This window comes from Micromonospora sp. NPDC049529 (assembly GCF_055586685.1).
Map to the genome: position 1 here is coordinate 1312 of NZ_JBVJHT010000013.1, position 56691 is coordinate 58002.

General features: G+C 71.0%; 49 protein-coding genes and 1 CRISPR repeat array (1 of these 50 only partly in view). Of the genes, 16 read left to right on the plus strand and 33 right to left on the minus strand.

All coding sequences use genetic code 11. From position 1 onward, the window contains the following. Positions 1 to 138: 138 nt before the first annotated feature. The 6 genes from ACZ6QQ_RS23075 to ACZ6QQ_RS23100 all read right to left on the minus strand — a co-directional run bounded on the left by ACZ6QQ_RS23075 (position 139) and on the right by ACZ6QQ_RS23100 (position 6101). On the minus strand, positions 139 to 753 hold the full coding sequence (locus tag ACZ6QQ_RS23075; RefSeq protein ID WP_465878952.1) for a DUF305 domain-containing protein: 615 nt from the start codon (positions 751 to 753) through the stop codon (positions 139 to 141). 109 nt (positions 754 to 862) lie between these two features. Next, positions 863 to 1612: a lytic polysaccharide monooxygenase gene (locus ACZ6QQ_RS23080; protein WP_465878953.1), complete on the minus strand. Its 750-nt coding sequence runs from the start codon at positions 1610 to 1612 to the stop codon at positions 863 to 865. Positions 1613 to 1812: 200 nt separating this feature from the next. After that, on the minus strand, positions 1813 to 2649 hold the full coding sequence (locus tag ACZ6QQ_RS23085; RefSeq protein ID WP_465878954.1) for an undecaprenyl-diphosphate phosphatase: 837 nt from the start codon (positions 2647 to 2649) through the stop codon (positions 1813 to 1815). A 149-nt stretch (positions 2650 to 2798) separates the two neighbouring features. Next, positions 2799 to 4286, minus strand: coding sequence for a pyridoxal phosphate-dependent decarboxylase family protein (locus ACZ6QQ_RS23090; protein WP_465878955.1), 1488 nt, complete (start codon positions 4284 to 4286; stop codon positions 2799 to 2801). Between the two features lie 26 nt (positions 4287 to 4312). Beyond that, on the minus strand, positions 4313 to 5710 hold the full coding sequence (locus ACZ6QQ_RS23095) for an MFS transporter (RefSeq protein ID WP_465878956.1): 1398 nt from the start codon (positions 5708 to 5710) through the stop codon (positions 4313 to 4315). Between the two features lie 82 nt (positions 5711 to 5792). Beyond that, the gene (locus ACZ6QQ_RS23100) at positions 5793 to 6101 is read right to left on the minus strand and encodes an MGMT family protein (protein WP_465878957.1); all 309 of its coding nucleotides are present in this window, start codon (positions 6099 to 6101) and stop codon (positions 5793 to 5795) included. A 61-nt stretch (positions 6102 to 6162) separates the two neighbouring features. Between ACZ6QQ_RS23100 and proB the strand changes: the two genes are divergently transcribed. Together proB and ACZ6QQ_RS23110 are read left to right on the plus strand one after the other, a co-directional pair. Next, positions 6163 to 7272, plus strand: coding sequence for a glutamate 5-kinase (gene proB / locus ACZ6QQ_RS23105; protein WP_465878958.1), 1110 nt, complete (start codon positions 6163 to 6165; stop codon positions 7270 to 7272). A gap of 17 nt (positions 7273 to 7289) precedes the next feature. Beyond that, the gene (locus tag ACZ6QQ_RS23110; RefSeq protein ID WP_465878959.1) at positions 7290 to 8534 is read left to right on the plus strand and encodes a glutamate-5-semialdehyde dehydrogenase; all 1245 of its coding nucleotides are present in this window, start codon (positions 7290 to 7292) and stop codon (positions 8532 to 8534) included. 27 nt (positions 8535 to 8561) lie between these two features. Here ACZ6QQ_RS23110 and ACZ6QQ_RS23115 read toward each other — a convergent pair whose 3' ends face one another. From ACZ6QQ_RS23115 to ACZ6QQ_RS23135, 5 genes are all read right to left on the minus strand, one after another. Next, entirely contained in the window at positions 8562 to 9374 is an 813-nt protein-coding gene (locus ACZ6QQ_RS23115; RefSeq protein WP_465879277.1) for a prenyltransferase/squalene oxidase repeat-containing protein, read from the minus strand. A 205-nt stretch (positions 9375 to 9579) separates the two neighbouring features. Next, a complete protein-coding gene (gene moeZ, locus ACZ6QQ_RS23120; RefSeq protein WP_465878960.1) occupies positions 9580 to 10800 on the minus strand; it encodes an adenylyltransferase/sulfurtransferase MoeZ in 1221 nt (406 codons plus the stop codon). Between the two features lie 94 nt (positions 10801 to 10894). Beyond that, positions 10895 to 11680: a DUF3152 domain-containing protein gene (locus ACZ6QQ_RS23125; RefSeq protein ID WP_465878961.1), complete on the minus strand. Its 786-nt coding sequence runs from the start codon at positions 11678 to 11680 to the stop codon at positions 10895 to 10897. A gap of 145 nt (positions 11681 to 11825) precedes the next feature. Further along, on the minus strand, positions 11826 to 12782 hold the full coding sequence (locus ACZ6QQ_RS23130) for an alpha/beta fold hydrolase (protein ID WP_465878962.1): 957 nt from the start codon (positions 12780 to 12782) through the stop codon (positions 11826 to 11828). An 80-nt stretch (positions 12783 to 12862) separates the two neighbouring features. Then, positions 12863 to 14962, minus strand: a complete 2100-nt coding sequence (locus ACZ6QQ_RS23135) for a hypothetical protein (RefSeq protein WP_465879278.1) — start codon at positions 14960 to 14962, stop codon at positions 12863 to 12865. Positions 14963 to 15923: 961 nt separating this feature from the next. Here ACZ6QQ_RS23135 and ACZ6QQ_RS23140 point away from each other — a divergent pair. Together ACZ6QQ_RS23140 and ACZ6QQ_RS23145 are read left to right on the plus strand one after the other, a co-directional pair. After that, complete coding sequence (locus tag ACZ6QQ_RS23140; RefSeq protein WP_465878963.1) at positions 15924 to 16565, plus strand: TetR/AcrR family transcriptional regulator; 642 nt, start codon at positions 15924 to 15926, stop codon at positions 16563 to 16565. Positions 16566 to 16630: 65 nt separating this feature from the next. Further along, positions 16631 to 16855 carry a DUF3107 domain-containing protein gene (locus ACZ6QQ_RS23145; RefSeq protein WP_121158362.1) on the plus strand — a complete coding sequence of 75 codons (225 nt, stop codon included), beginning with the start codon at positions 16631 to 16633 and terminating at the stop codon, positions 16853 to 16855. Between the two features lie 165 nt (positions 16856 to 17020). Here ACZ6QQ_RS23145 and ACZ6QQ_RS23150 read toward each other — a convergent pair whose 3' ends face one another. Next, positions 17021 to 17749 carry a ferritin-like fold-containing protein gene (locus ACZ6QQ_RS23150; RefSeq protein WP_465878964.1) on the minus strand — a complete coding sequence of 243 codons (729 nt, stop codon included), beginning with the start codon at positions 17747 to 17749 and terminating at the stop codon, positions 17021 to 17023. Between the two features lie 347 nt (positions 17750 to 18096). Here ACZ6QQ_RS23150 and ACZ6QQ_RS23155 point away from each other — a divergent pair, with 347 nt between their 5' ends. Beyond that, positions 18097 to 19887, plus strand: a complete 1791-nt coding sequence (locus tag ACZ6QQ_RS23155) for a DEAD/DEAH box helicase (RefSeq protein ID WP_465878965.1) — start codon at positions 18097 to 18099, stop codon at positions 19885 to 19887. A 144-nt stretch (positions 19888 to 20031) separates the two neighbouring features. After that, on the plus strand, positions 20032 to 21171 hold the full coding sequence (locus ACZ6QQ_RS23160) for a class I SAM-dependent methyltransferase (protein WP_465878967.1): 1140 nt from the start codon (positions 20032 to 20034) through the stop codon (positions 21169 to 21171). Positions 21172 to 21228: 57 nt separating this feature from the next. On the opposite strand, the gene ACZ6QQ_RS23165 is transcribed toward ACZ6QQ_RS23160, so the two are convergent. Further along, positions 21229 to 21579 carry a hypothetical protein gene (locus tag ACZ6QQ_RS23165; RefSeq protein ID WP_465878968.1) on the minus strand — a complete coding sequence of 117 codons (351 nt, stop codon included), beginning with the start codon at positions 21577 to 21579 and terminating at the stop codon, positions 21229 to 21231. Positions 21580 to 22019: 440 nt separating this feature from the next. Between ACZ6QQ_RS23165 and ACZ6QQ_RS23170 the strand changes: the two genes are divergently transcribed. Then, positions 22020 to 22484 carry a helix-turn-helix domain-containing protein gene (locus ACZ6QQ_RS23170; protein ID WP_465878969.1) on the plus strand — a complete coding sequence of 155 codons (465 nt, stop codon included), beginning with the start codon at positions 22020 to 22022 and terminating at the stop codon, positions 22482 to 22484. A gap of 67 nt (positions 22485 to 22551) precedes the next feature. Here the strand turns inward: ACZ6QQ_RS23170 and ACZ6QQ_RS23175 are convergent, their stop codons facing one another. After that, positions 22552 to 23517, minus strand: a complete 966-nt coding sequence (locus ACZ6QQ_RS23175; RefSeq protein WP_465878970.1) for a hypothetical protein — start codon at positions 23515 to 23517, stop codon at positions 22552 to 22554. Between the two features lie 124 nt (positions 23518 to 23641). Next, entirely contained in the window at positions 23642 to 23989 is a 348-nt protein-coding gene (locus tag ACZ6QQ_RS23180) for a metal-sensitive transcriptional regulator (protein WP_465878971.1), read from the minus strand. A gap of 218 nt (positions 23990 to 24207) precedes the next feature. Here ACZ6QQ_RS23180 and ACZ6QQ_RS23185 point away from each other — a divergent pair, with 218 nt between their 5' ends. Next, entirely contained in the window at positions 24208 to 25131 is a 924-nt protein-coding gene (locus ACZ6QQ_RS23185; RefSeq protein ID WP_465878972.1) for a C40 family peptidase, read from the plus strand. Between the two features lie 103 nt (positions 25132 to 25234). Here the strand turns inward: ACZ6QQ_RS23185 and ACZ6QQ_RS23190 are convergent, their stop codons facing one another. Continuing rightward, positions 25235 to 27400 (minus strand): RecQ family ATP-dependent DNA helicase, encoded by a 2166-nt coding sequence (locus ACZ6QQ_RS23190; RefSeq protein WP_465878974.1) that lies wholly within the window; start codon positions 27398 to 27400, stop codon positions 25235 to 25237. Between the two features lie 152 nt (positions 27401 to 27552). Here ACZ6QQ_RS23190 and ACZ6QQ_RS23195 point away from each other — a divergent pair, with 152 nt between their 5' ends. Continuing rightward, complete coding sequence (locus ACZ6QQ_RS23195; RefSeq protein ID WP_465878975.1) at positions 27553 to 28368, plus strand: hypothetical protein; 816 nt, start codon at positions 27553 to 27555, stop codon at positions 28366 to 28368. Between the two features lie 105 nt (positions 28369 to 28473). Here ACZ6QQ_RS23195 and ACZ6QQ_RS23200 read toward each other — a convergent pair whose 3' ends face one another. The 6 genes from ACZ6QQ_RS23200 to ACZ6QQ_RS23225 form a co-directional block, all read right to left on the minus strand. Further along, positions 28474 to 29601, minus strand: coding sequence for a branched-chain amino acid ABC transporter permease (locus tag ACZ6QQ_RS23200; RefSeq protein ID WP_465878976.1), 1128 nt, complete (start codon positions 29599 to 29601; stop codon positions 28474 to 28476). After that, entirely contained in the window at positions 29598 to 30488 is an 891-nt protein-coding gene (locus tag ACZ6QQ_RS23205; protein WP_465878978.1) for a branched-chain amino acid ABC transporter permease, read from the minus strand. The genes ACZ6QQ_RS23200 and ACZ6QQ_RS23205 overlap by 4 nt, the downstream gene beginning before the upstream one ends. Next, positions 30488 to 31222, minus strand: a complete 735-nt coding sequence (locus ACZ6QQ_RS23210; RefSeq protein WP_465878979.1) for an ABC transporter ATP-binding protein — start codon at positions 31220 to 31222, stop codon at positions 30488 to 30490. Before ACZ6QQ_RS23210 ends, ACZ6QQ_RS23205 begins: the two co-directional genes overlap by 1 nt. Then, complete coding sequence (locus ACZ6QQ_RS23215; protein WP_465878980.1) at positions 31219 to 31962, minus strand: ABC transporter ATP-binding protein; 744 nt, start codon at positions 31960 to 31962, stop codon at positions 31219 to 31221. The genes ACZ6QQ_RS23210 and ACZ6QQ_RS23215 overlap by 4 nt, the downstream gene beginning before the upstream one ends. 8 nt (positions 31963 to 31970) lie before the next feature. After that, positions 31971 to 33179: a substrate-binding domain-containing protein gene (locus tag ACZ6QQ_RS23220; protein WP_465878981.1), complete on the minus strand. Its 1209-nt coding sequence runs from the start codon at positions 33177 to 33179 to the stop codon at positions 31971 to 31973. Positions 33180 to 33597: 418 nt separating this feature from the next. Beyond that, positions 33598 to 33957: a winged helix-turn-helix transcriptional regulator gene (locus ACZ6QQ_RS23225; RefSeq protein ID WP_465878983.1), complete on the minus strand. Its 360-nt coding sequence runs from the start codon at positions 33955 to 33957 to the stop codon at positions 33598 to 33600. Between the two features lie 81 nt (positions 33958 to 34038). Here ACZ6QQ_RS23225 and ACZ6QQ_RS23230 point away from each other — a divergent pair, with 81 nt between their 5' ends. Further along, the gene (locus ACZ6QQ_RS23230; protein ID WP_465878985.1) at positions 34039 to 35019 is read left to right on the plus strand and encodes a zinc-dependent alcohol dehydrogenase family protein; all 981 of its coding nucleotides are present in this window, start codon (positions 34039 to 34041) and stop codon (positions 35017 to 35019) included. A gap of 275 nt (positions 35020 to 35294) precedes the next feature. On the opposite strand, the gene ACZ6QQ_RS23235 is transcribed toward ACZ6QQ_RS23230, so the two are convergent. Further along, on the minus strand, positions 35295 to 36239 hold the full coding sequence (locus ACZ6QQ_RS23235; protein ID WP_465878986.1) for an AraC family transcriptional regulator: 945 nt from the start codon (positions 36237 to 36239) through the stop codon (positions 35295 to 35297). Between the two features lie 80 nt (positions 36240 to 36319). Here ACZ6QQ_RS23235 and ACZ6QQ_RS23240 point away from each other — a divergent pair, with 80 nt between their 5' ends. Further along, positions 36320 to 37186 carry an NAD(P)H-binding protein gene (locus ACZ6QQ_RS23240; RefSeq protein WP_465878988.1) on the plus strand — a complete coding sequence of 289 codons (867 nt, stop codon included), beginning with the start codon at positions 36320 to 36322 and terminating at the stop codon, positions 37184 to 37186. 37 nt (positions 37187 to 37223) lie between these two features. Here ACZ6QQ_RS23240 and ACZ6QQ_RS23245 read toward each other — a convergent pair whose 3' ends face one another. The 3 genes from ACZ6QQ_RS23245 to ACZ6QQ_RS23255 are packed head-to-tail and all read right to left on the minus strand — an operon-like array spanning position 37224 to position 39750. Then, the gene (locus tag ACZ6QQ_RS23245) at positions 37224 to 39122 is read right to left on the minus strand and encodes a hypothetical protein (protein WP_465878989.1); all 1899 of its coding nucleotides are present in this window, start codon (positions 39120 to 39122) and stop codon (positions 37224 to 37226) included. After that, positions 39119 to 39376, minus strand: a complete 258-nt coding sequence (locus ACZ6QQ_RS23250; protein ID WP_465878990.1) for a hypothetical protein — start codon at positions 39374 to 39376, stop codon at positions 39119 to 39121. Before ACZ6QQ_RS23250 ends, ACZ6QQ_RS23245 begins: the two co-directional genes overlap by 4 nt. Next, positions 39373 to 39750 (minus strand): DivIVA domain-containing protein, encoded by a 378-nt coding sequence (locus ACZ6QQ_RS23255; RefSeq protein ID WP_465878991.1) that lies wholly within the window; start codon positions 39748 to 39750, stop codon positions 39373 to 39375. The genes ACZ6QQ_RS23250 and ACZ6QQ_RS23255 overlap by 4 nt, the downstream gene beginning before the upstream one ends. 238 nt (positions 39751 to 39988) lie before the next feature. On the opposite strand from ACZ6QQ_RS23255, the gene ACZ6QQ_RS23260 reads away from it, so the two are divergent. Beyond that, positions 39989 to 40192 carry a winged helix-turn-helix domain-containing protein gene (locus ACZ6QQ_RS23260; RefSeq protein ID WP_465878992.1) on the plus strand — a complete coding sequence of 68 codons (204 nt, stop codon included), beginning with the start codon at positions 39989 to 39991 and terminating at the stop codon, positions 40190 to 40192. A 176-nt stretch (positions 40193 to 40368) separates the two neighbouring features. After that, positions 40369 to 43141: direct repeats of the CRISPR family, unit length 37 nt; unit sequence GTCGCAATGGAGGCCGATCGCGAACGACCGGCGTGAG. A 214-nt stretch (positions 43142 to 43355) separates the two neighbouring features. Here the strand turns inward: ACZ6QQ_RS23260 and ACZ6QQ_RS23265 are convergent. From ACZ6QQ_RS23265 to cas7g, 4 genes are read right to left on the minus strand one after another with little or no spacing between them, the layout of a single operon-like run. After that, positions 43356 to 44327 carry a type I-G CRISPR-associated protein, Cas3-extension family gene (locus tag ACZ6QQ_RS23265; RefSeq protein WP_465878994.1) on the minus strand — a complete coding sequence of 324 codons (972 nt, stop codon included), beginning with the start codon at positions 44325 to 44327 and terminating at the stop codon, positions 43356 to 43358. Then, on the minus strand, positions 44324 to 47428 hold the full coding sequence (gene cas3g, locus ACZ6QQ_RS23270; protein ID WP_465878995.1) for a type I-G CRISPR-associated helicase/endonuclease Cas3g: 3105 nt from the start codon (positions 47426 to 47428) through the stop codon (positions 44324 to 44326). Before cas3g ends, ACZ6QQ_RS23265 begins: the two co-directional genes overlap by 4 nt. Next, positions 47415 to 48848, minus strand: coding sequence for a type I-G CRISPR-associated protein Csb2 (gene csb2, locus ACZ6QQ_RS23275; protein WP_465878996.1), 1434 nt, complete (start codon positions 48846 to 48848; stop codon positions 47415 to 47417). Before csb2 ends, cas3g begins: the two co-directional genes overlap by 14 nt. 4 nt (positions 48849 to 48852) lie before the next feature. After that, positions 48853 to 50040, minus strand: coding sequence for a type I-G CRISPR-associated RAMP protein Csb1/Cas7g (gene cas7g / locus ACZ6QQ_RS23280; protein WP_465878998.1), 1188 nt, complete (start codon positions 50038 to 50040; stop codon positions 48853 to 48855). 302 nt (positions 50041 to 50342) lie between these two features. Between cas7g and ACZ6QQ_RS23285 the strand changes: the two genes are divergently transcribed. The 3 genes from ACZ6QQ_RS23285 to ACZ6QQ_RS23295 are packed head-to-tail and all read left to right on the plus strand — an operon-like array spanning position 50343 to position 51647. Continuing rightward, complete coding sequence (locus tag ACZ6QQ_RS23285; RefSeq protein WP_465879001.1) at positions 50343 to 50603, plus strand: hypothetical protein; 261 nt, start codon at positions 50343 to 50345, stop codon at positions 50601 to 50603. Beyond that, positions 50600 to 51259 carry a hypothetical protein gene (locus ACZ6QQ_RS23290; protein ID WP_465879003.1) on the plus strand — a complete coding sequence of 220 codons (660 nt, stop codon included), beginning with the start codon at positions 50600 to 50602 and terminating at the stop codon, positions 51257 to 51259. The genes ACZ6QQ_RS23285 and ACZ6QQ_RS23290 overlap by 4 nt, the downstream gene beginning before the upstream one ends. Next, entirely contained in the window at positions 51207 to 51647 is a 441-nt protein-coding gene (locus ACZ6QQ_RS23295) for a hypothetical protein (RefSeq protein ID WP_465879004.1), read from the plus strand. Before ACZ6QQ_RS23290 ends, ACZ6QQ_RS23295 begins: the two co-directional genes overlap by 53 nt. A gap of 126 nt (positions 51648 to 51773) precedes the next feature. Here the strand turns inward: ACZ6QQ_RS23295 and ACZ6QQ_RS23300 are convergent, their stop codons facing one another. Further along, on the minus strand, positions 51774 to 52304 hold the full coding sequence (locus ACZ6QQ_RS23300; protein ID WP_465879006.1) for a helix-turn-helix domain-containing protein: 531 nt from the start codon (positions 52302 to 52304) through the stop codon (positions 51774 to 51776). A gap of 128 nt (positions 52305 to 52432) precedes the next feature. On the opposite strand from ACZ6QQ_RS23300, the gene ACZ6QQ_RS23305 reads away from it, so the two are divergent. Continuing rightward, the gene (locus ACZ6QQ_RS23305) at positions 52433 to 52684 is read left to right on the plus strand and encodes a sigma factor (RefSeq protein ID WP_465879008.1); all 252 of its coding nucleotides are present in this window, start codon (positions 52433 to 52435) and stop codon (positions 52682 to 52684) included. A gap of 21 nt (positions 52685 to 52705) precedes the next feature. On the opposite strand, the gene ACZ6QQ_RS23310 is transcribed toward ACZ6QQ_RS23305, so the two are convergent. Together ACZ6QQ_RS23310 and ACZ6QQ_RS23315 are read right to left on the minus strand one after the other, a co-directional pair. Further along, positions 52706 to 56206, minus strand: coding sequence for a S8 family serine peptidase (locus tag ACZ6QQ_RS23310; RefSeq protein ID WP_465879009.1), 3501 nt, complete (start codon positions 56204 to 56206; stop codon positions 52706 to 52708). 233 nt (positions 56207 to 56439) lie between these two features. After that, positions 56440 to 56691: the 3' portion of a hypothetical protein gene (locus ACZ6QQ_RS23315; RefSeq protein WP_465879010.1), read on the minus strand. The gene runs 225 nt beyond the window's last position; only the last 252 of its 477 coding nucleotides appear in the window; its start codon lies off the right edge, out of view; it ends in the stop codon at positions 56440 to 56442.

Genomic DNA, 56691 nt, shown 5'->3' on the forward strand with positions numbered 1-56691 from the left:
CCTCCCCCCTTCTCCCCCCCCCCCCCCCCCCCCCCCACCCCCCCCCCCCCCCCCCCCCCCCCCCCCCCCCCCCCCCCCCCCCCCCCACCGCCGTGTCCGCCGCCCCGACGGAGACTCCACGGTGGTGCGGTGCGCGGCTCAGCCGAGCAGGGTCAGCATCTGGTTGATCTGGGCGGTCCGGGACTGGTCGATCCGGCCGGCGAGTTCCCTGGCCGCCCGGTCCTGCCCGAACTTGGTCTCGTTGCGGGCCATCTCGACGGCGTTGTGCTGGTGCGCGATGAACAGGTTGAGGAACGCGGTCTCGAACTCGGCACCGGTGGTCCGGGCCAGCGCGGCGATCTGTTCCGGGCCGGTGGCCGGCAGGCCGCCGTGGTCGGCGTGGGCGTGGTCGGCCGGGTCCGCCTCGGTCGGCCGCCCCCAGGCGCGCAGCCAGCCGCGCATGGTTTCCTGCTCCTCGGTCTGGGTGACGTCGACGGCGGCGGCGAGGATCCGCACCTCGTCGCGTTCGGCCCGGCTCTCGGCCAACCGGACCAGTTCCAGGCCCTGACCGTGGTGGGTCACCATCATCTGGAGGAACATCACGTCGGCCGGGTTGAACGCGCCGGCCGACCCGGTCGCGGTCGCCGTCGCCGCCGGCCGGGCAACCTCGGGGGTGGGCCCGGCCGGGCCGCCGGAGGCGGTGGGCGGGCCGCCGCAGCCGGCGAGCAGCAACAGCACGACCGGGGCGATCAGCGTACGACGGTGACGGGTCATGTCCGGCTCTTTCGGCTCGGGCGACGGGCGGGGTGGGCGACCTCGACGGTCGACGCCGGGTGCGGGCCCGCACCCCGATCGGGTACGGGCCCGCCGGCAGGGGCGAGGGTCAGAGCCGCTGCCAGAGTGCCGGTACGTTCGGCGGCTCCCAGCCGAGAGTCGCCGTGTGGGCCTGACGGCAGCTGTAGCTGGCGCCGCCGTAGGTGACCGTGGCGCCGACCTGGTACGCGGTGCCCGCGGCCCAGGTGCCGCCGGCCGGCGGCGGGGTGGTCGGGTTGGTCGGCGGCGGGGTTGCCGTACGCGTCGGGGTCGGGGTGGGGTTCGTCGGGGGCGGGTTGCCGCCGCCGCCACCGATCTGGAGGTCGACGCAGGAGTAGAACGCGTTCGCGGTGTCGGCGATGTTCCAGATGGCGAGCAGCTTCTGCCGGCCGGAGAAGCCGCCGAGGTTCACCTGGTGGGAGACGGTGGCACCGGGCTGGCGGCCGTTGTCGTTGAACAGCGCGACCCGCTGGCTGCCGATGTAGTACTCCCAGGTGCTGGTCGCGTGCCGGGCGGTGAGCACCCAGTTGAACGTGACCGAGCTGCCGACCGAGGTCGCCGGCCAGTTACGGCTCTCGTCGCTGAGTACGGCGAAGTGCCCGATGTTGGCATGGCAGTTGCGCAGCCCCTTCGGTCCTTCGACGCTCTGCGGCTCCCACTGGATCTGTCCGCAGTTGGCGACCCGACCCTGCGCGCAGTTGGCCTGCCGACTGGGTGGTGAGGAGATGTAGCCGTGCGCCTGCGCGGGCGCGGCGACGACCAGGGTGGAGGTGATCAGGGCTGCGGCCGTCAGCAGCGACAGTACGGCAGATCTTCGCATCGAAGGGCTCCTTACTCGAACTCGGCAGGGCGCCCTTAACAATTTATAGTAAACACTATTTACAGTAAAGACCCGGAAATAAGTTCGTCGATGTATTTGTACCGCCACACAGCGCAGCGGCCCGGTATCGCACCCGGAGCGGGCGGGATACCGGGCCGCTGTCGGGCCCGTCGGGTGGCGGGTCGGCGTCGCCGGGTCGGTCAGGTGGCGGAGATGGTGCCCGTACCGACCAAGACCAGGACCACCGTGCCGAGGATCAGCCGGTAGACGATGAACATCGTGTACGTGTGCCGGGCGATGAACTTGAGCAACCACGCCACGGCCAGGTAACCGACGATCCCGCTGACCACGGTCGCGGTGATCGTCGCCGGCCAGCCGACCCCGGTGCTGATGTTGTCGTACTCGTCCACGAGCTGAAGCGCACCGGCGGCCATCAGCGCCGGGATGGACAGGAAGAACGACAGCCGGGTCACGGTCACCCGGTCCAGGTCCCGCAGCAGCCCGGCGGACATCGTCGCACCCGACCGGGAGATGCCCGGAATCAGCGCCAGGCACTGCACCGTCCCGATGATCAGGGTGTCCTTCCAGGTCACGTCCGACTCGTGCCGGACCTGGGTGGCGGCCCGGTCGGCGAACCACATCACCCCTGACCACAGGATCAGCGCGAAGCCGACGAACCAGAGACTGCGCAACGTGGTCTCGATCTGGTCCTTGAACAGCAGCCCGATCACACCGATCGGGATCGAGCCGAGGATGACCGCCCAGCCGAACCGATAGTCCGGATTCGCCCGAGCCGACGGGTTGAACACCCCACCCACCCAGGCGGCGATGATCCGGACCAGGTCCTTGCGGAGATAGAGCAGGGTCGCGAACACCGCGCCGACCTGGATGATCGCGGTGAACGCCGTGATGTCGGGGTCGTCGATGGAGTAACCGAGCAGCTTTTCCAGGATGGTGAGGTGGCCGGTGCTGGATACCGGCAGGAACTCGGTGAGCCCCTCCACCGCGCCCAGCAGCACCGCTTCCAGGATGTTCACATGCGCCTCTCGGAGCCGGGATGGAGGCCGGAGGACAACGCCGTCTGGGTAGATGGATCATCCTTCGACGGGCGTTGACGCTAACGCAGGCCCGACCGGGGAAATCCGCGAGGGCCGGACGTCGGCACCGACCGACGGTCGTACGGCGGTCAGTAGGTGGGGCGCTGCAACAGGCTGAGGAACTCCACCAGCAGTCGCTCCCGTAGCCGTACCGGGGCGGCGTTGAGCAGGGTGTTGACCACGGCCACCCGCGCCGGCAACGGCCCGCCCGACCCACCGTCGACACCGCTGTCGGCACCCAGGCCCAGCCCCTCGGCGAGGCCGGCGACCAGTTCCGGGGTCAGCTGCTCCGGCGTCAACGCACCGGCCAGCGCCAGCAACTCGGCCGGCAACTCGACCGGACCGGCGGCCCGCGCGGCAGCCGCCGCCGCCCGCAGGTCCACCCCGAAGTCGGCCACCCTCGGCGCCACCGCCGCGGTCACCGTCAGGTGGATGCTGGCCGGCAGATCGCCGTACGCCATCTGGGGTTGGGTGTGCCAACCACGGACCGTGAGTTCGTCCGCCAGGACGAACAGGTCCAGACCGGGATCCTCGGTGCCGAAACACACCACGGTCGCCTCGGGCTCGGCCAGCAGCCGCAACCCGTCCACGCCCCTGACCTCGTCGGCCAGCCCGCGCACGGCGTCCACAGTGGTCCGAGCCAACGCCAGGTAACCCGCGTCGCCGATAAACCGCAGCGTGGCGAACGCCGCCGCGATCGGCCCACCCGACCGGGTGGACGAGATCACCGGGTTCAGCATCGTGTAACCCGGCCAGTCGGCGAAGGCGAAATACTGCGGCCGGCGCAGCGCCGCGTCCCGGTGCAGCAACACCGACACACCCTTCGGCGCGTACGCGTACTTGTGCAGGTCGACCGAGATCGAGGTGACTCCGGGCACGGCGAAGTCGAACGGCGGCACCTCGACACCGAGCCGACGCAGGTACGGCAACGTCCAGCCGCCGAAGCAGGCGTCCACGTGGCAGCGCACCCCGGCCGCCGCCGCGATCCCGGCGATCGCGGCCACCGGGTCGACCACCCCGTGCGCGTACGACGGGGCCGAACACGCCACCAGCACCGTCTGCGGCCCGATCGCGGCGGCGATGTCGGTCGGATCCGGACGCAACGTCTGCGCCGACACCGGCACCAGATCGAGCCCGACCCCGAGGTAGTGCGCCGCCTTCGCGAACGCCGCGTGCGCGGTCACCGGCACCACCAGCCTCGGTGCCCCGATCTCCGGGTGCGCGTCCCGCGCGGTCTTCACCGCCAGGATCAGCGACTCGGTGCCGCCGCCGGTGACACTGCCGACCACCTCCGGCGCGCTACTGCCCGGACCGCCGCCGAGCACCCGGGCGGCCGCGCCCACCAGCGCGTTCTCCATCGCCAGCAGGGACGGGAAAGCGGTCGGATCGAGCCCGTTCACGTGCGCCGACAACGCGTACGCCGAATTCGCCAGCTCGTCCAGGCCGGGCACCGCCGGGTCGTAGACGTAGGCGAACAGCCGCCCGCCGTGGGTCGGCCGGTCGGCGGCCCGCAGGCCGCGTACCTCGTCCAACACCTGGGCAGCGGGTACGCCGTGCGGTGGCAACGCCTCGACCATGGCGGACACCGTAACAGCCGACTCGATCACCGGCCCGGTCCGATCTCGCTGACAACCGCCGATGAACCGCCCACCGCTTCGGCTTCGGCTTCGGCCAGGCGGGCCGGGGTCAGGTCGTAGCGCCGCAGCAGCAGCACCGGCAGCCCGACCAGCAACGCCGGCAGCACGGTGAAGCCGAGCAGCACCCCCAGCCGAGCGGTGTCCGACTGCGCCGCAGCCGTTCCGGTGTCCGACGAGACGTAACCGGACAGCTGCAACACCAACCCGTAGATGCCCGGCCCGAACGCCAGCCCGAGGGTCTCCCCCGCCGTCCAGACCCCGGTGAACACCCCCGCCTGGCGGCGCCCGGTCCGCGCCGTGTCGTACGCGATGCAGTCCGGCAACATGGCCAGCGCGAACACCTGGAGTCCGGCGTACCCGCAACCGATCACCACGATCACCAGGTACGGCAGCACGGACGGCAGCAACGGCGCGGCGACCAACGCCAACGCACCGACAGCGAAGATCAGTGAGGCCCGGACGAAGGCCCGCAGCTTGCCGATCCGGGCGCCGATCCGGGACCAGAGCGGCATCACCAGCAGGGCCGGTCCGACGAACGCCACGAACGCGATAGTGGTGCCGCCCTCGCCCGCGTCCAGCACCTGCTCGACGAAGTAGTTGACCCCGGCGAGCACGGTCGCGATCCCGGCCGACTGAATGACGAAACAGGCCAGCAACCACCGGAATGGGCGGTTGCCCGAGACCACCCGCAACTGCGCCCGCAGGCTCGGCTCGCTCTCGCCGACCGTACCGGCGGAGGTGCCCCGGGTGCCGACGAAGGCGCCCACCGCCCCGACGACGATCAGCACCGCCACGAACAGCCCCATCCACCGGTGGCCGGGAATGCCCGAACCACCGGCGGTCACCACCGCCGGGGCGACCGCGCCGGAGACCAGGATGGCCACCGCCAGCACCGCGATCCGCCAGGTCATCAACCGGGTACGTTCCTGGTAGTCGGCGGTCAGCTCGGCCGGCATCGCCACGTACGGCACCTGGAAGAAGGCGAACGCGGTCGCGGTGGCCAGGAAGGCGAACGCGACGTACCAGCCGGCGTCCGTACCGGCGCCCACCGGTCCGGCGAACATGGCCGCGAACAGCACCGCCAGCGCCACCCCGCCGAACAGCAGGAACGGCCGGCGCGGGCCCCAGCGGGAGCGGGTCCGGTCGGAGATCCGGCCCACCACCGGGTTCACCAGCACGTCCCACGCCTTCGGCAGCAGCACCAGCAGTGCCGCGACACCGGCCGCGATCCCCAACGTGTCCGTCAGGTACGGCAGCAGCACCAGTCCGGGTACGGTCCCGAACGCCCCGGTGGCCAGCCCGCCGAGCGCGTAGCCGGCACGAACCCGACGGGACAGGCCGATCCCGGCCGGCGAGGCAGTCATGGGGCCGAATGCTAACGGCGGCACCCGCCCCGCCCCACCCCCGAAGATCCCGACCTACCCGACCGGAAAGCGGGGTACCGCCTCAGTTCCCCGGGAACCAGGCGGCGGCGCGCAGGTCTACCTTGTCGCCGCGCATCGGGGTGCCCTCGGCGACCAGTTGGGCCCGCGCCCGCGACTCGTGCCCCGGCGGCAGCCGCCCGGCCGAGTTCACCACCCGGTACCAGGGGACCGCGCCGCCGTGCCGCTTCATGATCGAACCGATCTGGCGGGCGGAGTTGCGACCGGAGCGGTCGGCGAGGGCGTCCGCGATCGCCCCGTACGACATCACCCGTCCCGCCGGGATCCGCTCGACCAGCGCCAGCACGGCCTCGACGTACTCTTCCGTCGTCACGGATCGCCAGCATATGGGAGCCGACCGCCGCCCACCGGCGATAACCGCGCAGAATGGGCGGGTGCGTGAAGCAGTCACGGCAGCGCGGCGGATCGTGGTCAAGGTCGGCTCGTCCTCGCTGACCACCGCCAGCGGCGGACTCGACACCGGTCGGGTCGACGCCCTCACCGACGTACTCGCCGCGCTGGCGGCGGACGGGCGGGAGATCGTGCTGGTCTCCTCCGGCGCGATAGCCGCCGGTCTGGCCCCGCTCGGGCTGCCCCGCCGACCGCGTGACCTGGCCACCCAGCAGGCCGCCGCCAGCGTCGGGCAGGGCCTGCTGATCGGCCGGTACGCGGCCAGCTTCGCCCGGCACGGGCGCACCGTGGGGCAGGTCCTGCTCACCGTCGACGACGTCACCCGGCGGGTGCACTACCGCAACGCGTACCGGACCCTGCGCAAGCTGCTCGACCTGCGGGCCGTACCGATCGTCAACGAGAACGACACGGTCGCCACCGAGGAGATCCGGTTCGGCGACAACGACCGGCTGGCCGCCCTGGTCGCCGCCCTGGTCCAGGCCGACCTGCTGGTGCTCCTCTCCGACGTCGACGCCCTCTACACCGGCGACCCGGCCCAGCCCGGCACGACCAGGATCGAGCAGGTGCACAGCACCGACGACCTGGCCACGGTGACCATCGGTCGGGCCGGTCGGGCCGGGGTCGGCACCGGCGGCATGGTCACCAAGGTCGAGGCGGCCCGGATCGCCACCGGCTTCGGCATCCCGGTCGTGCTCACCGCCGCGCCGCTGGCCCCCGAGGCCCTGGCCGGCGCCGACGTCGGCACCCTGTTCCACCCGGCGGTGCACCGGCCCGGTGCCCGGCTGTTCTGGCTGGCCCACGCCACCTCGCCCCGGGGCCGGCTGCACCTCGACCCGGGCGCGGTGCAGGCCGTGGTGGCCCGCCGCAAGTCGCTGCTGCCGGCCGGCATCACCGCCGTGGATGGCTCCTTCACCGCCGGTGACCCGGTCGACCTGGTCGACGTCGTCGGCACCCCGGTCGCCCGTGGGCTGGTCAACTACGACGCGGTGGAACTGCCCGGCCTGCTCGGGCGCTCCACCGGCGAACTCGCCGCCGCCCTCGGCCCGGCGTACGAGCGTGAGGTCGTGCACCGCGACGACCTGGTCCTGCTGTGAAGAACGAGGAGTACGAGATGAGCGTCACCGAGCAGGCACGCCGGGCCCGTACGGCGGCGAACGCGCTCGCCACCGCGACCCGTACCGCCAAGGACGCCGGCCTGCACGCGATGGCCGACGCGCTGGTCGCCCGTACGCCGGAGATCCTGGCCGCGAACGAGGCGGACCTGGCGGCGGGGCGCGAGGCCGGGCTCTCCGCGGCGATCCTGGACCGGTTGGCGCTCAGTGGTGACCGGGTGGCCGGCATCGCCGCCGCGCTGCGGGAGATGGCGGGGCTCGCCGACCCGGTCGGTGAGGTGGTGCGCGGCTCGACCCTGCCCAACGGGCTGGAGCTGCGTCAGATCCGGGTGCCGTTCGGGGTGGTCGGCATCATCTACGAGGCCCGGCCGAACGTGACCGTCGACGCCGCCGGCATCTGCCTCAAGTCCGGCAACGCGGCGCTGCTGCGCGGTTCCTCGTCGGCGGCACACTCGAACGCCGCGCTGGTCGCGGTGCTGCGCGACGCGGTCGCCGGGGCGGGGCTGCCGGCGGACGCGATCCAGCTGCTCGACGCCTCGTCCCGCGACTCGGTCAAGGAGCTGATGCGCGCCCGTGGCCTGGTCGACGTGCTGATCCCGCGCGGTGGCGCGTCGCTGATCCGGACCGTGGTCGAGGAGTCGACGGTGCCGGTGATCGAGACCGGGGTGGGCAACTGCCACGTGTACGTCGACGCCGCCGCCGACGTCGCCAAGGCCGTCGACATCGTGCTGAACTCGAAGACCCAGCGCCTGTCGACCTGCAACACCGCCGAGTCGCTGCTGGTGCACGCGGAGATCGCCGACGCGTTCCTGCCGGCGATGCTGGCCGCGTTCGCGACCGCCGGGGTGACCGTGCACGGTGACGACCGGGTCCGGGGCTACTCGGCCGACGTGGTCCCGGCCACCGAGGAGGACCACGGCACCGAGTACCTGTCCGCCGACATCTCGGCCGCCGTCGTCGACTCGCTCGACGCCGCGGTCGGGCACATCCGGCGGTACGGCACCGGCCACACCGAGGCGATCGTCACCGACTCGGTCGGCGCGGCCCGGGAGTTCGTGGCCCGGGTCGACTCGGCGGCGGTGATGGTGAACGCCTCGACCCGGTTCACCGACGGCGGCGAGTTCGGTTTCGGCGCGGAGATCGGCATCTCCACCCAGAAGCTGCACGCCCGTGGCCCGATGGGGCTGCCCGAGCTGACCTCCACCAAGTACGTCGTCACCGGCGACGGCCACCTGCGCGGCTGACCCGACGGCCGACCGCCGCCCGGATGGTCAGCGGCAGGCGCGGATGACCAGCAACGTGGTGTGTACGTCGAACGTGTCGCCGTCCTCGCTCGGCCAGCCGCCGTCGCTGCGCTGGGTTTCGGCGAGCCTTCGGCGGGCGGCGACCAGCAGCCACTCGTCGGGGCGTACCCCGACCCGGACCAGCGCCGACGCCATCCAGGCGACGTCGGCCGGGGACATCTGCGGCAGCCGGTCGCCGAGTACGCCCTGGATGCGCGCCGACTCGTAGAACAGTTCCTGCCGGTAGAGCACGGCGGCGGAGAGCCAGCCGGCGGCCAGGAACGACGGCCAGGTGCCGTCGGGGTGCAACCGGTCGGCGATCGCCTTCGCGGCGGCGTGCACCGATCCGGCGTACGCCCCGCCGACCCGGTGGTCGAACGGTCCGGCGGCGCGGGCCTCCAGCCCGGCCACGGTGAGCCAGAAGCCGGCGTTGGCGGTGAGGAAGAGTTCGGCCTCGGGGTCGCCGGGTTTCGCCCAGTCGGGTGCCTCGCGGGCCAGTGACTCGTGCTCCTCCCAGGTCCCGTCGGGTCCCTGCCGGCCGGCGAGCCAGTCGAGCGCCCGGCGGGCGGCGGGCCGGTCGAGCGCCCCGAGGTCGTCGAGTTCGGCCAGCCGGAAGCAGGTGGCGTCGACCGAGGCGATCTCGCCGCCCCAGAGGGCCGGCCAGCCGCCGTCGGGGGCCGGGCCCATCTCGACGTCGGCGAGCACCTCCGGCGGGGGTGGCGCACCCGTACGCAGCCAGGAGAGCCGAGCCCGGTCCACCGCGTCGCCGTGCGCCACGACAAAGCCGATCGCACCGTCCATGTCCACCACGGGACAGAAGGCTACCGCCGGGGAACTTTCTCTGCCTCGGTAAGTCAGCCGAGGTCAACCAGCCACTCGGTAGCTCCGGGCATAGGCCCCGGTCAATCAGAAACCAGGCACCGGCAACCAAAAGGGCTCCTTCCGCACCGAAAGTTCGGTACGGAAGGAGCCCTGTGTGACGGCGGCACCACGGCCGCCGCGACGATCAGTACGCCGGTAGCGCCGGGTCGACCTGCTTGATCCAGGCGAGCACCCCGCCCTGGACGTGCACCGCGTCGCGGAACCCGGCGGCCTTCAGCGCGGCGAGGGCCTCCGCCGAACGCACCCCGGACTTGCAGTGCAGCACGATCTGCCGGTCCTGCGGCAGCTTCGCCAGCGCCTCACCGGAGAGGATGTCGCCCTTCGGGATCAGCGTCGAGCCGGGGATGCGGACGATCTCGTACTCGGCCGGCTCCCGGACGTCGATCAGGAAGTGGTCCTTGCCGGTGTCCTGCCAGTCCTTCAGCTCCGAGGCGGTGATGGTCGAGCCGACCACCGCGTCCTGCGCCTCGGTGGAGACCGCGCCGCAGAAGTCTTCGTAGTCCTCCAGCAGGTCGGTCACGGTCGGGTTCTCACCGCAGAGCACGCAGCCCGGGTCCTTGCGAACCTTGATCTTGCGGTACTCCATCTCCAGGGCGTCGTACACGGTCAGCCGGCCGACCAGCGGCTCGCCGATGCCGGTGAGCAGCTTGATCGCCTCGGTCACCTGGATCGACCCGATCGACGCGCAGAGCACACCGAGCACGCCGCCCTCGGCGCACGAGGGCACCATGCCGGGCGGCGGCGGCTCCGGGTAGAGGCAGCGGTAGCACGGGCCGTGCTCGGCCCAGAAGACCGACGCCTGGCCGTCGAACCGGTAGATCGAACCCCAGACGTACGGCTTGCCGAGCAGCACCGCCGCGTCGTTGACCATGTACCGGGTGGCGAAGTTGTCGGTGCCGTCGACGATCAGGTCGTACTGGCTGAACAGCTCGCGTACGTTGTCCCGGTCCAGCGCGGTGTTGTGGATCTCCACCTTGACCAGCGGGTTGATCTCCCGTACGGACGCCGCCGCGGACTCCGCCTTGGGCCGGCCGATGTCCGACTGGCCGTGGATGATCTGGCGCTGGAGGTTCGACTCGTCGACGGTGTCGAAGTCGACGATGCCGAGCGTGCCGACACCGGCGGCGGCCAGGTACATCAGCGCCGGGGAACCCAGGCCGCCGGCGCCCACACAGAGCACCCGGGCGTTCTTGAGCCGCTTCTGCCCCTCGACCCCGACGTCCGGGATGATCAGGTGGCGCGAATAGCGGCGGATCTCGTCAACGGTCAGCTCGGCGGCGGGTTCGACGAGCGGGGGCAACGACACGGTGAACTCCCCGGAATCGATAGTGGTCTGCCGGGCCATTGTCGCTCGGGAAAGCGGGCATTGACCATGAGGTGGAACACCTGTCTCGCGAAACCGGGACGGGAATAGTCGCGGCCGGTGCCGACAGCGCAGGTCAGACCGGCGGGCCCTCGTACCGCTCGCCGTCCAGGTACGGCCACGGGTTGACGGTGCAGCCGTTGAGGAAGAGCGTCTGCTGCTGCATCACCGGCGCCGGTCTGCCCTTGCCGGGGCACTGCTCGTGCCCGTGCCCCAACTGGTGCCCGGTCTCATGGTTGATCACGTACAGCCGGTACGTCGCCAGCGGCAACTTCGCCGCGACCAGGTAGTCGACCGAGAGCATCCACCGGTTCAGGTTGATGATCACCTTGCCCGGCGTCCGGCACGACGTGTACGGCTCCCCGTCGATCCGGATGTCGGTCCCACCGGCGGCGCACATCCGGGCCGCCGTGTCGGCCGTGGCGAGGTAGACGGTGAAGTCGTAACTCGAACCGTCCGGCACCCGCTGCAACCGCAGCTGCCCGCTCCCGGTCCAACTGCGCGGATCGCCCAGCGCCTCCTCCACCGCCGCCGAGAACTCCTCCACGTCCTCACCGGAGCCGTTCTCGGCGGCGACCCGGTACCGCCGCAGCGAGCCCGCGTGACCGGCGACCTTGCCCGCCCCGGTCGCGTACCGGAACGTGTCCTCCCCGTTCTGCGGCACCTTTCCGGGCATCCGCAGCAGCGGTGGCGTCGGCGACTGCGACGGCTTCGCCGTGGGCGTACCGGCCGGCTGGACCGCGCTGCCGGGCGTCGGTGGCCCGGCCGCCGCCACCGGCGTCTCGGCCGCCGTCAACCGGTCGACCAACGGCGGGCCGACCAGCCCGAGCAGGACGCCCAGGACCGCCACCAGCACCGCCATGACGACAGCGAGACGTCGTCCGCGCGGTGCTTCCCGCCGCCGGACTCCGCGATACCGATCCGAGTCGTTCGCCCTGGTGGCACGGGCTCGGGGCCGGGAACGGGAACTGGAAGTGGACATCGCTGCCCAGCGTGCCACGTCACGCTCAGTAGCGCAGCAATGCCGTCTCATCCAACAGAGCGGCCACCGCACGGGCGACCGTACGGGGCACCTCCAACTGCGCCACGTGCCCCACCCCGTCGAGCATCAGCAGCCGACTGTCCGGGATCACCCGCGCCGTCTGGGGCGCCACCCGGACGTCCACCAGCCGGTCCTGCCGGCCGCCGATCACCAGCGTCGGCGCCTGCACCATGGCGGCGATCCGCCACAGCGACCCCGCGCCCGGCAGGTACGCCCGGACGAAACTCCCCACCAGGCCGCGCAGCGTACGCAGGTAGGCGGCGGCGTAGTGCTCGGCGGTGTACCGGATCCGGATCTCCTCGACCGCCTCCCGCCGCCGCTGGTCGTTGATCCGGGAGATGTCCGCCACGCAGGCCGAGAGCACCTGGAGGGCCATCTCCTCGGGCGCCATCTGGGTCATCCGCCGGTACGCGAGCCGCTCCGCCATCGGCACCGCCAACAGCGGCACCATCCGGCCCTGGAGCGACCGCCGGGGGTCGAGGAAGGGCATCGCCGGGGAGACCAGGGTGAGCGTACGCACCAGGTCGGGGCGCAGGCCCGCGACGCGTACCGCGACCGCCCCGCCGAGGGAGTTGCCGAACAGGTGCACCGGGCCCCGGTCGGCGTACTCCAGGTACTGGATCACCCGGTCGGCGAAGGCCGGCACGGTGTAACTGCGGCCGGGCTCGCTGAACCCGAAACCGGGCAGGTCGATCGCCTGACCGTCGAGCCGGTCGGCGAGCAGGCCGGCCAGGTCGGTCCAGTTCTGCCCGGACCCACCCAGCCCGTGCACGTACAGCGCCGGCTCGGCGCCCGGGGCGGTGGCGGGGGTGTCCCGCACGTACGTCACCAGGCCGTCGAGCAGCACCGGCCGGCCCGGCCAGGGTGGTGGACATTCACCCCGGCGGAAGAGTTCGTCCGCCCCGAGAGCCGCACGCTTCACCGCTCAAGTGTGCCGCGAACCGGCCCGTTCCGCCCACGCGCCGACGTCTTCCAGAGCGCTCGAACGGTCCGGGCCGGTGCTCAGACGAGCAGTGCCTCCAGCCGCCGGTTGACCGCGGCCAGGGTGGCCCGGACGACCGCCTGTCGAGGGTCGCCCGCGACCAGCGCGGAGCCCGCGAGCTGCTCCACCCACCCGTCGCAGACCAGCAGCACCACCACGGTCGCCACCTCGCAGCTGCCGAACGGCACCACCGCCGCGTGCTCCACGAAGCAGCGCCCCATCTCGGTCACCCGGGCCGAGGCGCTCAGCAGTTCGTCGATCGCGACCGCGGCGGAGACCGCGCAGAGCCGCAGCACGTAGCCGTCCACCGCCGGCCCGGACGCCAGTCCGGTCGCCCGCTGCTCACCCGCGCCGAGCCGTACCTCGACGGTCGCCTCCAGACCGAAGGTGCTCACCTGGACGTGGTCCAGCACCACCCGGGGACCGGGTAGGCCGTCGGTGTTCAGGGGTCGCGAAGGCGCCGTCTCGGTCGTGGTGGGCTGCCCGCCGGAGTACGAGGCTCCGGCGGTCACCGGGCTGCCGGTGGCCATCCCGGACATGCTCGTGCCGCTGCCGTACGAGCTGGTGCCGCGCTCCTCGACGGCGGCCCGGCCCTGGTGCGCGGCGGCCGGTCGGCGTCGGCGGGGCGGCTCGGTGGGCGCTTCGGCCGGCGGGGTGTCGTTGGCCGGCCGCCGCGCCTCGGAGTGCCCGGCGGCGGGTGGGGCGGAGGCCGGCACCCCGGACACCGGTGCGGCGGGCAGCATCGCGCCCTGCATCGGCGTACCGGGCAGCATCGCGCCGGGGACCGGGGTGCCGGGCAGCTTGGGTGCCGCCGCGAGCCCCATCCGGTCCTGGAGCAGTCGGGCCACCTGCCGGCTCACCTCGGCCGGATCCGCCCCGTCGGCGAGGTCCAGCCGCAGGCTGTGCGCGCCCGCCGGGGTGGTACGCAGGGACGCGTCACGCACCCCGGGAACCCCCCGTACGGCGGCCAGGATGGCTTTCACGTCGAAGCCCTCGGGTCGGTCCCGGAGCTGGCTGGGCGCGTCCTCGCGGCGCAGGTGCGTGGCGATCCGGGCGAGTTCCGGCGTTTCCGCCGACGGCTCGCCCGGTACGGGCTCGGGCATGGTGGGCACGTCCGGTTCGGACGGCACCCGCTGCGGCAGCGCGTCGAGCGCCGGTTCCGCCGCACGGATCGGCGGCCCCTGGTCGACCGGCCCCCGGTCGAGCGGACCCTGCTGCTCCGACCCGGCCGGGTAACCCTGCTGCTCCGGCCCGGAGGGGTAACCGGGGTAGGGCGTCGCCCAGGGGCGCTCCGGCCCGCTCGGGTAACCGCCGCCCCGGCCAGCCGGGCTGATCGGCGCCGGATAACCCGACGGTTCACTCTCGGCCGGGTATCCGCCCGGACCGGGCGCCGGGTAACCCTGGGTCGGTTCCGGTCCGGGCACCTGACCCGGGGTCGGCACCGGGCTCGCATCCGGCCAGCCGGGCGAGTCGTCGCGGCGGGCGCGACGCGCTTCGGGTTCCTGGCTGTCCTTCGCCCACGGCGGCGCCCAACTCGACGCCCAACCCGGTCGGGGCTGCTCGGCCGGCTGCTCCGGTTCGGGCCCGGAACGCGGCCAGTCGCGGCCGCCGTCCCCGCCGGAGGGCGGTTTGGGCTCCGACCGCGACCAACCGGGGCCGGAGGCACCGGCCGTCGCTTCGGACTCCGCCTCGTTGCGGGCCCAGGAGGCGGCGGCTGCCTGCAACCCGCTGTCGGAGCGGGCCCAGGCCGGGCGGTTGGAGTCGGCGCCCGGCGATCCGGCACCGGATCGGGCCCAGGCCGGGCGGGCCGGTTCGCCGGCCTCCGCGCGGCCGTCCGACCGGGCCCACGCCGGGCGGGTGTCACCGTCCGGCGCGGTGGCCGGGCGGGTCCGTTCAGGTCCGGGCGCGTCGGTCTCGGCGGCGGCACCGGTACGCACCCAGCCGGGCTCGCCGCCGGAGCGGGCCCAGGCGGGCCGGGCTGCCGGCACGCGCTCCGGTTCGTGCTCCGGCTCCGGTGCGGCCGCCCGTTCGTGCTGTTCCGGGGCGTTCCGGTGCGGTGCCGGCTGGTCCCGTTCGGTCGGCCGGTCGGCGGCCGGGCCGCCCCGGTCGGCCGGGTTCACCGGCACGGGCACCGATTCCAGCCGCTTCGGTGGGGTGAGGTCGTAGTTCGGCACCGCCCGGTAGACCGGGGCGGGTTCGAATCCGGGCGGCGGACCGCCGGACTGAGCCGGCTGACCGGCCGGCGGGGCCGAGGTCGGGGCCGAATCGCCGTACGCGTGTCGGGCCGACTCGGCGTCCGGCGACTCGCCGGCCCCCGCCGTCGCCGAACTCCGCTCCCCGGCCCCGGCGGCCCGGTCATGGCCGGTCGGGCCCCGGTCCGGGGCCGGCGCGGACCGGTCCCCGACGGCGGCGGGCTGACGGTCGGGGCTGCCGGCGGAGCGGTCCGGTCCCAACTGCGGCCGGTCCTGCTCGGCAGCGGAACGGTCCGGGGTCGACGGCGGACGCGGCGCCGGTACGGCGATCCGCTCCGGCCCGAAGTCCTCCGGGTACGCGTACTCCGGTTCACCCTGGTACGGGTAGGGCGGCCCACTGGCCGGATCCCGGTCCCGGTACGACGCCGCCGGTGGTTCCGGGTAGTGCCGGTCGCCGAACGTCGCCCCGTTGGTCGGTTGCCCGGACTCGCGGGCACCGCCCGTCGGGTCCGCGTACCGCGTCGCCGGTTCGGCCGCCCATGACGGCGGGCCCCCCGGTTCCGGCGACTGGCGCCATCTCGGCTGTGACTCGGAGCCGCCTTCGACCGGCTTGGCCACGTTGGGCCAGCCGGAATCGGCCGCCGCCCAACCATTGGCCGGCCGGGCCAGGTCACCGTGCGGACCTGCCCCGTTGCCGTTCTCGCCGGGTGCGGCGGCCCCGGGTTGCCCTGTTTCGTCCACCGTGCGCTCCTTGGTCGCCCCCGCTGAGGCTACCGTGTGGTGACAGTGGCGATAAGTTACAGCGGTGGCCTAATTCGGCGGCGCGACGTGATACGTCGATCCGTCCTGATCGAGGTCGATGGTTGCATTGTGAGACACGGAGGTTCCCATGACCGCTGCTGCGGAGAGCGGTGCGCAGACAGCAGGCCGACCCACCCGGCTGCCACGCTCAGCCCGGCGTAAGCAGTTGCTGGCCGCCGCTCAGGAGGTTTTCGTCGCACAGGGTTACCACGCGGCGGCGATGGATGACATCGCGGAGCGGGCCGGGGTGTCCAAGCCGGTGCTCTACCAGCATTTCCCCGGCAAGCTGGAGCTGTACCTGGCCCTGCTGGACACCCACGCCGACGCGATCGTGGCGATGGTCCGCGACGCGATGGCGGCGACCCCGGACAACAAGGACCGGGTCAGCGGCGCGGTTCGGGTGTACTTCGACTTCATCGACCACAAGAGCGAGGCGTTCCGGCTGGTCTTCGAGTCGGACCTGCGCAACGAGCCGGCGGTACGGGAGCGGGTCGAGCGGGTCGAGCAGGGGTGCATCGCGGCGATCGCCGACACGATCATCTCGACCACCGGCGTGCACCGGGCACGGGCCGAACTGCTCGCCTCCGGCCTGGTCGGCGCGGCCGAGACGGCGGCCCAGTTCTGGCTGGCCGGCGGCCGTCAGGTGCCCAAGTCCGAGGCGGAGGCGCTGCTCGCCGCGCTCTCCTGGCGGGGCATCGCCAGCTTCCCCCTCCAGGGCGAGTCGGCCTGACGGATACCTCCGCTCATCGGATAGCCTTCGCAACGGCGAAGTTTCGCCCTGGATGAGGAGGTCCCGTGGAGGTCAAGATCGGCGTGCAGTACGCGCCGCGCGAGTTGGTGCTGGAAAGCGCGCAGACGCCGGCCGAGATCGAGCAGATCGTGACCGACGCCATCGCCAACGACGGCACCCTGTCCCTGACAGACGAGAAGGGCCGCCGGATCATCGTCCCGGTGACCAAGGTCGCCTACGTCGAGATCGCCGAGGCGTCCCCCCGGGCCGTCGGTTTCGTCGCCCGCTGACCCGGATCGTCCCGACGCTCTGACGTCCCGACGCCGGCTTACCGGCCGGTCCGGGGCGAAGCCGTGGGTATTCGGCCGGCCGCCCGTCCCGTCGGTCGCGCGGTCGGTCACGCGGCTACCGCCGCCTCCACGACCGGCTCGGCATTTCGGCCCGCGTACGTGGGCTCAGTTGTTCAACCCGACCGCCGCCATCCGTACGGTGTGGGCGGTGCTCAACCGCCGCAACAGCGCCGGTACGCCGGCCTCGGCGCCGGTGCCCGCGGTGATCAGCCCGGTCAGCCCGACCCGTTCGCCGGCCAACCGGTCGGCCTGTGACAGCCCCTCCCCGACCAGCCGCCGGGCCCACATCGAGAGCCGGTTGGCGATCTTCGGGTCGGCGGCGATGGCGCCCCGGATCTCGGCGGCGGCGAACTGCCCGTACCGGGAGTCGTGCAGCACCTCCAGGACGAGCCGGCGATCCGGTTGGGCCAGGATTCCGGCGACCGCCCGGAGGAAGTCGTCCGCGATCGCGTCGCCGACATACGCCTTGGTCACCGCCTCCAGCCAGTCCCGGGGCTCGGTGGAGTCGTGGTAGCCGCGCAGCGCCGCCGCGTACGGTTGCATCGCGTCGCCGGGGTGCACGCCCAACTCGGTCAACCGGTCGGCGATCCGCCGGTAGCCGGCGACCTCTCCAGCCGCCATTTCACTCAACACGGCCCGACGGTGCAGATCCGGCGCGAGCCGGGCGTCGGCGGCCAACCGGTCGAATGCCGCCAGTTCCGCGTACGCCACCAGACCGAGCAGATCGGCGACCACCTCCGCCGGCAGCGGCAACGGCTCCCCGGTCGAACCGGACGTTTGCCCCGATCCGAGCACACCGGTGACGGGGTACGCGGATTCGGCGGCTGCTGACACGACCGCAGGCTATCGTCCGGTGCGGTGCCGCACGGCCGGTCCAGTACAGGACGGTCGTTTCCGCCCGGGGCGCGGGACGGTCGCTTCCGCCCGGAAAACGGTAATGCGCACCACACTCGTACACCCCGGTTGGGTGCGCGTCAGACCGAGTAGGGGCGACATTTGCCCGGCTCAGGTAACATGGAGCAGTTGCCGCAGGTCTCGCGTACCTCGAATTCCTTCCTGCGGCGCGCGTGCGGCCCGGTGTGAGTCGGCATTTCAGCCGTAGACCGTGTGGCCCGCGCCAAACCGAGACCGCGCCCTACGGACTGACGGGGCGCACCACGAGAGGGCACCCCCACAACCAGATGAGCGATCACATCGAAGAAGAAATGGCTGGCCAGGAGCTGGCCGCCGACGCGCCGGTCCGCCCGGAGGCCCCGACCTTCGCGGACCTGGGCGCGCGCCGGGAAACCGTCGAAGCGCTCGCCGCCGTCGGCATCGTCCGCGCGTTCGCGATCCAGGAATACGCCCTGCCGATCGCGCTGCGTGGCACCGACCTGATCGGGCAGGCGCCGACCGGCACCGGCAAGACCCTCGGCTTCGGCGTACCACTGCTGGAGCGGGTCACCGCGCCCGCCGAGGGCAGCACCGGAGTACCGCAGGCACTGGTCGTCGTACCAACCCGTGAGCTGGGTCTGCAGGTTGCCAAGGACATCGCCGCCGCCGGCAAGACCCGTGGCGTACGCGTACTGCCGATCTACGGCGGGGTGGCGTACGAGCCGCAGGTCGAGGCGTTGCGCAAGGGTGTGGAGATCCTGGTCGGTACGCCCGGCCGGTTGATGGACCTGGCCAAGCAGAAGCACCTGCGGCTCGACGGGGTGCACGCCCTGGTTCTCGACGAGGCCGACCGGATGCTCGACCTGGGCTTCCTCGACGACGTCGAGAAGATCCTGGCGATGCTGCCGGAGAAGCGGCAGACGATGCTCTTCTCGGCCACCATGCCCGACCCGATCGTCACCCTGTCCCGGCGCTTCCTGCACCAGCCGGTGACGATCCACGCCGGGCACACCGCCGAGACCGGCCCGTCGCCGTTGACGCAGCAGCTCGTCTACCGGACCCACTCGATGAACAAGGTCGAGATCGTCGCCCGGATCATGCAGGCCGAGGGACGTGGCCTGACGATGATCTTCACGCGGACCAAGCGGGCCGCCGACCGGGTGGCCGAGGACCTCGACTTCCGTGGCTTCGCGGTCGCGGCGGTCCACGGTGACCTCGGGCAGGGCGCGCGTGAACGGGCGCTGCGGGCGTTCCGTACAGGCAAGATCGACGTGCTGGTCGCCACCGACGTCGCCGCCCGTGGGCTCGACGTCACCGGCGTCACCCACGTGATCAACTACGACTGTCCGGAAGACCAGGACACGTACACGCACCGGATCGGTCGTACCGGCCGGGCCGGCGCCACCGGTGTCGCGATCACCTTCGTCGACTGGGACGACATGCCCCGGTGGCGGATCATCGACAAGACGCTCGGGCTCGACATGCCGGAGCCGCCGGAGACGTACCACACCTCCCCGCACCTCTACACCGACCTGCACATCCCGACCGACGTCTCGGGCACGCTGCCGACCGCCGACCGGACCCGGGTCGGCCTCTCCGCCGAGGTTGAGGAAGACCTCGGTGGACGGTCCCGCGCCCCCCGCCGGCCCGAGGGCCGGGGCGGCGACAGCGCCGGTCGCGGCGGCGGTCGTACCCGTGGCCGCCGGGACGGCGACGGCCGCTCCGGCGGTGGCCGGCCGGCCAGCGCCGGCACCGACGCGCCGGTCGACCAGACCGACGAGGTCGTCCGGACCGGCACCCGACAGCGCCGTCGGCGGCGCGCGGGCGAGGTCGTCGCCGGTGAGGTCACCGGCGCGGCGACCGCGACCGGCGGTGCCACCACGGTCGTCACCGACGGCACCGGCCCGACGGCCGAGACCGTCGGCGACGGATCGGACGAGGCCGGCACCGGCCGCACCCGGACCCGGCGCCGCCGTCGTGGCGGACGCGGTTCGCGGGCCGGCTCGGCGTCCACCGACACCGGCGCCACCGAATCCGGTACGCCCAACGGGCACTCCGCTGACTCCGGTTCGGCCGCTGCGGACTCCGCCAGCGCCTGACCGCCCCGTCACCACTGCCCAACGGTTTCCGGCCTCCCCGATCATCGGCGGAGGCCGGATCCGTGTCGAGGCTCGACACCCGGCCGACCCCACCGCCGGACACCGTCGGCCCCTCGTGACCCCGCTCGAAAAGGCCAGGTGGACATGCCCGAACAACTCGAACTCGCCCTCGCCGAGGTACGGGCGCTCCTGCTCGACCCCGGACTGACCCGGGCGGTCGCCGCCGGCCGTCGCCGGGGACAGGCACCCACCCTGGTCCGCGCCGAACTGCGCCCGGTGGCCCTGAAGGCCGGGCCCCGGCTACAGATCGCCACCTTCGACGGCTCCCGGCCGTACACCCGCAACGTGGCGCCCGGTCCGGAGTCGGACGCGGCGGTCGACGCGCTGCTGGCCGAACCGTTCGGCAACTGGCACGTCGAGACGGCCACCGCCACCGTGCAGGTCCGGGTGACCAAGAAGGGTGACGCCCAGGTGCACCGGGCGGCGGCGGACCGGGCCTCGGTCGCCCCGGCCGGACACGACCGGGCCAAGGACTACCTGCTCGATCCGGGCGACCCGCTGTTCGCCGCCGTCGGCGGCAGCGCGGCCAAACGCCGTCAGGTCGACGCGTTCCTGCGGGCGCTGGCGGCGACCCTGCCGGCCGAGTTGACCGGACCGCTGCGCGTGGTCGACCTCGGCTGCGGCAACGCGTACCTGACCTTCGCGGCGTACCGCTACCTGACCGGGCGCGGGATCGACGTCGAACTGGTCGGTGTGGACGTACGGGAGGACCAGCGGCAGCGCAACACCGAACTCGCCACCGAACTGGGCTGCGCCGACCGGGTACGGTTCGTCGCCGGAACCATCCTGGAGGCGGTTGTCGAACCGGCACCGGACCTGGTGCTGGCCCTGCACGCCTGCGACACCGCCACCGACGAGGCCCTCGCCCGCGCCGTCGGCTGGGGCGCCCGCTGGGTGCTCGCCGCCCCGTGCTGCCACCACGACCTCGCCCGGCAGTTGCGCGGCCGACCGGCACCGGAGCCGTACGACCTGCTGACCCGCGAGGGAATCCTGCGGGAGCGGTTCGCCGACGTACTCACCGACTCGCTGCGGGCCGGGCTGTTGCGGCTGCACGGTTACCGGGTCGAGGTGGTCGAGTTCGTCGACAGTCAGCACACCCCGCGCAACCTGCTGCTGCGCGCCCGCCGTACCGGCGCCGAGGCGACCCCGCAACAGCGGGCCGAGTACCGGGACCTGGTGGCGCAGTGGCAGGTCGCCCCCCGACTGGAGAGCCTGCTGGGCTGACGGCCGCCCGTCGACGTTGGCCGACGTCGGGTACGTGCCCCGTCCTCGTACCCCGGATCAGCGGCGGCGGTCGCCGTTGCTGTCGCCAGGCGTACGTCCGGACGGGGTCGCGGCGTCGTAGGGCGCGGTCGGGAACGGTACGACGTTGCCGCTGGTCTCGGCCTCGGCGTTGCCGGCGGCGGTAAAGGCGTTCCAGGAGATGTCGACGAGCAGCCGCTTGAGTTCGGCGTGCCGCGCCGCAGCGCTGTGTTGCAACGCCATCCGGACGCCGAGCAGCACCGACACCAGGGTGGTGATGATCGTCCCGGTGGCGGCCAGGACGTGCAGACCGGTGGCCTCCGTACGGGTGAGGACCAGCACCAGCAGCCAGGCCCAGAAGCCGGCGGCGAAGACGGCGGCCTTCACCACGAAGAACAGACTGATCGATCCGGGTCGGTGTGGAAGCGGTTGGGCTGGAACGGCCACGGTGATCCTCTTCACTCGCCTTGGTCGGGACGTACCGGCGGGCGATAGACGCCAGACGATGGACACCGGTCGACCGGCACCAGATCGGACCGGTCGACCCGCGCGATGGTCGAGCATAGTGGATTCAACCGATCACTGGGAGTGGCGACAACCCCGGTCGACCCAGGTCGTCGGGTCGACACCGGTACGTTTGCCGTCGCGATCCCCGCACGGTCCCGGCCACGATCCGGGCGACGCTCCCGGCCATGGTCCCGGCCCCGTCCCGACCTCGGTGCCGGCCACGGGAGATCAGTTGACGATGGCTTGAGTGGCGAAGGGCCGAGTTGGCACTACGCTCAAGGGGCAAAGGTCGTGCTCCAGCAGGAGAGGGCTGTCCACTGACAATGGGTGCCGTACCGGACTCGCCCCAGGCGGCATTCGCCCGCTTCGTACGCCGGGCGATCGACGATGCCAAGGACGAGCGCGGCTGGAGCGTCACCGACCTGGCCGCGCACACCGGCGTCGGACGGTCCACGGTGTTCCGCTGGTTGGCCGGCGACTGGCACGACTATCCCGAGTTGGCGAAGGTACGCGGCTTCTGCGCCGCCCTCGACGTACCGGTCACGGCGGCGTTCCGGGCGCTCGGCCTGCCCGACGGCGAACCGGTCCGGGACGGACACCGGCAGCCGTCGACCGGCGCCGGACTCCGGACGGGGCGGGCCGCGAAACGCGCCGACGCCCAGATCGACGCCGACGTACGGGTGATCCTGAGCCGACTCGCCGACCCGGCCGTGTCGACGGACGAGAAACAACTGATCCGCGACCTGCTGCGCTACCTGGCCCAACGCCCGGTACGCAAGGCCGGCTGACCCCCGTTCCCTGTTCCCTTGCCTGTTCTGCCGGCGCCGGCTCAGGGTTCCCTGTTCCCTTGCCTGTTCAGGCCACGGTCAGCGTGAACTCGGCGGTCCGCACCACCCCGGCGACCTGGAAGTCGAAGAACAACCGGTAGCTGCCCGGACTCGGCGCCGCCAGCCAGAACTTCACCGCCCCGCCGACCAGCTCCGGCTCCGGGTGCACATGCACGTAGCCCAGGTCACCGGCGCGCAACGCGACCAGGTGCCCGTACGCGCCCAGGTAGCGCTCCAGCCCGGCGACCGGGCTCCCGTTGGCGAAGACCCGGAACAGCAGTGGCTGGGTCGCGCCCACCTGCGGGGTGCCCTCGTAGGTGACCGTGAACTCCCCTACCGTCGCCTCCCGGGCCGCCGCCGGCAGCGCCCGCGGGGCGTAGTCACCGGCCACGACCAGGTCGACGCCGAGCGTGGCCGCGGTCTGCTTACCGGCGGCGTCGGTCGCGGTGAAGTCGGCGTACGCCCGCCAGATGCCGGGCGTGGGCAGCGTCAGCGGCACGGTCCAGGTGCCGTCCGGCGCCATCGTCGGGTGCAGGTGCTGGTAACCGGAGAGATCACGGCGGGCCACCACGAGGTGCAGTGGCTTGTCGTGCACGACCGTGAACGCGGTGACCGGGCGACGGTCGGCACCCAGCACCCGGAACTGGAACGGCTGAGCCTGACCGGCCTGGAAGGTGCCGGTCACCGGTACGAGAGTGAAGCCGGCGGCGCTGAGCGAGAGCCCACCCACGTCCGTCGCGGCCGTGGTGGTGCCGCCGGTCGCCGTGCCACCGGTCGCGGGACCGTGCTCGTGCGCCCCGGTGCCCGGCGCGTGGGTGTGGTCGCCGACGCTCACCCCGGCCGGAGTCCCGCCGGACGAACCCCCGGTGTCGGTGTTCAGCCGGCCGATCCCGAACCCGCCGACCAGGGCGAGGATCAGCCCGCCGACGAACAGCGCGGCCCTGGCCGTGCCGCGCTCCGGTGCCGCTGGCGGCTCCAGCCCGGCCTCCGTCACCGCCGACTCCGCTCCGCCTCCCGGACCCGACCCGACGGTCGGCTCCGACCCGGCTCCCGACCCGGCTCCCGACCCCGAGCCGACCGAGGACTCCGACCCGACCACTGACATGACTGGTCCCCCTCTACGACCGCACGAGGCGGGCGATGGCGTTGGACGCTTCCTTGACCTTGGCGGACGGATCACTGCCGTCCTGGGCCGCCTCCATCACGCAGTGCGCGATGTGCCCCTCCAGCAGGCCGACCGCGACGGCCTGGAGCGCCTTGGTCGCGGCCGAGATCTGGGTGAGCACGTCGATGCAGTACGTGTCCTCCTCGACCATCCGGTGCAGGCCGCGCACCTGCCCCTCGATCCGGCGCAGCCGGCCGAGGAGGGCCTGCTTGTCGGAGGCGTACCAGTAGGGGCCGTGCCCGGCGGCGGAGTCCGGGGCGGGGTCGACGGGAGGGGCCTCGGCCGGCGGCTCTTCGGTCATGCCGAGCAGGATACCCCGGTCGTATCCACGCTCATCTCGGTCGATCAACCGCTGACCGGACAAGTCGATCAACCGCTGACCGGACAGGCGGTACGCCGAAGATCGGGATGATCAGCGGTCGATGCCGTCGCCAACGGCGATGGTCAATCGTTGGACAGGTCGTGCCGACAACCGTCGTACCGCGCCGCACTGCGGCGTTCGCAGCCGGGGTGTCCGTGATGTTGGCGCTCGCCCCCGCGCCCCGCCCGGCCGGTGCCGAACCGCCCGGCCGGACCACCGAGCAGCAGCTCGCCGCAGCGGCCGAGCAGCTCGAAATCGTCATCGAGCAGTACAACGACCTGCACGAGGAGTTGCGCGGCACCCGGGTCCGGGCGGCCGCACTCGACCGCGACCTGACCGCGCTGGCGGAGACCATGACCGCCCATCGCGAGGAGGCGGCCCGGCTCGCGGCCCAGGTCTACCGGGGGCACGGGGCGCAACCGCTCGCGGCCGTCTCGGCCCTGCTCACCGCGACCACCAACGACCTGCTCGGCTCACTGTTGATGTTGAGTCGACTGAGCCGCGACCAGCGTCGGGTGATCTCCCAGCTCGCGGTCACCCATGATGAACTCACCAGGGCTCGGGCTGCGGCGCGAGCGCTGGACGAGCAGCAGAGCTCCCAGGAACGCCAGCTGGCGACACGCAAGCAGCACATCGAGGGTGAGATCAGCCGGCTGAGCCGGCTACGGGACGCGGGCGGCGAGCGCGAACCCGCCCCACCCCGGACCGCACCCCGGCCACCGGAGTTGGGCACCGGTCCCGCCGCAGCGGCGGTCCGGTTCGCGTACGCCCAGCTCGGCAAGCGTTACCAGTGGGGTGGCGAGGGGCCGGACGGCTACGACTGCTCGGGGCTGACCGCCGCCGCGTGGCGCGCGGGCGGCGTACAGCTGCCACACAACGCGGCCCGGCAGTGGCGGGTGGTGAAGCGGATCAGCCGCGCCGAACGCCAGCCCGGCGACCTGATCTTCTACTACGCCGACATCCACCACGTCGGCATCTACGTCGGCAACGGCACCATCATCCACGCCCCGAGATCCGGAAAACCCGTCCAACTCGAACGCGTCGACTACCAACCCATCCACGGCTACGGCCGCCCCACCTAACCCACCCCTCCCCACCCCACGGGGGCCTAATACAGAGAAAGAGTGGCAATCCGACACGGGATTGCCACTCTTTCTCTGTATTAGTGGCCGACGACGGGTGGGGTTAGGCGGCGAGGGAGAGGGATAGGGGGAGGATGGCGGGGGCGCCGGCGTGGCGGAGCAGGCGGGCGACCATGGTCATGGTCCAGCCAGAGTCGACCAGGTCGTCGACGAGCAGGACCGGGCCGGTGAGGTCGGCGAGGGCGTCGGCCAGTGTCGGCGGTACGACGAAGGTGTCGTGCAGTGCGCGTACGCGTTGGGCGCTGTTGCCGCGCGGACCGTCGCCGCCGGACGCGCCCTCCCTGGCCGGCACCTCACCGAGCAGCGGTAGCCGGCCGACGGTGGCGATCCGCTCGGCCAGGCTGTGCACGAGTCGGGGGCGGCGGCGGGAGCCGACCGCGACCACCGCGACCGGGCGGGCCGGCCACGGTTCGGCACCGCGCGACCAGTCCCGGAGCAGTTCGACCATGGCCGCCGCCACGTCGTCGGGGATGGTCGTGTCGACCGCGTCCGGGCCGACGAGGCTGCGCAGCCGTCCGCCCCAGCCGAGGTCGGAGAGGCGCCCGAGAGCCCGGCCGGGCAGTGCCTGCTCACTCGGGGCGATCTTGCCGCGCAGGGGTACGCCCACCGCCTCCAGACCGGTCGGCCAGAGCTTCTTCGGGGCGATGTCGACGCCGGGTCGGCCGAGCCACGCCTGTGCGGCGGCGAGCGCGGGCGCCGAGACGCCGATGTCGTAGCGGGCGTCGGCGCACCGGTCACACCGTCCACAGGGGACGGCTTCGGGGTCGTCCAGGCAGCGGCGGAGGAACTCCATCCGGCAGCCGGTGGTGCTGACGTACTCGCGCATCGACTGTTGCTCGGCGGTGCGGGCCTGCGCCACCCGACGCAGCCGGGCCTCGTCGTAGTGCCACGGTTCGCCGGTGGCGAGCCAACCTCCGCGTACGCGGCGGACCGCGCCGTCGACGTCGAGCACCTTGAGCATCAGTTCGAGCCGGGTACGTCGCAGGTCGACGATCGGTTCGAGGGCGGGTGTGGACAGTGGACGGTCGGGGTGCAGGGCGGCGAGCACGGCCCGTACCTGCTCCTCGGCCGGGAAGGCGAGCGAGGCGAAGTAGCGCCAGATCGCCTGGTCCTCGGCACCGGGCAGGAGCAGCACCTCGGCGTGCTCGACGGCGCGACCGGCCCGGCCGACCTGCTGGTAGTAGGCGATCGGCGACGGCGGGGCGCCAAGATGGGCGACGAAACCGAGGTCGGGCTTGTCGAAGCCCATGCCCAGCGCCGACGTCGCCACCAGTGCCTTGATCTTGTTGTCGAGCAGGTCCTGCTCGGCGGCCCGACGTTCCGCGTCGTCGGACTGCCCGGTGTACGCGGCGACGGCGTACCCGCGCGAGCGAAGGAACTCGGCCGTCTCACCGGCCGCCGCGACGGTGAGGGTGTAGATGATCCCGGAGCCGGGCAGCTCGTCGAGGTGGTCGGCGAGCCAGCCGAGCCGGTGCGCCGGGCTCGGCAGGTCGAGTACGGCCAACCGCAGCGAGGCCCGGTCCAGCGGCCCGCGCAGCACCAGCGCCTCCCCCGCCTGTCCGGGTTGGTTACCCGTGTTGAGCTGCTCGGCGACGTCGTCGGTGACCCGCTGGTTGGCGGTGGCGGTGGTGGCGAGCACCGGAGTCCGTTCCGGCAGCCCGGCGAGGAACGTACGCAGCCGGCGGTAGTCGGGGCGGAAGTCGTGCCCCCAGTCGGAGACGCAGTGTGCCTCGTCGACGACGAGCAGTCCGGTGGTGGCGGCGAGCCGGGGCAGGACGCTGTCCCGGAAGTCGGGGTTGTTCAGCCGCTCCGGGCTGATCAGCAGCACGTCGACCGTACCGGCGTGAATCTCCCCGGCGATCTCATCCCATTCGTCCAGGTTCGCCGAGTTGATCGTACGAGCCCGGATGCCCGCCCGAGCCGCCGCCTCGACCTGGTTGCGCATCAACGCCAGCAGCGGCGACACGATCACCGTCGGTCCCGCGGCTTCACTCCTGCTCCCGTCCCCTGCCCGCAGCAGTGCGGTGGCCACGAAGTAGACCGCCGACTTGCCCCACCCGGTGCGCTGCACGCAGAGCACCCGCCGCTGGTCGACCACGAGCGCCTCGATCGCCCGCCACTGGTCCTCCCGGAGCCGCGCATGATCACCGGCGAGCCGGCGCAGCACCGCCTCGGCCCGTTCCCGTACCGCCACCCGGTCATCCGTCACCCGGCATTTCTACCAGCGCGGACGACGATGCCGGACAACGAAGCCCGGCGAGGCGAGCAACACCCGCACGGTCGATCGAGCGACGTGGCCCACCATAATCGTCGGACATCTCCCGCCGACCACCGTCGCGCGGCCGACCGCAGGGACAGGACATGCAGCGATCGGATGTCATACCGGGTCGCGTCGCGCTACGCAACCTCTTCATCACGGTCGGGATCACGGTGATGGTCTGCCTGGTCGCCGCCCTGTGCCAGTGCGGTGGCGCCCCCGTGGCCGAGGCACCACCGGGCGACAAGTCGAAACTCTTCGCGGCACTGCCGGACGCGACGGGACCGGGGTTCAGCTACTCGATCACCAACTGGGAACGGACCGTCGTCGGTGAGGTGGGGCCATCCGCCGGAGTTTTCCAGCAGCGGACATCGCACCGCAAACAGGACCTGGGCGTGACCGTGCACACGACCTATCTCTGTTCCCGTGACCAGACCTGGGTGAAGGTCGGGTTCACCGATGTCGAGAATCCGAAGAGTCTGCCGACCCTGCCCGACGAGTGGATGCTGCTGGACCCCGCTCAGGTACACGTCGACACGCTCACACCCCCGATGTACCTGGAGCCGGACGTCGGCGGTGTCTGGACGTTGCTGTCACGCGTCACGTCGGTCGACGAAACCGAGCCCGGGACCTTCACGGGCCTGGTGGACCTGGCGGGCGGACCGGCGAAGAAGTACCTGTCCGGAGAGGCCGCCTACGTGCTCGGCGACACGGCCACCTGGCTGCCCTTCCGGGCCACGGTCGACCGCGAGGGCCGTCTCACCACCATGGCGGTCAGCGTCCCCAAGGTCGGCAACACCAAGGCGTACGAGCACACGATCACCTACACCGATTACGGCACCGCCCCCACGGTCCCCACCCCACCCCCCACCCCCCACACCAACGCCCCCGCCACCCTCTACGAACTCCTCGCCCCCTGACCGCCCCACCACCCGGTTGATCATGAAGTTAGCGCGGCCGACACCGTCGTGTCGCCGCGCTAACTTCATGATCAACCCGCCTACGCGCCTACGCGCCTACGCGCCTCAGTGGGGGCGGGGGCGGTGGGGGAGGAGGGTGCGGAGGGGGGTTAGGCGGGTGGTGAGGCTGGCCAGGCCGCCGGGGAAGAAGTAGACGGCCAGGATGAAGACGGTGCCGAGGACGAACAGGGGTTGGGAGAGGGGGGCGCTGAGAATGGTGGGGAGGCTGTCCACGGCTGACGAGGAGCCGAAGTCGGTGAGGCGGTGGTCCAGGTACATGTAGAGGAAGCCGCCGATGACCGGGCCCCAACGCGTACCGGGTCCGCCGAGCACCACCATGACCAGCAGTGACAGGGTCAGCTCGGACGAGGTGATGTGCGGTGACGCGCCACCGACGAGCAGGCAGTAGATCACCCCACCGGCGGTGGCGAGACCACCGGAGAGGGTGAAGGCAATCAGCTTGAACCGGTACGGATCCAGCCCGAGCACCCCGATCCGCCGCTCGTCGTCGCGAAGCCCGGCGAGCACCCGACCGGTCGGCGAGGCGGCCACCCGAGCCACCACGAAGACGACCAGAGCCAGGTACGCCAACGCCAACCAGTACAGGTTGACCGTGTTCGCCACCCCGACCAGGCTGTCCGGTAAGCCGGACACGTCCAGCGGCAAACCCTCCTCGCCGCCGGTGAGCCCACCCGAGTCCAGCGCCACCAGGGTCGCGCCGACCTGCGCGAAGGCGAGCGTGACCATGGCGAACGCGATCCCGGCCGTACGCAACGCGACCGCGCCGAGCAGGGCGGCCAGGATCACGCCTCCGGCGAGGGTGAGCAGCGCCGCCTGCCACAGCGGCAGCCCGCCCTTGGTGACCAGGATGTCGGTGCCGTAGACCCCGGCGGCGAAGTAGAGCGCGTGCCCGAAGCTGAGCATGCCCGTACGACCGAACAGCAGGTCGTACCCGGCGGCGAGCCCGCCGAAGACCAGACAGATGGCGAGCAGTTGCAGGGTGCCGGGCGAGTTGAGCGGCCCGTCGAAGAGCCCCGGCAGCGACACCGTCGAGTACGGCAGGATCGCGAAGACGACCAGGGCCACCAGCGGCAGCCAGGGCCGGACGACGCCGAACCAGCCCCGGCGGCGCTCCGGTTCGACCGGTGGAGCAGCCGCAGCCGGTGCCACCACAGGAGTCTCAACGTCGGTCATGCCGTTACCGCCTTTCCGGCGATGCCCTGCGGGCGGAGCAGCAGCACCGCGGCGAGCAGCGCGACCACGCACAGGTCACCCGCACCGGAGGTGCCGTAGTAGTTGACGAACTGCTGGAGCAGGCCGACGACGACGGCCGCGTACGCGGAGCCGACCACCGAGCCCATGCCGCCGATCACCACGACGATGAAGGCGAAGATGAGCAGTGAGCCGCCCTGGCTCGGTGACACCGAGCCGTAGTAGACGCCGCCGAGCCCTCCGGCGAGTGCCGCCACCGCTCCGCCGATGACGAAGACCAGGGTGAACGCCTTGCGTACGTCGATGCCGAGCGCGGTGACCATTTCCCGGTTCTCCACTCCGGCCCGGATCACCAGGCCGTAGCGGGTGTAGCGGAGGAAGGCCAGCAGCGCGGCGAGCACCACGACGGCGGCGACGATGAGCAGGATGATGGAGTTCGGCACCTTCGCACCGAGCACCACGGTCACCTGCCGGGCCCAGTCGGGGCGCGGGAAGTCGCGCGGGTCGGCGCCCCAGGTTGCCTGGAGCAGCGCCACCCCGGCCAGCGACAGGCCGACGGTGACCAGCACCTGTTCGATGTTGCGCGAGTAGAGCGGTCGGATCATGACGAGTTCGACCAGTGCTCCGACCAGCGCTCCGACGGCCACCCCGAAGGCAACGGCGAGCACGAAGCCGAAACCGCCCGGCCCGGCGCCGGGCAGGTGGTTCGCCGCCCACCAGGTGCCGTACGCGCCCACGGAGAGGAACAGCCCGTGGGCGAAGTTGAGTACGTCGGCGAGGCCGAACACCAGCGACAGCCCGGCGGCGACGAGGAAGTAGAGCGCGGCCAGGCCGAGCCCGGTCAGCGTCAACAGCACGATGGTGCCCATCAGGCGTGTACCCCCGACGATCCGACTCCGAGCAGGTTCTTGGTCAGATCCGGCTCCTCCAGCAGTTGACGGGCGCCGCCGGTCCAGGCGACCCGGCCGGCGTCGAGCACGATCGCGGACTCGGCGAGCCGGCGTACGACGGCGAGGTTCTGTTCGACGAGCAGCACCGGGACGGTGACGGCGACCCGTTCGAGCACCTCGGCGACCTCGGTGACGACCTTCGGGGCGAGCCCCTTGGTCGGCTCGTCGACCAGCAGCAGTTTGTTGTCGTTGAGCAGGACCCGGCCGATGGCGAGCATCTGCTGCTGGCCACCGGAGAGCGAACCGGCCCGTTGCCGTCCGCGCCGGTCCAGCTCCGGGAAGAGTTCGTAGACCTTGTCGTACGCCGGTTTCGTGCCGCGCTGTTCGGCGAGCCGCAGGTTCTCGCTGACGGTGAGGCCGGCGAACACGCACCGGTCCTCGGGTACGTAACCGAGCCCGCCCCGGACGAGTTTGTGCGTCTGCTGCCCGGTGAGGCTGCGGTCGCCGGTACGGATGCTGCCGCTCACCTCGCCGTTGCGCGGGGTGAGGCCGATGATGGCGCGCAGGGTGGTGGTCTTGCCGACCCCGTTGCGCCCGAGCAGCACGGTCACCCCGGTCGGTGCCACCGTGAAGGAGACGCCCTGGAGGATGTGCAGCCCGGCGATCCGTACCGACAGGTCCTCGACGGTCAGGATGGGTGCAGCGTCGCTCATAGTGACTCCCCCAGGTACGCCTCTTGCACGGTGGCGTTCGCCATGACGGTGTCCGGGGTGTCGATGGCGAGCAGCGCGCCGTGGTGCATGACGGCGATCCGGTCGGCGAGTTCCAGGATCACGTCCATGTGGTGCTCGACCATCAGCACCGATCGGCCGCTGTCGCCGGTCAGGGACCGGATGACGGCGACGAGTTCGGGCACGTCCTCGGCGCTGACCCCGGCCATCGGCTCGTCGAGCAGCATGACCTTCGGTTCCCCGGCGAGCAGGAGCGCGATTTCGAGTTTGCGTTTCTCGCCGTGGGCGAGGGTGCCGGCGAGTGCCGTACCCCGGTGGCTGAGGCCGACCCGGTGCAGCGCCGCGTCGGCGGCGGCGGCCACGTCCTTGTCGGCCGCCGCCCGCCGCCACAGCTTCATCGACCCGCCACGATGCGCCTGTACGGCGAGCCGCACGTTCTCCCGCACGTCGAGCGAGCCGAACACCGACGACGACTGGAAGGTGCGGCCGAGCCCGAGGCCGGCCCGCCGGTGCGGCGGGAGCCCGCTGATGTCCTGTCCGTGCAGCAGCACCTGCCCCTCGGTGGGGCGCCGCAGCCCGGAGATCAGGTTGAACAGGGACGTCTTGCCCGCTCCGTTCGGCCCGATCACGCCGAGGAACTCTCCCGGCGCCAGGTCGAAGGAGACGTCGTCGACGATGGCGACTTCGCCGATTCGCCAACTGAGGCCTCGGGTGGCCAGCACTACTTCACTCAGCCCTTCATGGCTACCGCAGGCGGCGCCGTCTCGTCGCTGGTCAGAGCCTTCTGGAGTTCTGCCTTGAGCTGGTCGCCGCTGCCGGTGAGCTTGGCCTGGAACATCGGCTGGAGCAGGGCGTGGTCGGCGGCGCGGACGGTGTTCTTGCCCTTGACTCCGTCGAAGCTCCACCCTTCGAGGGCGGTGACCATCTTGTCGACGTCGTCGCCGCCCTCGGTCGCGGCCCGGACCACCATCTGGGCGGCGGTGAAGCCGTCCGGGTGGAACAGGTCGAGGGTTCCGCCGGGTACGCCGGCCTTGAGCGCCTTGGTGGCCTCGTTGTCGACGGCGCCGTCGAAGAAGTGCGACAGGAACGAGATCTTCGTGCCGGCGGCGCCGAAGGTGGCCCACGAGGCGCGGATGTCGAGCCCGGTGACGACCGTGGTGGCGGCGAGTACGCCCTGCTGGTCGAGGGTCTGCCACATCGCCGGGGCGGTGGTGCCGGCCCAGGCGACGAAGAGCAGGTCGGGCTTGGCGGCGCTGATCTGGCTGGCGAACGGGGTGAACTCGGTGGCGCTGGCCGGGGCGAGCACGCTGCTCACGGTGGCGCCCGCCCCGCCGATGACCGCCTGTACGGCTGCCTCGTTGCTCTTGCCGAAGGCGCTGTCCTGGGCGAAGACGACGACCTTCTTGCCGGTGGCGTCGCCGATGAACGACTTCGCGGTGACCACGTCCTGGTACGACTGCCGGCCGGAGCGGAACGTGTACTTGTTGACCCCGGTGACCCCGTCGGTGGCGGCCGGGCCGGAGATGAAGAGCGTCTTGTTCTGGGCGGCGATCGGGGCGACCTGGAGCGCGACACCGGAGGCGGTCGAACCAGCGATGATCTTCGCGCCCTTGCCGATCAGGTCCTTGGCGGCGGAGACCGCCTTGGCCGGGTCACCGGCGTCGTCGACCTCGGTCACCTCGACCGGCCGGTCACCGATCTTGTTGGTGCCCTTGGTCGCGTACGACAGACCGGCCTTGAAGCCCTCGATGTACTGCTTGCCGTAGCTGGCCAGCGCGCCGGACTGGGAGTAGACCAGGCCGACCTTGACCGGGGTGGTGTTGGAGTCGCCGCCCCCGGTGGCGGTGTCCTGCGGGCTGCCACATGCCGCGGCGGCGAGCGCCACGGCCATCAGACTGGCGGCTGCGACGAGCGTTCGCCGGGTGGTCCGGACCGTCATGTATGGCTCCACGTGAGGGAGTAGTGGGTAACTTGTTTGTCGGCTCACGCTAGGAGTGACGTCACGCACGGGCTATGTGGGCGAAACCCATAAGTAACACTGGTCGGGTGGCCTGATCAGACAGCCGGTGTCCGATCGATCGACCTCACCGCCCATGACTTCGCCCCGGCAGGTGTCGGGCGTGACCATTCGGTTGCCCCTGCTACCGCCGGCGTCAGGGTGTCGTCGGCGGCGGGTGCGGCAGCGGGTGGGCGCCCTGCGGGCGGAGGCCGTACACGATCGCGGACGTGCCCGTGCCCGGTCCGGTCCGGGACAGATCCAGGTACGGATCGCCGCCACCGAGCCCGTCTCGGCAAGGGGGCGCGCGGGGCGCTCGGCCGGCAGCGTCGCCTCTACCTCCTCGATGGGGCTGGTTGGTTCAGAGTTCGTTCTGTTCCTGGAAGTCGACGACGGCTTCGCCGTTCTCTCGGGCCCAGTCGGTCAGGACCTGGATCGGCTCGACCAGGGTCTGTCCGAGTTGGGTGAGGCTGTACTCGACGCGTGGGGGCGCCTCGGCGTAGGAGTGGCGTTCGACCAGGCCGTATGCCTGTAGGCGGCGCAGGGTCTGGGTGAGGACCTTGTGGGAGATGCCGCCGATGAGTTGGGCCAGGTCGCCGGGGCGCCGGGGTTCCAGGCTGAGCGCGAACAGCACGATCACCGCCCACTTCTCGGCGATGATCTCGACGGCTAGGCGGGTGGGGCAGTCGGCGAGGAAAACCTGGCCGGGGGCGTTGTGCACAAGGTCAAAAGGTACCAGCGGGTTCCTATCGGCTCCGTAGCGTTTCCCGGTGAAGCCCATCAGGAGCACAAGGAGCCATCCATGCCACGAGTAGTCGTGTTCGACGAGACCGGCGGTCCGGACGTTCTGCGCGTCGTCGACGAGCCGGTCGTCGAGCCCGCAGCCGGCGAGGTACGCGTACGGATCGAGGCCTTCGCCGTCAACCCGCTCGACCAGATGGTCCGGGCCGGGCAGTCTCCGCGGCCCGTGCAGTTGCCGCACGCGCGGCTGGGCGTCGAGGGGACCGGTGTGATCGACGCGCTCGGGTCCGGGGTGACCGGGCTGGCCGTCGGCGACCCGGTCATCCTCGGTGCGATACCCGACTTCGAGACCAGGGGTGCGTACGCCGAGTACACCACGCTGCTCGCCGACCGGGTGGTGCCACGGCCCGCCGGGCTGGAGCCCGTCGGTGCGGCGGCGCTCTGGGTGTCGTACTTCACCGCCTACGGCGCGTTGGTCGAGAGGGCCGGGATGCGGCCCGGGGACCGGGTCCTGATCACTGCGGCGTCGGGCGGTGTCGGGCGGGCCGCGATCCAGATCGCCAACCAGATCGGCGCCGTGCCGATCGCGGTCACCCGGCAGAGCGCCAAGGTGGAGAGCCTGTTGGTCGCCGGAGCCGCTGCGGTGATCGCCACCGACCGGGAGGACATCGGGGAGGCCACCCGGCGGCACACCGGTGGGGTGGGCGCCGACATCATCCTGGACGCCGTCATGGGCCCGGGCCTGGCCGAACTGTCGCTGGCGGCGAAGCTCGGCGGCACCTTGGCCACGGTGGGCTGGCTGGACCCACGGCCGGCGTCGTTCCCGGCGAATCCGTCGCTGACCATCTACCGCTACATGGCTTTCGCGGACATGGTCGACCCGGTGACCGTCCGGCGCGTTGCCGCGTTCCTGGCCGCCGGTGTCCGCGCCGGCGTGCTGCAGCCGGCGGTGGACCGGGTGTTCGCGTTGGACGACATCGTCGAGGCGCATCGGTACCTGGAGAAGGGAACGCCGACGGGCAAGATCGTGGTGACGCCGTAATCGTCGGCGAGGCGCCGTAGGAGCCAGCCTGTTCGTCGGCCCGGCCGGCACCGCCGGAGGTCCGAGTTCGCCGCCATCTTCGACGGACTCGAACTGGTTCCGCCCTGTGTGGCGCCGGCCGGCGACGTGGAAGGTCCCGGACGGTTTGTCGGGTGTCGGGGCCGGAGCCCTTCGTCCGCGCGTACGTGGCTGCGGCGATCCGACAGAGCCCGGAACGGAGATGCGCCGAGGTCAGCGGACGGGGCGGCGGCGCCGGTTCGACCTGTTCAGAGCGGTCACGTTGTCGTGGTCATCTGGGCGCGGTGCTCCTTCGGGCTGATGCCGCGTTCTCGTTTGAAGGCGGCGCTGAGGGCGAAGCCGCTGCCGTAGCCGACCTCGCGGGCCACCGCCTCCAGGGTGGCGCCACGATCGCGCACCCGGTCCGCCGCCAGGGCGAGGCGCCACCCGGTCAGGTAGGCCATCGGCGCCTCCCCGACGGTCTCGGTGAACCGCTTCGCCAAGGCCGACCGGGAGACGTTGACGCTCGCGGCGAGGTCGGCGACGGTCCACGGGCGGGCGGGTTCCTCGTGCAGCAGACGCAGCGCGTGGGCGACGACGGGATCGCCGTACGCCCGGTACCAGGCAGGTCCCTGAGCCACGTCGCGGCAGAACCAGGTCCTCAGGACGGCGGCGAAGACCAGGTCGAAGAGCCGGTCGAGCACCGCACCCTGGCCGGGGCCGTCCTTGGCCATCTCGTCGGCCAGCAGCGGGATCAACGGAGGGTCGAGTTCGGCCTCGGGAAGGCTGAGCATCGTGGGCAGCGCGGCGAGGAGCCTCTTGCTGACCTCGCCGTGTAGCTGCTGACAGCCCAGTAACAGCGTGGTCGAGCCATCCGCGCTGTTACCCCACAGACGCGGGCCGAGGGAAAGCCGCTCGGTGATCTCCACCCCGTCCGGGCTGGTGCAACGCAGTCCCGGGTGCAGGATGACCTCGGGCTGGGTCGACGGTTCGTCGGTGACGGTGAATTCGTCCGGTCCGCGGAGCACCGCGACGTCACCCTGCCTCAGGCTCATCGACTGTCCCGTGCTGTCCGAGACCCACGCCGTGCCCTGGAGCACCGCCAGCAGACCGACCGGCGCCCGATCCTGAATCCGTACGCCCCACGGGGGCTCCATCCGCGCCCGGATCAGGTACGCCCCACCGCCCCGTGGTCCGTCGAGCAGGCGCGTCAACGCATCCATACCCACACCCTAGACGCACACGCATGAAATCGAGCCCCTTGACCATGGAGACTCCAGCGCGGTGAGACTTCACTGGATGCATGAACCTCCACTCACCGCAGCAGAGCGGACAACACCAGCGACTGACCCTCGTCACCTGCGGCACCGGCAAGACCGGTCGCCGCGTGGTGCAGCGGCTGACCGATCGCGGCCTTCCCGTTCGGGTCGGCTCACGGGCCGGCGACCCGCCGTTCGACTGGTCCGACCGCGAGACCTGGAACGCCGCCCTGGCCGACGTCGACGCCGTCTACCTGGCCTACCTTCCGGACATCGGCGCACCGCAGGCCGCCGACGACATCACCGCCTTCGGCGACCTCGCGACCACCATGGGAGTCCGACGGGTGGTGCTGCTGTCGGGCCGCAACGAGCCGATGGCGCAGCGCTGCGAAAAGGTGCTGCAACGCCATCCGTGGGAATGGACGGTGGTGCGCTCCTCGGTGTTCAACCAGGACTTCAACGAGGGGTACTGGCTGGGTCCGGTCCGCGACGGGTCGGTTCCCCTCCCCGCCGGAGATGTGGCCGAGCCGTTCGTCGACGCCGAAGACGTGGCCGACGTCGCAGCCGCCGCTCTGACCGAGCCGGACCATGCCGGGCAGGTCTACGAGGTCTCGGGACCGCGCTCGCTGACCTTCGCCGAGGCGGTCGCCGAGATCGCGACCGCCTCGGGCCGACCCGTACGCTACGAGCCCGTCACGACCGAGCAGTTCGCCGCCACCATGGCGCAGGACGGTGTGCCGGTCGAGGAGGCCGAATTCCTCGCCGACCTGTTCGCCGCCCTCTTCGACGGCCGCAACGCCGCCGCCACCGACGGCGTCCAACGGGCGCTCGGGCGGGCGCCGAGAGACTTCCGCGACTACGTCCACGACACCGCCCGGACCGGCGTCTGGGACACCGAAGCCGAAGACTGAGCGCTGGTGGAAGATCGCCCGTCGCGGCCTTCCGGCGTTACGCGTACGGGCCGTGGCCGTCGCTCCGGTTCGGGTCCAGCCGGACCGAGACCGGCTCGCCGGGATGGTTCCGGGCCAGCTCCCGCAGGGACAACTCCGGCTCGATCGGCTCCACCTCGGGCGCGAGTTGTTGCGGCACCCGGAGCGGCTGGGCCGGGTCGACGGGTACGGCGGCACGCAGGGCCGAGCCCAGGTAACGCAGGCAGTGGTCAACCGCCTCGGGCACGCTCTGCTCCAACGGCGGAAAGAGCGGATCGCTGGTGTCGTCGGGGTCGAGTGCCGCCGCCTGCCAGCGCATCCCCTGCACCTTCGCCAGGTCGTCCGCGTACGGCGAAAGGTCTTCGGCGGTGACCCGGAGCGCGAGCCCGAGGCCGTTGACCAGCCGGGCGAGCTGCCCGAGGGAAAGTTCGGACCACGTTGTCACCTGGATCAGCACCCTGGCTCCGGGGCGTCCCCGGGCGGCGAGCGCCAGGTACCGGTCGAGCGGGTCGGTGGCCGGGTCCGGCAGGGTGACCAGCCCGTGGCACAGTCCGTGCTCGATGGCATGACCGCTGTCGAACTCGGTCAACGCCTCCGGCCCGCGTCCGAAGAGTCCGACCCACGAGCCGAGCCGGTGCCGGGTGCCGAGCTGCACGATCGGTTGCCCCGCCGCCTCCCGCGCCACCACCGTGCCGGCCCCGAGGTGACCGTTTCGGGAGGTGGTGGTGTCGTCCGGGCGCCAGTTGAGCCAGATGGTCCGGTCCCCCAGGTCGGTCAGGATGACCACCGCGCCCTGGTACACGCGACGCCGACCGGCGCAGGTGAGGCAGCGGCGGGTGCCGTGCCGGTTGACGCCGGTGCCGTGACAGTCCGGGCAGGTCACGCTCGGGATCGGGTCGCCGAGGTAGGCCGGCGGTCGCGGTTCCCAGCCCACGGTCACGCCGTTTCCGCCGCCGCGCAGGCTGGCGTGCCACCAGTTCCGGTCCCGCCAGGTCGCCCGTGCGCCAGCGTTGTCGTCGTCGGCACAGTCCCGCATGATCCGCCGTTCGAGCTGGTCGACATCGGGTTCGCCGACCTTCCGGTCGGGCTGGGTCGACGGGGTGAGGAAATGCGCCGGGGCGGTCGCGCAACGCTCGGCGAGACCGTAGACCGCGTCGGCGATCGTGGTGCACTCGATCGCGGCGAGCAGGTCGCGTGCGTACCCGTGGGTGTTGATCGGGATCGGCGAGCCCGGCAGTTCGAAGCGAATGTCCCAGGTCAGACGGTCGCCGGATGCTTTTCGGGCCTCGATCACCAGGTCGAGGCAGAGCAGGTCGGCGGCCCGGCAGAGTTGGGCCAGCAGCTTGCCGTGGTCGGGTGGGCCGGAGTCGGTCGAGTCGCCGAGGTAGACCCACCACGGGTGTCGGGTGAGGCCGGCGAGCGCGGTCGCTTCGAGCGCGAGGCGTTCGTGCTCGGGCAGTTCGGGCTGCCACGCTCGGGGCAGGTGCAGACTCAGCTCGCCGTCCGGGTCGAGTCGCCGCTCCGGCCGGTCCACCTCCCGCAGGCTGCCCACCGCCGTCCCGGTCCGCTTCGCCAGCTCACTGACCAGCGGAAACAAGGGCAAACGCCAACCGCCGTACGGTGAGGGCGTCGCCTGCACCAGCCCCGGCACCACGTCAACGGAGGCGACCGCACCGGTCCCCCGGTTCGCGACGGTGAGTACGAGTTGGGCGCGGAGTTTGCCACGCTGGGCGCAGTCGACGCACGGTTGGGCGGTCGTGCCGGTGCCCCGGCACAGCTCGCACTCCGGGAATCCTGCGGCTGTCGTCTCCGCCGCCGGGGACTCGTCGCCGCCGCCGTCACGGCACGAGCATTCGGTGAGCTTGAAGGTCAGGCCGTCGCAGCCGACGCAGGTGACGACGATCGGGGCGGCACTCATCGGCACTCACCGGAGTGCGCCGCAGCCTTCCCGCACCGGCGCGACTCGCCCCCGGTGCGGCGATCGCAGAAGACCTGGTGGCGGGTGTTCTGATTGGCCTCTTCGGACACTTCCGCACCGGTGGAGTCGATCTCCGGCAGGAAGCTCACCGAACGGGCGAGTACGCGGGCCAGGTTGAGGGCAGCGGGCAGGTCGAGCGCGGTGACGGGCAGGTGGATGACGTACCGGTCGGGGTCGGCGTCTGCGCTGCTCACACCCGTACTCCGGGGTGGAACCGGGACTGCCAGTCCCGCAACTGGTTCTTGATCCGGATGTTCTCCTCGCGGGTGTAGGCCAGCTCGCCCTGTAGCGCGTTCAGCTCGTTGGCGACCCGGTGCAGGAAGACGCGCACCTCGTCGGGGTCCAGGCCGTACCGCCGGAGCGAAAACTGCCGGTCCCGCACCTGCCCCTCACTCAACGGCGGGTACGTCGCCGTCCGGTAGTAGCCGCTCGCCTGGTTGCTCGCCGCCCGTACCCAACTGATCGGCCTCGGCCGCACAGCCGGAGCCACCACCACGGCCGCAACCGGCCGCCGCCGCCAAAACGAGAGAAGTCGAAGCAGTACGCGCACGTGCCAGCCACCTTCCATCGGGAGTGGAAGGCGACCCGGCCGGAGCGCCGGAGAAGTCCAGCCGGGTCGCCACCCTCCGTCGATTTGCCGAACCGACCGGAGGAGATGGGGAAGAACCTACCCGACTATATCGAGTAGGTCTACCCCATCGAGGAGGACGGCAACCTATTGCAGTAACTGGAGTAACTAGGGCAAGATCAGAGGTGCCGAACCGACCGGAGACACCTCTATGCCAACCGCAGCAGCACCATTCCGCGTGATCGCCAACGAGATCACCGCGAAGATCAAGAGTGGCGAGCTTGCCCCTGGCGACAAGCTGCCCTCCACCTCACAGCTCGCCGACCAGTACGGCGTCAGCCCCGGAACAGTCCACCGCGCCCTGTCGCTACTACACGACCGCGACCTCATCATCGGCCAACCAGGCCGAGGCACGTACGTCGCCGACCACTCGACCAAGTAGATCACCGGTAGACGACCCAACGGCACGCTGGCGGCGGAGGGTGTTCTAGACCCACGAGCGGTCTCGATCGTTCGGTCGATCGCCTCCCCGGACCAGGGGACTTCTAATCCCAAGGTCGCAGGTTGGCGCCTACCGGCACCCGACGTTCGATCGTTGAACGTGACACCTGTGGTCAGAGCGCAATGGAGGCCGGTCACGAACAACCGGCGTGAGCCGCTCCGAATCCAAGCCGATTGTCTCGATGTCGAAGTCGCAATGGAGGCCGATCACAAACGTTCGGCGTGAGTCGGCAGCGCACCACTCGGCGTGCTCGCCTGACCGTAGTCGCAATGGAGGCCGATCGCGAACGACCGGCGTGAGCTGGCCCAGCGGCACCTGCTGACCGCCCTGCGGCTGGCGTCGCAATGGAGGCCGACCGCGAACGACCGGCGTGAGTTGCCACCAAGCAGGTCATCAGGTTCGGCGACACCTGGTCGCAATGGAGGCCGATCGCGAACGACCGGCGTGAGCGTCGCGGACCCGGTCGCCGCGGTCGCGAGCGCGATGTCGCAATGGAGGCCGATCGCGAACGACCGGCGTGAGATCGGCTCGGCGTCGTCCAGGTCCGTCAGCACGTCGGCGTCGCAATGGAGGCCGATCGCGAACGACCGGCGTGAGGCGTCCGCGATCATCACGTCGAGGCGGCTGTTGGCGTCGCAATGGAGGCCGATCGCGAACGACCGGCGTGAGGTCAACGTACGCAGTGGCCCGCCCCGGTGGATGGTGATGTCGCAATGGAGGCCGATCGCGAACGACCGGCGTGAGCTCCAGCGGGTACTTCTTCTTCACGCCGGCGGGCCACTCGTCGCAATGGAGGCCGATCGCGAACGACCCGGCGTGAGTCGGGTCGGCGTGGATCTTCCGCAGGGCCGTGGTGGAGTCGCAATGGAGGCCGATCGCGAACGACCGGCGTGAGTGGACGTGGCCGGACCGCTCAACGCCAGCGGTCGGTTGTCGCAATGGAGGCCGATCGCGAACGACCGGCGTGAGACGGTTTCCAAGCACGCACGCAATCGCCAGATAGGCGCGTCGCAATGGAGGCCGATCGCGAACGACCGGCGTGAGCTACATCCCGGCCGCGTACGTCGGTCGGCAGTGCTGGTCGCAATGGAGGCCGATCGCGAACGACCGGCGTGAGTTCCTGTTCGTTGGCGTCGGGCAGCTCCCGGCCGTGTCGCAATGGAGGCCGATCGCGAACGACCGGCGTGAGGTGCGGTCGGTCTAGGACCGTATCCCAAACGTCGTGTCGCAATGGAGGCCGATCGCGAACGACCGGCGTGAGTTGTCGCCGAACTCACCGATGCGGTCCCGTGCCTGTTGGTCGCAATGGAGGCCGATCGCGAACGACCGGCGTGAGGACGGCAACCGTGTTCGACCATCGAATGAGTCGCGAGTCGCAATGGAGGCCGATCGCGAACGACCGGCGTGAGTTCCGCTGGTGGCGTGGTGGCTGCTGTCCTGGCTGCTGTCGCAATGGAGGCCGATCGCGAACGACCGGCGTGATCGAAGCGTCCACCGAACTGGTCCTCCAGGGCCCGGGCGTCGCAATGGAGGCCGATCGCGAACGACCGGCGTGAGCCTGTTCCTGTCCCTGCTGCCCCAGCCCACCGCCGAGTCGCAATGGAGGCCGATCGCGAACGACCGGCGTGAGTTCGGGGGCGGCGTGCCCCGCGGAGAGATCAAGCCTGACCGTCGCAATGGAGGCCGATCGCGAACGACCGGCGTGAGGGCGTTGGCGTACTGGGCCAGTTGGGCGCAGATCTCCATGTCGCAATGGAGGCCGATCGCGAACGACCGGCGTGAGGCGTCCCGGACAACGAGGGCCTGGTCCTCACGTCGGCGTCGCAATGGAGGCCGATCGCGAACGACCGGCGTGAGTGCCCGGTGGGACCTCGGCCTGGGGTCGGGATGGGGTCGCAATGGAGGCCGATCGCGAACGACCGGCGTGAGGACGGCCCGCCGAGTCGTTGTTGCCGGGCGAGCAACCGTCGCAATGGAGGCCGATCGCGAACGACCGGCGTGAGGAGCCGGAACCGGTCGCGGGGCACCCCGATGGTGCCGGCGTCGCAATGGAGGCCGATCGCGAACGACCGGCGTGAGCAACCGGCTGATGTGGTCGGCCAGCGGCGCGACCGGGTCGCAATGGAGGCCGATCGCGAACGACCGGCGTGAGACCCGCCCCCGGCTCCACCACGGCCGCCGGGGCAGTGTCGCAATGGAGGCCGATCGCGAACGACCGGCGTGAGCGGTCCCCGTTGCGGAGCCCGTTGATCAGGTCGGTGGAGTCGCAATGGAGGCCGATCGCGAACGACCGGCGTGAGGTGAGGCGCTGTACCGCGGACAACTGTCCATCAGCGAGTCGCAATGGAGGCCGATCGCGAACGACCGGCGTGAGTATGCGGTCTCGATCAGGGACGCCCAATCCGTTCGCAGTCGCAATGGAGGCCGATCGCGAACGACCGGCGTGAGTGGTTACGACCACGTCTATCTAGGCGGACACATTTACGTCGCAATGGAGGCCGATCGCGAACGACCGGCGTGAGCACATGGGTGAGGGTCAGCAGGACTTCGCCATCGTGGTCGCAATGGAGGCCGATCGCGAACGACCGGCGTGAGTTGACGACCTGGACGCGGCGGCGGCCGGCGCCGACGAGTCGCAATGGAGGCCGATCGCGAACGACCGGCGTGAGGGGCGAGACTCTCTACTTCCAGCGCGTGGAGCACCCTGTCGCAATGGAGGCCGATCGCGAACGACCGGCGTGAGCCGGTCCGACCGATGATGACTACATCAATTGGGCGGTCGCAATGGAGGCCGATCGCGAACGACCGGCGTGAGGGCCTTTCTGCTATGGTCGGGTTTCCCCTCCCAAGGAGTCGCAATGGAGGCCGATCGCGAACGACCGGCGTGAGGCTTCGTGAGCTGCACATATAGATGCTCACCAGCATGGATCTACGGGGCCTTTGTTCGATTCAACCGCCTTGTCCGTAAATCTTGGTTCGGAACCTCCCAGGGAAATCGTGTGAGCCTAGGGTTCCGAGGTGCGAGAACAAATCGGACAAGCTATGCAATTGTCAAGCGACGGTCGCTCGCGTACGAGCTGTTGGGCTCTTGTGGCCGGAGGGCCTATCGGGTGGTGGTGGTGCGGATCGGGATCGGGGCTAGGACGCCGGCTGACTTGCGGCCCTCGATTGGGCGTCGGGCTGCCCCGGCGACGGCGAACACGCCGAGCGGCTGCCAGCAGCTCCGGCTCACGGTGACCTCCTTGGCGACGGCTCCCGGACGTACGTCGGGATGTTCCAGGAGGGTCGTGATCCCGGTCGTGTCGAGTGGTTGCCTCCAGAGGGGCCAGGTCATGACGGGTTGCCGTCGACCGGGGACGGTGTGCCAGAGCGTGGCCTGGACGGTGCTGCCGTTTCCGGTCAGGCGCAGCAACGGTAGGGCCATGATGGCGAGCCAGGTCGCGCCCGGTACGCCAGCCTCGACCGACACCCCGCTCGGATGGTCGGCGGCGCTACGCAGCACCCGGTAGTCGAGGTATTCACCGGTGTAACCGTCGACCCGCCGCCACCGGGTCAGTGCCTCCCGGATCAAGGTCGGCGGGTCCTTCCGTACCTCTTCGAGTGGCTTACTGAAGAACGACCGGAGGCTTTGCTGTCCGGCCGGCGCGCAGAACGGGGTGAGCGCCGCCCGCCCCTTCCCGTCAACCGCGAGATCGGTCACCAGCGCCGAAAGCCAACGGCTCAACGCCGACTCAGGATGCCTGCTGACCAGGTCGCTGACGAGTGTCCGGAACTCCTCGCGTGGCACCCGCATCGGGTCAGGTGCGACGCCAATCTTCGAAAGCGGGAAGATCGGCGGTACGCCGGGGATGACGCCGCCGTCGGGGATCGTGCCGATCACGCGTACCAGGGCGTCCACGATTTCCTCGACGGTGGCGAGCGGGCTGTGCAGCAGTGCGCAGCCGCTGGTCTCGTCGTAGGACAGCCGCGCGTCGACCCGCGCTTCGTCGCGCAACAGCCGCACCACGCCGAGCGACGCCAGGAAGCCGAGCGCGTCCCGGCCGTCGAGTGCCGCCAACTCCACCGTGTACGTCATGAGCGAACCTCCTCGTCCCGCGCCGAACACCAGATGTCGGCCAGACGTACGACGGTTTCCAGCAGTGCCAGCCCCCAGCGGCCGTACTCGGAGTTGAGCTGGTCGAACTGGGTCGGCGACTGCCACTCGACCGTCTCCTCAGTGCTGAGGACCGGTAGTCCTGGCACGACAACCTTCACCGGTTCAGGGTCCACAGCGGGTGGCAGCAGGCCACGGCTGCGCCCGTGATGGCTGGCGATCAGGTGCAGGACCAGCGCCGGATCCACTTCCTTCGGGTGCTCGGCCAGACGCAGTGCGGCAATCCGCGCGGACAACGCCTCGTGCCGCATCCCTGGCGGATACTTCGCGGCTCTGCGGGCGCGGCGGCGCTCCGCCAGGTTGGTTGGGTCGATTCCCGACTTGGCCAACGGTTCCCTTGCCAACTCGGCTGCGGCGCGGCGCCCCCCATGCAACATGGTCTGGAACCGGATGTCGCGTTTTCCCTCGTCGTGCCAGAGCGCGGCGATCCTGACGCTTTCCGCTAGCCGGGGATTCAACCCGAGGTGTTCGGCCATTTCACCGGCACGGGCGGCCACCGCCTCCTGATGAGGGACGAGGCCGATGCGGCGACCCGGATAGGCGGTGCTGGAGCTGCCGGTTTCCGAGTCGTCGTCGGCCTGGCGGCGGCGGTCGGCAGACAGCACGATCGGGAACTCGGGGATCCAGAACTTCCCGGTCGTGGGGTCGAGTTGCCGGGTCGGCGTCACCGTGAGCTTGGAGAGTTTTTCCTGCTCAGTCTGCTTGTCTGACGGGTCGGGCCTGAGCAGTGAGCGCAGTGCCTGGCCCAACGGGTTGTCGTCCGCCAGGCTGTCGGCAACGGCGTTCAGCCGGTCCGCGTACCCGTGGGGTTTGTCCGCGTCCGGGTCGGTGATGGCGAAGGCGAGCAGGTTGTTGAGCGCGTCGCGTTGGTCGGGCGCGCTGGTTTCCGTACCCGATGGGTCGGATGTGGGTTCGGAGTCGGCGGCCGGGGTCGGCACGGTGAGGTAGGCGGCGAGTTTCCGCAGGTGCGGGCCGACCCGCAGGATCGGGCCGCGTCGCCGGTCGGCCAGGTCCGCCACGTCGACCACAGGGGTTTCACTGTCCGGGTGCCAGCCGAAGCGGTCACAGCCGCCGTATTCGACCGGCACCACGATCGTGTCACCGGGCCGGATCTGCTGGGCGATGATCACCTCGCCGTCGCCCCGGCGCGGGTAACGCAACACCCGTGGGTGACCGCGCTCGTCGCGTGAGCGCGGTGCCCGTTGCCGCGCGGGCGGCACCGGCTGGGCCGCCGTCCCGGATTCCTCGACCTCGGTCGGCTCCGGTACGTCGATGTCGGCAACCGGCTCCGCGTCGGTCTCTTCCAGCAGCCAGCGGCGCACCTCGCGGACCGGGATGTCAATCGTCTCCTCCGTCACCGGCTGGACGAGGTCGACCACCGCCGACCAACGTTCCGGCTGCTCGGACGGCATTCCGGTGCGCCAGACGACGGTGACCGGCGGAACCTCGTCAACGAGGCCGTGCAGGTACGGCGCGACCGGCGGATCCGGATGCGGCACCGGAGACGTACGCGTCCAGGTGTCCAGGGTCGCCGGGAACAGGTACGGCACCACCTCCTCCCGTACCCTGCCCGTCTCCGGTGGTGCGGCGGCGGCCAGGGTGCGCAGCGCGGCGGGCGCGGCATTCAGCCCGCTCTCGGCCGCCGCGAGGTTCTTCACCGTGCCGACCGGTGCCTGACCAGCGAGCCACTGCCAGGTGGCGAGGCGGGCTTCCCGGTAGACGTAGTCCTCCGCGTCCACGGTGCTGTCGTGCACGACGTAGGCCGGTGCCGGGACGTCGCGGAGCCCGAGCCGGTTGAGCCGGCCGAGTCGCTGGACCAGGGCCGCCAGCGACGCCGACTCGGTGACCAGTGCGTCCAGGTCGATGTTCGCCCCGACCTCGATCGTCTGGGTGGCGATGATGACGAACGGCCGCCGGTCGTCATAGTCGCGCCCGACCTTGATCCGCCCGTAGTAGCGGGCGAGCAGGAGTTCCCGGTCGACGGGCCGGCTGCGGCCGGTCAGCAGGATCGCCTCCACCTGGCCGTCGAGCAGTTCGAACACCGCGCGGGCGCGGGACACGGTGTTGACCACCACCCCGACCACACCCTGCGGCGCCAGGTGCAACGCCAGGTCGGCCAAGGCCCGGGGTACGTCAGCGTTCGCCTTCTTCTTCGTCGTCGGTACCTCGACCAGCCGCAGCCGCTTCCGCGCCCACAGCCGACGCCTGGCTACCTCGTCCTCCTCGTCGGCTTTGCTGATGCCGTGCACGGTGATCTCCCGACCGGTTCCGTCGGTGCCGTCCTTCGAGGTGGTGGCCGACATGGTGACCAGGGTCGGCTTTGCCTTCGTTGGCTGGTTGCCGAGTTCCAGCGGCCACCGGTCCAGGTCGAGCGCGGCGGTGACGGTGGTGCGGAACGCGTCCGCGAGATGCGCCTCGTCCACGATGATCAGACTGTCGGTGCCGACGAGGGCGGCGTCGATGCTGCGGCCGTACTCGGTGACGCCGTAGCCGCGGAACAGCAGGCGGCTGCCGACCTGGTCGATGGTGCCGGTGACGATCGCGTGCCGGTCGGGGCGTTCCAACCAGATCCGGTCCCAGGTCACACCGCCGCGCATCCGGGTAACCGTCAGCACCTCACCGTCGTCGTCCCCGTCGACCCGCAACGCTCTTGCGACCCGGGCACAGACCGGAGTGGCTGCCTTCCGTAACGCCTCCTGCAATCGGGTGGCGTGCTCGTGTGCCTCGTCCACCACGAGCCGGCGGTCAACCACGAAGAACGTACGACGTTTCGCCAGCTCGGGGCGCAACGCCGCCACGAACACCGCCACATCGAGCACGGACGTCTTGCCCAGCCCGGTCGGTACGTCGATCACATCCGGCCAGCGGCCCTCGGTGAGAATCCGGCGCAGCAACGCGGACTGCCACGGGAACGGTTTGCGGTGATCCTCTGGTGGGGCGGTCGGGTCGCCGTGCACCTCGTGGACGAACTTGGCGAACAGCTCGATCGGGTCGGTCTGTTGGTCCTGGTCAGGAGCGGGCATCGGGCACCTCCGGCACGAACAGGCCGCAGCCCAGGTAACGCAGTGCCCCGGCGATGACCGGGCCACGTACCGGGGTGGCGAACTCGACCCGGCAGTGCACGAACGGGCGTCGGGGCCGCCCTGCGGGTACGGTGCCGCGCCGGGGCAGCCGCACCGCGCCGCGTACGAGTGGGGCCTCCAGCACGGTCACCGACTCCGGCCGTGGATAACCGGCGATCACGAAACCGTCGGCCAGCACCTCGGCCGGGTCCTTCCGACCGGGGTAGCGGTCCAGCATCATCGGCGTCACCGACACCCAGCGCCGTGCACCCGCAGCCTGCCCCATCCACCGGTCCGGACGCAGTCCCCAGGTTGCCGGCGGCTCGGCCGGATCACCGAACCGGAACACTCCCTCGGCGCCGGCCCGGAGCACCCTGATCGGGTTCTCGCCATCGTCGCCGAGCAGGCCCCGCAGCACCGCGATCCGGTCCGCGTCCGGCAGGTCACCGGGGATCGCCACCGCCACCCCGAGCAGGTGCCCGTCGGCGTGCCGGTGCCCGACGTCAAGCAACGGCAGGTAGCCGACATGCGGTCGGCCGTCGGCGCCGTGCCCGCTCGCCTGCGGTGGCACCGGATCCGCGACCCGGTCCAGCACCGCCCGGCGCAGAATGTCGGTGACGGTGAGCAGCCGGTCGCCCTGGACCGGCACCCGACCCCGCTCCGCCGGCCAGACCAGCATCTCCCGGTACGGCCCGTCCGCGCTGGTCGCAGCCGTCTCCGCCACCGGTTCGGCACCCGTGGTGTAGTCGATGGCCCGAGACATCTGCCAGGCCCGCTCGCCCTGTGCGTACGCCGCCCGCAGCTGGTCGGTGTAGCCGGCGTACGGCACCCTCAGCGCCAGCGCACCCGCCGCGCCGAGCCGGGTCGGCCGGTACGTCACCCACGACGACCGCGACTCCACCACCTCGTCCCGTACGTCCACCTCCGCCGACGAGGTCGACCGACCGAGGTACGGCACCCGCCGGGCGAGCCGGCTCAGTCGCCACAGCACCCCGTCGTCGGCGGTCGCGTCCGGCCACACGAAAGCCACCTGGTCAACGGCCGGCAACACGCCGGTCCGGGTACTCAACCGATTCGTACGCCCCGGCCAGCGGGTGCTGCCGGCTCCGCTGTCGGTCGCGTTCGTCACCACGAAGCCGCTCCGGACGGAGGCGGTGACCCGGTCGACCGGGTCCGCCAGCACCAGCGGTGGTCCGGCCTGCTCCAACCAGCGCAGGGCGGCGTCGTCGGCCGCGAAGCCCGGCGCGGACGTATCGGGTTCGGCCGAGGCGAGCAGGGCGCAGAACAGTCGGGCGGGATGCGGCGGCCACTCCATCCGGTCCGCCAGGTCCGCCGCGTCGTAGCGGCCGTCGCGCAGCCGCACGGTGATACTCAGTGCCACCGGACTATTCCCCGTCCCCGACGGCCGAGGTCACCGCGAAGCGGATCGCGTCGGCCAACTGCCTGGTCGGGGCGATCGGCACCACGTCCGAGTCCATCACGATCCCGGCCGCCGTGGCGCGGTCGCGTAGTGCGACGAAGGCGGCGATGGCCTCGGCGCTGCTCACCTCGATCGGCTCCCGCTCGCCACCGTCGCGCTCGAAGTAGACCGTCTCGGAGATCCTGGTCAGGTCGCAGCCGGAGCGCAGCCACAGCGACGGCCGACCGAACGTCAACCGGTCTCCGACGAGTGCCAACGCCGCCAGCGTCGCCCTGGCCAGGGTCGCCGCCTCCACGGTCGCGTCCCCGAAGCGCAGCCGTTCCAGCCCGGCGAGGGAGATCCAGCCCTGGCGGCGTACCTCCCGGACCGTCACTCCGCCGTGGGTGGTGTTCGGCGCGATGTGGCCGTGCCCGATCTCGCTGAGCTTGCCGCCCTTGGCCTTGGTGCCCTCGGGCAGGAACCGCCAGTCGCCCTCCTGCTTGGTCTTGTCGTCGATGGCGCCGGTCAGGTTCGACGGGTCGAGCCGTCCGGCCCGCCGCTCCCCCTCCAACCATTCGGTGCCGAACATGGTGGACGAGTAGATCCGGGCGAACTTCGGCCACCGTCCCTTGCGGTGCGAGTCCCAGGCCCCGAACAGCAACGAGTACGGCTCCCGCCGATAAAGCGGTCGTACGTCGGTTGCCGTCGCCGAGCGCAGCTCTCGCCCGATCTCGCTGCGGTCGAACCGGACCCCGCCAACCTCACTGTCCCGCAGGTACGCGTCCGCGTACCGGTGAGGGAAGTCGAGCGAGGTGAGCCTGATCCCCTCCTCCTTCATGACCAGCTCGAACATCGGCAGGTCGAACCGGCCACCGTCACGCGCGACGAGCAGCGCTTCCTCGACCCGGTTGGCCTGCGAGGGCACCTGGTCCACCACGACGGTGTCCCGCCGCTCCCCGTCGACTAGGCGCTGCTCGAACACGTACGGCCTCGGCAGCCGTCCCTCACGCTGCGCGGCCCGGGTTTCATGATCGGGAATCGGGAAGGTCGGCGGCATGATCTTCCCGCCCGGACCGCCCACCGGCTGATAGACCGCGTTGAACGCGATCCCCGCGTCTTGACGATCATCGTCAACCGCGGCAATGAGACGATCAACCAACTTAGACATAATCACTCCTGAGTTTCGGCAATACCGGCATGGTCTACCGGACGCGTACGACAAAGACGCACACCAGCGCACCCTTGATCGGTACTCAACGACCACCTCCAGCAAGATCAGTTTCTCGGCGACGTGACGCGAGTCGCTCTCCGTACCGAGCTGGCGGGCGAGGAACGGATCGCGTCATTTCGCGGACAGCGGACCGTTAGCGCTTTCGTTAGTCTTTTCGCGGCTGTGTGGTGGACCCGTGTACGAAGACTGCTGCCACCTGTCCTGCCTCGCACCCGGCGCGGGAAGGAAAGGCGGATGATCAACAGGTGAGCATCGAGGACGTCAAGGCGATCCTTCGACAGGGCCGCGACTCCATCGGTCAGGCACGGCAGATGATCGAACAAGTCGCCGCCGACACCGCCGAGGCAACCGACGAAGCGCAGGCTACCTGCCATGACAGCCGTCATGCCGAGGTGGAGGCGGCTCTCTCCAACCTCAAGCAGGCGATCCGCGAGACAGAGTTGACGATCCGCCGTCTGGACGCGAGCGACGACGGTGCGAGCCACTACCTGACGGCATTGGGATGAGCAACGTCGGCGAGGTCGTGGCGCGGTTGAACGCCCTCATCGAACGCCTCGACCAGGCGGCTGTCTCCGCAAGCCGCACCGAAGCCGAGATCTCCGCTGCACATGCGAATTTCACCCAGGCGGGTGTGGGCGCTACTCACGCAGAAATCCGTCGGGCGATCGACGAGAGCGAAGCGGCCGGCGAGAAGGCCGCCAAGGTCGCACGATTGTTATCCAGGGCGGCCGGTCACCTGGCTGCCTACGTCGACATCATCGCCCCGGGCGCAGCACCGACACGGTCGTCCGCTCCGGAGAGCATGCCTACGGGCGAGCAACTTCTGGAGCAGGGCGACCGAGCGGCGAGCAGCTTCCGCCGCTTCTCGAAGCGGGTCGTGCAGAATGCTGAGTCTGCGGGCGAGACGGCCAAGAAGTTGACTGATTTCCTCAGCGCGGCCCGGCCGCAGGGCACGTCCGCCACCACGACTCGACCGGAACCACCGCCGCAGGCAACCCCCGCTGTGGCACCAGGCGACGCGGCACAGGCCCTGATCATCACGGGAGCCGCAGTCGTCGCCGCCGCGCTGAACGCCGCCAACATGCGGAAGAAACGAAAGGAACAAGAGCGTGACCGATCGAAGCAGCTACCTCGACCTGATCCGGGAACTGGTCAAGGGTGATCCGGAGGCGTATCGACGGCGCTGCGAGCAACTCGACGAAGAAGGCTGGGATGAGCTCGGGCTGGTTGTCGCCGCCGGCTTCTTCCTCGCGGTACGCCAGCACTTCGGGCCCGCGACGACCACCTCCTCAGTGATCAGCCTGGTCGCCGAGACGCGTACGGAGATGGCGGGTACGGGCTTCGACCTCAACCCGACGGTCGCGGAACAGTTGCTCACCTCGGCCACCACCGGTGACACCACCGCGTTGGAGACGGTTGATCCGAACCTCATCATCGAGTCGGAGATGCTGCTGCTGTGGAAGCTCCTCGGGCCTCGGACAGACAGTGAGCTGGCCGCGTTCCTCGCCGAGGTCGACGTGCTGGCGGAACAGTGGAGCCAGGAAGAGTAGCGACCCAGTCATCTCGTCGCCCACCTGAAGCAGGATCAAGATTCGGGATCTTGGAATCACAACGTCGTTCCCGCGACGCTAAAATTCCAAGATCCCAAATCTTGATCCTCAATTTACGTGGGGCCGTCACTCTGGTGTGGGATATCCGTGCTGCGACGGTCGTTCCTCACGATCTTGCTCGTCCGTGGGAAACACGAGGTCGTAGAGGCCCGTCTCGATGCTGGAGATGGTCAGTTCGTGCAGTGACTCCCGCTGCTCGCGCCGGCTCCGTTGCTGGTATTCCAGCAGGTCCGCGAGCTTGATCCGGCGATGACTATTCGGGCGGTCGTGCGGGATCTTTCCCTCGTCCAGCAACCTCGTAAGCGTTGGCCGCGAGACCCCCAGGAGCTCGGCGGCCTGCTGCGTGGTGAGGGTGGTGTGCTGCGGCGCCACGGTCAGCGCGTAACCCTGCGCCAGCGCCTCAAGCCCTCTGACCAGGACCTCGCGCAGGGCATCGGGTATCTCGACCGAGCTTGACCCGTCCGCACCCAGCAGCTCGGCCCGCGTTCCCTCCACCTCCCGGTCCCCCAGCACCCGGAGCAGGTCCAGGACGGCGCTACTGGCCATCGCGTCGGGCAGGATCGTCTGCACGTCAAGCCGGTCCGGAAGAATCGCCACGCACCGAACCTCGCCTCAATTCGAAAGAAACGCAAGCTGCATATCGAGGTTGTTGGGTCCGTACGAAGATCTCGTGAGGGGCGCTCCGACGTGGCAACCGCCCGTACGGGGGTGGAGTTCTTAGCTGCGTGAGAGTTGATCCGAGCTTCGACACGTTCGTCGAGCAGCGGTCGGCAGCGTTCCTCCGCCTCGCGTACCTGCTCACCGGAGACCGTGGGCACGCCGAGGACCTGTTGCAGACCGCACTGCTCCGTACGATGCGCCGCTGGTCCAAAGCCCGCGACGCACCTGAGGCGTACGTACGGCATGTCCTGGTCAACCTGTTCCGCGACCGGATCAGGGGGCTGCTGCGCCGCGGGGCCCCGGATCGCGGTTCGTGATCCGGGGCCCCGTCGTGTCGGTCAGCCGGCCCGGTAGGCGCCGATGATCGTCTGTTCGATTCCGCTGCCGCCGTCGCCGGTCGCCGTGATCCGCAACGACACCGCCTGTCCCGCCGACACCGGCGGCAGCGCGCCGGTGAAGGTCTCGGAACCCCCCGGTCGTACGGCCGCCGGCTGCCAGGTGGCACCGTCGTCGACGGAGGTCTCCAGCGTGAACGAGGTGATGTTCTGCCGGGTCACGCCGTGCGACTGGTGCACGGTGAAGCTGGCCTCACCGCCGGTCGGGTGGTTCGTGGCGTCGAGCGGCAGGGCGTAGTCGACCGAGAGCAGCGGCACCGGAACGCTGCTGCCGGCATCGGTCGGGCCGGTGGAACGGAACGTCCAGGCGGTGTTGACCCGGCTCGACAACGTCATCAGCCGCGTCGCGTCCAGGTCGTAGGTGAGCCGGTAGTCACCGGCCGCCTGCGGGATCTCGAACTCGCCGTACGACTGCGGCTGTTCGCCGATCAGCACACCGTCGCGGTGCAGGGACAGTTTGCGGGTGGTCAGCTCGTAGTAGCCGTCCCACGGGCCGATGCAGTCGAACCGTTGATGCTGGTCGGACAACTCGACCAGGTCCACCCGCAGCAGGCTCTGCGTACGCCGGATCGGCTGCGGCACACACTCGCTTGGGGAAACCAGCGGGTCGTCGTACCAGTCGGGGCGCAGCGGTTGACGTACCCAGGTCTTCTGCTGCCGGCTGCCGGCCGGGTACTCGCGCATCGCCTCCTGGGTCACCACCATCGTCTGCGGGTCGAACAGGTCGAAGGCGCCGGAGAAGAACGCCTCGTCCACGTAGGAGAAGCCGGGCGTGAGGTAGTCGACCCGGGTGGTCGCCACCTCGACGGTCTGGGCGTCGAGCAGGTAGAAACCGTCGGCGGTCAGGCCGTACCGCTTGTGGTTGGTGACCGCGTCGGGCGTGTCCATGGTGTGGAAGGTCTGGTCGATCCGGATGAGCTGGGTCTGCTCGGCCGCGCTCACCTGCCACGACAGGTCGGCCGGGATGCCGTCCGGCAGGGCGCGGATCAGCTCGTAGACGAACGGGGTCGGTACGGTGCCGGCGGCGTGCAGGCTGACACTCGCGTACGCCTCGAAGCTGCCGATGCCGGGTTTTTCCATCGGCATGGCGTAGGCCCCCCAGGTTTTCGCGGCCTCGCCCCAGGCGAACGCGAAGTCCTCGCTGACCAGGGTGCCGTCCGTCGACCGCTGCCGGTAGGTGACGCCGACCTGGGCGGCCTCGGTCGCCACCTGGTCGAGCGTCGCCTTGACCGGGCTGGCCCGGCCGGCGTCGGCGACCAGGGTCGTGTCCCGATCGACGATCACGTCCGGGTCACCGACCAGGATCATGCGGCTGAGTCCGGTTCCCGGGTTGTCCTCGACCTGGTAGCCGGCGACGCTGTACCGGCCCGCCGGGACCCGGATCGTCACCGGCTCGGTCGGGGACAGGTTGGTGAAGTCGTTGAAGAGAGCCGGGTCGTCGATGCTGGCGATCCGCACCCCGCCCCACTGGTCGATGCCGGGGCCGGCGTCGGGCAGTGACGTGACACTGAGTGCCAGGTCGAAGCTGCGCGGCTCGACAAAGAACGCGACCGGGGTGCTGGCGACGAAGGTGCCGTTCGGTGTCCGGGCGGTGACGGTCGCGGTGTAGAGGCCCGGTTGGGCGGCCAGCCGGGTCGGGTCGACCCGCAGGGTCACGGTCGAGACGCTGTTCCGGCCGACGGTGAGCCGGTCGGCCGAGAGCCGGGCGGCGCCGGCCGGCGCGTTCACACCGCTGTTGGTCCGCACGGTCAGGCCCAGTCTCAGGTTGACCGGGCTTCGGCCGTTGTTGACCCAGCTCAGTTTGGTCGACGCCGTCCCGGACTGCGGGTAGGCGAAGATGCCGAGGTCGACCACGTCCTGCCCGGCGACCACCGCGCCGAGTCCGCGTACGGCGTCGAGCCGACCGGCTCCCACGGCGTAGCTGTCCACATTCGACAGTGGGTCGGCGGCGCCAACCAGGGCGGCCTTGAGTTGGTCGGGACGCCACCCCGGGTGCCGCTGGGCGAGCAGGGCAGCGGCACCGGCGACGTGCGGGGCGGCCATCGAGGTGCCAGAAGAGGCGGTGTAGCGGGCGTCGACCGGGGTGCCCATGGTCGTACCGGCGGCCCGTGCGGCGATGATGTCGACACCGGGGGCTACCAGTTCCGGCTTGGCGGCCTTGGTGTTGACCAGCGGCCCCCGGTCGGAGAACTCGGCGAGGGTGTCGGCGCCGTCGACCGCGCCGACGGTGAGCGCGGTGCCGGCGGCGGCCGGCGAGGAGATCTGCCCGGGGATCGGGCCGGCGTTTCCGGCGGCGACGACGAACAGGGTGCCGTGCTGGGCGGTGAGGTTGTCGACGGCGAGGGACATCGGGTCCGTACCGTCGCTCGGCTCCCAACCGCCGAGGCTCATGTTGACCACGTCGGCTCGCGCCGCCGCCCACTCCATCCCGGCGATGATCTGCGAGTCGCTGCCGAAGCCGTCGTCGGTGAGGACCTTGCCGATCAGCAGGTCGGCGTCGGGGGCGACCCCGCGTCGTTGGCCCGGTACGCCCGCGCCGCTGCCGGCGATCGTCGCCGCCACGTGGGTGCCGTGCCCGTGCCCGTCGACCGCGTCACCGCCCTCGACGGTGAAGTCGGCCCGCTCGACCACCTGCCCGACCAGGTCAGGGTGGGTGAAGTCGGCGCCGGTGTCGAGCACCGCGACCCGGCTCCCCCGGCCGGTGACCCCGTTCCGCCACGCCTCGTGCGCGCTGATCTGGGTCAGGTTCCGGTCGAGCCGCCGGGTGTCAGGATGACGATCGGTGTCCGGCGCGGCCGGAAGCAACGCGGTGGTGCCGGCTGCCACGGACACCCGACGGTCCAGCCACACCTTCGGGCCGGCGTCCGCCGACCGGGCACCGGCCGTGGCGGGGACGCGGGCGCTCAGCGTACGGATGAAGTCCGCCCCGCTCTTCTTCGGCTGCCGGCCGGCGACGGCGGCGATGGTCGGCAGCGCCCGGCGTTCGCCGAGGTTCGCGGCGATCGGGTCGGCGGCGAGCGTGCCCGCCGCCCGCGCCCCGGCCCCGCCGCCCGGCCGGACGATCAGCGGCAACTCGGCGGTACGCGCGTCGTCGTAGCCGTCGAGGATCAGCGCCGTCACGTCGAACAGCGACTCGTCCAGCACCGACCCGACCAGCCCGGCAACCTCACCCGGCACGACCCGTACGTGACCGTCCGCGCCGCAGCTGCGGTGCTGGACCCCGCTCGGCTTCGCCGGCCGCACACTCACCACCGGGCAGGCCGACCCCCGCCCCGAAACGGTCACCACGTCCCCGGTCAGCAACGTCACCGTGTACGTCCGGTCCGCCGGCAGCACCGGCCCACCGGGACCGGGTGGCGGTGTCGCCGGTGTCGACGGCTGCGGCGCCGCCAGCACCGGGCTGCCGGACAAACCGAGAGTGGCGGCGACCACCGCCGCGGTCACCACCACTCGCCTGGAAGAACTGTCTCCACCCCGTGCCATCAAGCGCTTTCCCTCTCTCGATCCCGCGCCGCCCCGGACCGTGATCACGCACGTATCGGGACGCGACGATGCCGGCCCCCGATCAGGGACCGTCATCTCATTGACGCAGGTCGACCCGGAACGGTTGTGCGATTACGCCGCCAATCCGACATCGGATCGGGTGTCGGTGACGCGGGCGTCGCCGGCGCCGACCTCTAGGCGGGTGGCTTGGAGGGTACGACGTTGCGGAACCGCTCATGTGCCGACTGTCGGCTGATGCCGAGCGCCTTGCCGATCTCGGCCCAGGAGAGCCCGGCCTCCCGGGCCGCCACCACGGCCCGTTCGATCAGCGGCCGTTGCCAACGTTCCACCTCGGCCAGGACGCCGAGGGCCTGCAACGGCCAGGTGGTGGCGAGCTCGGCGACGTTGTCCCGGAGGGTGTCGGAGCGGCCCAGCAGCCAGCCGGG

What these genes read in the sequence shown, in the direction of transcription:
- ACZ6QQ_RS23205 (WP_465878978.1), bottom strand. Translation starts at nt 30,488, where the DNA reads ATGGGCACCATCGTGCTGTTGACGCTGACCGGGCTCGGCCTGGCCGCG.
- ACZ6QQ_RS23290 (WP_465879003.1), top strand. Translation starts at nt 50,600, where the DNA reads ATGAGCAACGTCGGCGAGGTCGTGGCGCGGTTGAACGCCCTCATCGAA.
- ACZ6QQ_RS23170 (WP_465878969.1), top strand. Translation starts at nt 22,020, where the DNA reads ATGGGTGCCGTACCGGACTCGCCCCAGGCGGCATTCGCCCGCTTCGTA.
- ACZ6QQ_RS23195 (WP_465878975.1), top strand. Translation starts at nt 27,553, where the DNA reads ATGCAGCGATCGGATGTCATACCGGGTCGCGTCGCGCTACGCAACCTC.
- ACZ6QQ_RS23185 (WP_465878972.1), top strand. Translation starts at nt 24,208, where the DNA reads ATGTTGGCGCTCGCCCCCGCGCCCCGCCCGGCCGGTGCCGAACCGCCC.
- moeZ (WP_465878960.1), bottom strand. Translation starts at nt 10,800, where the DNA reads ATGGCCCGGCAGACCACTATCGATTCCGGGGAGTTCACCGTGTCGTTG.
- ACZ6QQ_RS23140 (WP_465878963.1), top strand. Translation starts at nt 15,924, where the DNA reads ATGACCGCTGCTGCGGAGAGCGGTGCGCAGACAGCAGGCCGACCCACC.
- ACZ6QQ_RS23075 (WP_465878952.1), bottom strand. Translation starts at nt 753, where the DNA reads ATGACCCGTCACCGTCGTACGCTGATCGCCCCGGTCGTGCTGTTGCTG.
- ACZ6QQ_RS23125 (WP_465878961.1), bottom strand. Translation starts at nt 11,680, where the DNA reads ATGGCGGTGCTGGTGGCGGTCCTGGGCGTCCTGCTCGGGCTGGTCGGC.
- ACZ6QQ_RS23080 (WP_465878953.1), bottom strand. Translation starts at nt 1,612, where the DNA reads ATGCGAAGATCTGCCGTACTGTCGCTGCTGACGGCCGCAGCCCTGATC.
- ACZ6QQ_RS23210 (WP_465878979.1), bottom strand. Translation starts at nt 31,222, where the DNA reads ATGAGCGACGCTGCACCCATCCTGACCGTCGAGGACCTGTCGGTACGG.
- ACZ6QQ_RS23180 (WP_465878971.1), bottom strand. Translation starts at nt 23,989, where the DNA reads ATGACCGAAGAGCCGCCGGCCGAGGCCCCTCCCGTCGACCCCGCCCCG.
- ACZ6QQ_RS23220 (WP_465878981.1), bottom strand. Translation starts at nt 33,179, where the DNA reads ATGACGGTCCGGACCACCCGGCGAACGCTCGTCGCAGCCGCCAGTCTG.
- ACZ6QQ_RS23160 (WP_465878967.1), top strand. Translation starts at nt 20,032, where the DNA reads ATGCCCGAACAACTCGAACTCGCCCTCGCCGAGGTACGGGCGCTCCTG.
- ACZ6QQ_RS23095 (WP_465878956.1), bottom strand. Translation starts at nt 5,710, where the DNA reads ATGACTGCCTCGCCGGCCGGGATCGGCCTGTCCCGTCGGGTTCGTGCC.
- ACZ6QQ_RS23240 (WP_465878988.1), top strand. Translation starts at nt 36,320, where the DNA reads ATGAACCTCCACTCACCGCAGCAGAGCGGACAACACCAGCGACTGACC.
- ACZ6QQ_RS23265 (WP_465878994.1), bottom strand. Translation starts at nt 44,327, where the DNA reads ATGACGTACACGGTGGAGTTGGCGGCACTCGACGGCCGGGACGCGCTC.
- ACZ6QQ_RS23090 (WP_465878955.1), bottom strand. Translation starts at nt 4,286, where the DNA reads ATGGTCGAGGCGTTGCCACCGCACGGCGTACCCGCTGCCCAGGTGTTG.
- ACZ6QQ_RS23110 (WP_465878959.1), top strand. Translation starts at nt 7,290, where the DNA reads ATGAGCGTCACCGAGCAGGCACGCCGGGCCCGTACGGCGGCGAACGCG.
- cas3g (WP_465878995.1), bottom strand. Translation starts at nt 47,428, where the DNA reads ATGCCCGCTCCTGACCAGGACCAACAGACCGACCCGATCGAGCTGTTC.
- ACZ6QQ_RS23200 (WP_465878976.1), bottom strand. Translation starts at nt 29,601, where the DNA reads ATGACCGACGTTGAGACTCCTGTGGTGGCACCGGCTGCGGCTGCTCCA.
- ACZ6QQ_RS23245 (WP_465878989.1), bottom strand. Translation starts at nt 39,122, where the DNA reads ATGAGTGCCGCCCCGATCGTCGTCACCTGCGTCGGCTGCGACGGCCTG.
- ACZ6QQ_RS23255 (WP_465878991.1), bottom strand. Translation starts at nt 39,750, where the DNA reads ATGGAAGGTGGCTGGCACGTGCGCGTACTGCTTCGACTTCTCTCGTTT.
- ACZ6QQ_RS23230 (WP_465878985.1), top strand. Translation starts at nt 34,039, where the DNA reads ATGCCACGAGTAGTCGTGTTCGACGAGACCGGCGGTCCGGACGTTCTG.
- ACZ6QQ_RS23115 (WP_465879277.1), bottom strand. Translation starts at nt 9,374, where the DNA reads ATGGACGGTGCGATCGGCTTTGTCGTGGCGCACGGCGACGCGGTGGAC.
- ACZ6QQ_RS23235 (WP_465878986.1), bottom strand. Translation starts at nt 36,239, where the DNA reads ATGGATGCGTTGACGCGCCTGCTCGACGGACCACGGGGCGGTGGGGCG.
- ACZ6QQ_RS23155 (WP_465878965.1), top strand. Translation starts at nt 18,097, where the DNA reads ATGAGCGATCACATCGAAGAAGAAATGGCTGGCCAGGAGCTGGCCGCC.